The 57,326-nt window shown below is 50.1% G+C and carries 55 protein-coding genes (2 of these 55 cut by a window edge); 18 read left to right on the plus strand and 37 right to left on the minus strand.

Features of this window, described 5'->3' with window-relative positions:
• On the minus strand, positions 1–2 hold a 2-nt sliver of the coding sequence (locus tag ACTHTS_RS05690; RefSeq protein WP_440369477.1) for an FUSC family protein. 1,135 nt of this gene lie to the left of the window's left edge; a 2-nt sliver of its 1,137-nt coding sequence is all that appears in the window; only part of the start codon is in view: it crosses the left edge, with 2 bases visible at positions 1–2; its stop codon lies off the left edge, out of view.
• A 154-nt stretch (positions 3–156) separates the two neighbouring features.
• Between ACTHTS_RS05690 and rnhB the strand changes: the two genes are divergently transcribed.
• Entirely contained in the window at positions 157–750 is a 594-nt protein-coding gene (gene rnhB, locus ACTHTS_RS05695; RefSeq protein ID WP_440369478.1) for a ribonuclease HII, read from the plus strand.
• Positions 751–806: 56 nt separating this feature from the next.
• Here the strand turns inward: rnhB and ACTHTS_RS05700 are convergent, their stop codons facing one another.
• On the minus strand, positions 807–1,811 hold the full coding sequence (locus ACTHTS_RS05700; protein ID WP_440369479.1) for a quinone-dependent dihydroorotate dehydrogenase: 1,005 nt from the start codon (positions 1,809–1,811) through the stop codon (positions 807–809).
• A gap of 248 nt (positions 1,812–2,059) precedes the next feature.
• Between ACTHTS_RS05700 and ACTHTS_RS05705 the strand changes: the two genes are divergently transcribed.
• Positions 2,060–4,069: an OPT family oligopeptide transporter gene (locus tag ACTHTS_RS05705; protein ID WP_440369480.1), complete on the plus strand. Its 2,010-nt coding sequence runs from the start codon at positions 2,060–2,062 to the stop codon at positions 4,067–4,069.
• A gap of 347 nt (positions 4,070–4,416) precedes the next feature.
• Here the strand turns inward: ACTHTS_RS05705 and waaA are convergent, their stop codons facing one another.
• The 10 genes from waaA to ACTHTS_RS05755 all read right to left on the minus strand — a co-directional run bounded on the left by waaA (position 4,417) and on the right by ACTHTS_RS05755 (position 14,760).
• Complete coding sequence (gene waaA, locus ACTHTS_RS05710; RefSeq protein WP_440369481.1) at positions 4,417–5,679, minus strand: lipid IV(A) 3-deoxy-D-manno-octulosonic acid transferase; 1,263 nt, start codon at positions 5,677–5,679, stop codon at positions 4,417–4,419.
• Positions 5,680–5,817: 138 nt separating this feature from the next.
• Positions 5,818–6,249: a plastocyanin/azurin family copper-binding protein gene (locus ACTHTS_RS05715; RefSeq protein ID WP_070590107.1), complete on the minus strand. Its 432-nt coding sequence runs from the start codon at positions 6,247–6,249 to the stop codon at positions 5,818–5,820.
• A gap of 160 nt (positions 6,250–6,409) precedes the next feature.
• Entirely contained in the window at positions 6,410–7,177 is a 768-nt protein-coding gene (locus ACTHTS_RS05720) for an ABC transporter ATP-binding protein (protein WP_440369482.1), read from the minus strand.
• Positions 7,178–7,187: 10 nt separating this feature from the next.
• Positions 7,188–8,234: a FecCD family ABC transporter permease gene (locus ACTHTS_RS05725; RefSeq protein WP_440369483.1), complete on the minus strand. Its 1,047-nt coding sequence runs from the start codon at positions 8,232–8,234 to the stop codon at positions 7,188–7,190.
• A gap of 117 nt (positions 8,235–8,351) precedes the next feature.
• Complete coding sequence (locus tag ACTHTS_RS05730) at positions 8,352–9,467, minus strand: ABC transporter substrate-binding protein (protein ID WP_188212850.1); 1,116 nt, start codon at positions 9,465–9,467, stop codon at positions 8,352–8,354.
• 516 nt (positions 9,468–9,983) lie between these two features.
• The gene (gene ptsP, locus ACTHTS_RS05735) at positions 9,984–11,747 is read right to left on the minus strand and encodes a phosphoenolpyruvate--protein phosphotransferase (protein ID WP_440369484.1); all 1,764 of its coding nucleotides are present in this window, start codon (positions 11,745–11,747) and stop codon (positions 9,984–9,986) included.
• Positions 11,747–12,016 carry an HPr family phosphocarrier protein gene (locus ACTHTS_RS05740; RefSeq protein ID WP_003683718.1) on the minus strand — a complete coding sequence of 90 codons (270 nt, stop codon included), beginning with the start codon at positions 12,014–12,016 and terminating at the stop codon, positions 11,747–11,749. Before ACTHTS_RS05740 ends, ptsP begins: the two co-directional genes overlap by 1 nt.
• 49 nt (positions 12,017–12,065) lie before the next feature.
• Positions 12,066–12,494, minus strand: a complete 429-nt coding sequence (locus tag ACTHTS_RS05745; RefSeq protein ID WP_049344952.1) for a PTS sugar transporter subunit IIA — start codon at positions 12,492–12,494, stop codon at positions 12,066–12,068.
• 58 nt (positions 12,495–12,552) lie between these two features.
• Complete coding sequence (locus tag ACTHTS_RS05750) at positions 12,553–13,116, minus strand: hypoxanthine-guanine phosphoribosyltransferase (protein WP_440369485.1); 564 nt, start codon at positions 13,114–13,116, stop codon at positions 12,553–12,555.
• Between the two features lie 114 nt (positions 13,117–13,230).
• The gene (locus ACTHTS_RS05755) at positions 13,231–14,760 is read right to left on the minus strand and encodes an ABC transporter permease (RefSeq protein ID WP_440369486.1); all 1,530 of its coding nucleotides are present in this window, start codon (positions 14,758–14,760) and stop codon (positions 13,231–13,233) included.
• A gap of 233 nt (positions 14,761–14,993) precedes the next feature.
• Between ACTHTS_RS05755 and ACTHTS_RS05760 the strand changes: the two genes are divergently transcribed.
• Complete coding sequence (locus tag ACTHTS_RS05760; RefSeq protein ID WP_083297191.1) at positions 14,994–15,524, plus strand: cytochrome b; 531 nt, start codon at positions 14,994–14,996, stop codon at positions 15,522–15,524.
• Between the two features lie 155 nt (positions 15,525–15,679).
• Entirely contained in the window at positions 15,680–16,684 is a 1,005-nt protein-coding gene (pdxA, locus tag ACTHTS_RS05765; protein ID WP_440369487.1) for a 4-hydroxythreonine-4-phosphate dehydrogenase PdxA, read from the plus strand.
• A 191-nt stretch (positions 16,685–16,875) separates the two neighbouring features.
• On the opposite strand, the gene ACTHTS_RS05770 is transcribed toward pdxA, so the two are convergent.
• The 10 genes from ACTHTS_RS05770 to galE form a co-directional block, all read right to left on the minus strand.
• Positions 16,876–17,871 (minus strand): S49 family peptidase, encoded by a 996-nt coding sequence (locus ACTHTS_RS05770; protein ID WP_440369488.1) that lies wholly within the window; start codon positions 17,869–17,871, stop codon positions 16,876–16,878.
• A 54-nt stretch (positions 17,872–17,925) separates the two neighbouring features.
• Positions 17,926–18,948, minus strand: a complete 1,023-nt coding sequence (locus ACTHTS_RS05775; RefSeq protein WP_371491965.1) for a lysozyme inhibitor LprI family protein — start codon at positions 18,946–18,948, stop codon at positions 17,926–17,928.
• Positions 18,949–19,053: 105 nt separating this feature from the next.
• Positions 19,054–20,268: a sodium/glutamate symporter gene (gene gltS / locus ACTHTS_RS05780; RefSeq protein ID WP_440369489.1), complete on the minus strand. Its 1,215-nt coding sequence runs from the start codon at positions 20,266–20,268 to the stop codon at positions 19,054–19,056.
• A 217-nt stretch (positions 20,269–20,485) separates the two neighbouring features.
• Entirely contained in the window at positions 20,486–21,892 is a 1,407-nt protein-coding gene (locus ACTHTS_RS05785; protein WP_440369490.1) for a tetratricopeptide repeat protein, read from the minus strand.
• 368 nt (positions 21,893–22,260) lie between these two features.
• Entirely contained in the window at positions 22,261–23,520 is a 1,260-nt protein-coding gene (locus tag ACTHTS_RS05790; protein WP_440369491.1) for a capsule biosynthesis protein, read from the minus strand.
• 136 nt (positions 23,521–23,656) lie between these two features.
• Positions 23,657–25,771, minus strand: a complete 2,115-nt coding sequence (locus ACTHTS_RS05795) for a capsular polysaccharide biosynthesis protein (RefSeq protein ID WP_440369492.1) — start codon at positions 25,769–25,771, stop codon at positions 23,657–23,659.
• Positions 25,772–25,796: 25 nt separating this feature from the next.
• Positions 25,797–26,336, minus strand: coding sequence for a dTDP-4-dehydrorhamnose 3,5-epimerase (rfbC, locus tag ACTHTS_RS05800; protein WP_440369649.1), 540 nt, complete (start codon positions 26,334–26,336; stop codon positions 25,797–25,799).
• 53 nt (positions 26,337–26,389) lie between these two features.
• Positions 26,390–27,256: a glucose-1-phosphate thymidylyltransferase RfbA gene (gene rfbA / locus ACTHTS_RS05805; protein WP_049349316.1), complete on the minus strand. Its 867-nt coding sequence runs from the start codon at positions 27,254–27,256 to the stop codon at positions 26,390–26,392.
• Positions 27,257–27,329: 73 nt separating this feature from the next.
• A complete protein-coding gene (gene rfbB / locus ACTHTS_RS05810; RefSeq protein WP_440369493.1) occupies positions 27,330–28,397 on the minus strand; it encodes a dTDP-glucose 4,6-dehydratase in 1,068 nt (355 codons plus the stop codon).
• Positions 28,398–28,512: 115 nt separating this feature from the next.
• Complete coding sequence (galE, locus tag ACTHTS_RS05815; RefSeq protein ID WP_440369494.1) at positions 28,513–29,529, minus strand: UDP-glucose 4-epimerase GalE; 1,017 nt, start codon at positions 29,527–29,529, stop codon at positions 28,513–28,515.
• Positions 29,530–29,752: 223 nt separating this feature from the next.
• On the opposite strand from galE, the gene ACTHTS_RS05820 reads away from it, so the two are divergent.
• From ACTHTS_RS05820 to ACTHTS_RS05840, 5 genes are all read left to right on the plus strand, one after another.
• Positions 29,753–29,983, plus strand: coding sequence for an acyl carrier protein (locus ACTHTS_RS05820; protein WP_003747973.1), 231 nt, complete (start codon positions 29,753–29,755; stop codon positions 29,981–29,983).
• Positions 29,984–29,986: 3 nt separating this feature from the next.
• Positions 29,987–31,426 (plus strand): AMP-binding protein, encoded by a 1,440-nt coding sequence (locus ACTHTS_RS05825; protein ID WP_440369495.1) that lies wholly within the window; start codon positions 29,987–29,989, stop codon positions 31,424–31,426.
• A 1-nt stretch (position 31,427) separates the two neighbouring features.
• Positions 31,428–32,798, plus strand: a complete 1,371-nt coding sequence (locus ACTHTS_RS05830) for an XcbB/CpsF family capsular polysaccharide biosynthesis protein (RefSeq protein WP_150540577.1) — start codon at positions 31,428–31,430, stop codon at positions 32,796–32,798.
• Positions 32,799–32,883: 85 nt separating this feature from the next.
• On the plus strand, positions 32,884–33,405 hold the full coding sequence (locus ACTHTS_RS05835) for a hypothetical protein (RefSeq protein WP_440369496.1): 522 nt from the start codon (positions 32,884–32,886) through the stop codon (positions 33,403–33,405).
• 38 nt (positions 33,406–33,443) lie between these two features.
• Entirely contained in the window at positions 33,444–33,926 is a 483-nt protein-coding gene (locus ACTHTS_RS05840; protein WP_440369497.1) for an acyltransferase, read from the plus strand.
• A gap of 72 nt (positions 33,927–33,998) precedes the next feature.
• On the opposite strand, the gene ACTHTS_RS05845 is transcribed toward ACTHTS_RS05840, so the two are convergent.
• On the minus strand, positions 33,999–37,688 hold the full coding sequence (locus ACTHTS_RS05845; protein WP_440369498.1) for a CDP-glycerol glycerophosphotransferase family protein: 3,690 nt from the start codon (positions 37,686–37,688) through the stop codon (positions 33,999–34,001).
• An 18-nt stretch (positions 37,689–37,706) separates the two neighbouring features.
• Positions 37,707–38,810 (minus strand): stealth family protein, encoded by a 1,104-nt coding sequence (locus ACTHTS_RS05850; RefSeq protein ID WP_440369499.1) that lies wholly within the window; start codon positions 38,808–38,810, stop codon positions 37,707–37,709.
• 119 nt (positions 38,811–38,929) lie between these two features.
• Here ACTHTS_RS05850 and ACTHTS_RS05855 point away from each other — a divergent pair, with 119 nt between their 5' ends.
• The 7 genes from ACTHTS_RS05855 to ACTHTS_RS05885 all read left to right on the plus strand — a co-directional run bounded on the left by ACTHTS_RS05855 (position 38,930) and on the right by ACTHTS_RS05885 (position 46,442).
• A complete protein-coding gene (locus ACTHTS_RS05855; RefSeq protein ID WP_371491978.1) occupies positions 38,930–40,108 on the plus strand; it encodes a polysaccharide biosynthesis/export family protein in 1,179 nt (392 codons plus the stop codon).
• A gap of 11 nt (positions 40,109–40,119) precedes the next feature.
• Positions 40,120–41,289, plus strand: coding sequence for a capsule biosynthesis protein (locus ACTHTS_RS05860; protein WP_440369500.1), 1,170 nt, complete (start codon positions 40,120–40,122; stop codon positions 41,287–41,289).
• The gene (locus tag ACTHTS_RS05865) at positions 41,289–42,086 is read left to right on the plus strand and encodes an ABC transporter permease (protein WP_296117420.1); all 798 of its coding nucleotides are present in this window, start codon (positions 41,289–41,291) and stop codon (positions 42,084–42,086) included. Before ACTHTS_RS05860 ends, ACTHTS_RS05865 begins: the two co-directional genes overlap by 1 nt.
• Positions 42,083–42,733, plus strand: coding sequence for an ABC transporter ATP-binding protein (locus tag ACTHTS_RS05870; RefSeq protein ID WP_440369501.1), 651 nt, complete (start codon positions 42,083–42,085; stop codon positions 42,731–42,733). The genes ACTHTS_RS05865 and ACTHTS_RS05870 overlap by 4 nt, the downstream gene beginning before the upstream one ends.
• 63 nt (positions 42,734–42,796) lie before the next feature.
• A complete protein-coding gene (locus ACTHTS_RS05875) occupies positions 42,797–45,070 on the plus strand; it encodes a Tex family protein (protein WP_440369502.1) in 2,274 nt (757 codons plus the stop codon).
• A gap of 636 nt (positions 45,071–45,706) precedes the next feature.
• Positions 45,707–46,054 carry a hypothetical protein gene (locus tag ACTHTS_RS05880; protein ID WP_440369503.1) on the plus strand — a complete coding sequence of 116 codons (348 nt, stop codon included), beginning with the start codon at positions 45,707–45,709 and terminating at the stop codon, positions 46,052–46,054.
• Between the two features lie 46 nt (positions 46,055–46,100).
• Entirely contained in the window at positions 46,101–46,442 is a 342-nt protein-coding gene (locus tag ACTHTS_RS05885; RefSeq protein ID WP_440369504.1) for a hypothetical protein, read from the plus strand.
• Between the two features lie 57 nt (positions 46,443–46,499).
• On the opposite strand, the gene ACTHTS_RS05890 is transcribed toward ACTHTS_RS05885, so the two are convergent.
• Positions 46,500–47,390, minus strand: a complete 891-nt coding sequence (locus tag ACTHTS_RS05890; RefSeq protein WP_440369505.1) for a LysR family transcriptional regulator — start codon at positions 47,388–47,390, stop codon at positions 46,500–46,502.
• Between the two features lie 128 nt (positions 47,391–47,518).
• Here ACTHTS_RS05890 and ACTHTS_RS05895 point away from each other — a divergent pair, with 128 nt between their 5' ends.
• Positions 47,519–47,914: a DoxX family protein gene (locus ACTHTS_RS05895; RefSeq protein WP_440369506.1), complete on the plus strand. Its 396-nt coding sequence runs from the start codon at positions 47,519–47,521 to the stop codon at positions 47,912–47,914.
• Between the two features lie 15 nt (positions 47,915–47,929).
• The gene (locus ACTHTS_RS05900; RefSeq protein WP_440369507.1) at positions 47,930–48,535 is read left to right on the plus strand and encodes a nitroreductase family protein; all 606 of its coding nucleotides are present in this window, start codon (positions 47,930–47,932) and stop codon (positions 48,533–48,535) included.
• Between the two features lie 112 nt (positions 48,536–48,647).
• Here the strand turns inward: ACTHTS_RS05900 and cysS are convergent, their stop codons facing one another.
• The 12 genes from cysS to ACTHTS_RS05960 form a co-directional block, all read right to left on the minus strand.
• Positions 48,648–50,069: a cysteine--tRNA ligase gene (cysS, locus tag ACTHTS_RS05905; protein WP_440369508.1), complete on the minus strand. Its 1,422-nt coding sequence runs from the start codon at positions 50,067–50,069 to the stop codon at positions 48,648–48,650.
• 240 nt (positions 50,070–50,309) lie between these two features.
• Complete coding sequence (gene obgE, locus ACTHTS_RS05910) at positions 50,310–51,464, minus strand: GTPase ObgE (RefSeq protein ID WP_440369509.1); 1,155 nt, start codon at positions 51,462–51,464, stop codon at positions 50,310–50,312.
• A gap of 143 nt (positions 51,465–51,607) precedes the next feature.
• Positions 51,608–52,096: a peroxiredoxin family protein gene (locus ACTHTS_RS05915; protein ID WP_293203755.1), complete on the minus strand. Its 489-nt coding sequence runs from the start codon at positions 52,094–52,096 to the stop codon at positions 51,608–51,610.
• Positions 52,093–52,476, minus strand: coding sequence for an acyl-CoA thioesterase (locus ACTHTS_RS05920; RefSeq protein ID WP_293203756.1), 384 nt, complete (start codon positions 52,474–52,476; stop codon positions 52,093–52,095). The genes ACTHTS_RS05915 and ACTHTS_RS05920 overlap by 4 nt, the downstream gene beginning before the upstream one ends.
• Positions 52,476–52,838, minus strand: a complete 363-nt coding sequence (locus ACTHTS_RS05925; RefSeq protein WP_003681812.1) for a hypothetical protein — start codon at positions 52,836–52,838, stop codon at positions 52,476–52,478. Before ACTHTS_RS05925 ends, ACTHTS_RS05920 begins: the two co-directional genes overlap by 1 nt.
• A 114-nt stretch (positions 52,839–52,952) precedes the next feature.
• Positions 52,953–53,780: an MlaA family lipoprotein gene (locus ACTHTS_RS05930; RefSeq protein WP_440369510.1), complete on the minus strand. Its 828-nt coding sequence runs from the start codon at positions 53,778–53,780 to the stop codon at positions 52,953–52,955.
• Positions 53,777–54,055, minus strand: coding sequence for an STAS domain-containing protein (locus tag ACTHTS_RS05935; protein WP_063069089.1), 279 nt, complete (start codon positions 54,053–54,055; stop codon positions 53,777–53,779). Before ACTHTS_RS05935 ends, ACTHTS_RS05930 begins: the two co-directional genes overlap by 4 nt.
• A 63-nt stretch (positions 54,056–54,118) precedes the next feature.
• On the minus strand, positions 54,119–54,709 hold the full coding sequence (locus ACTHTS_RS05940) for an MlaC/ttg2D family ABC transporter substrate-binding protein (RefSeq protein WP_003681817.1): 591 nt from the start codon (positions 54,707–54,709) through the stop codon (positions 54,119–54,121).
• Between the two features lie 32 nt (positions 54,710–54,741).
• Entirely contained in the window at positions 54,742–55,236 is a 495-nt protein-coding gene (gene mlaD / locus ACTHTS_RS05945; RefSeq protein ID WP_003748012.1) for an outer membrane lipid asymmetry maintenance protein MlaD, read from the minus strand.
• A gap of 49 nt (positions 55,237–55,285) precedes the next feature.
• A complete protein-coding gene (gene mlaE, locus ACTHTS_RS05950) occupies positions 55,286–56,062 on the minus strand; it encodes a lipid asymmetry maintenance ABC transporter permease subunit MlaE (protein WP_440369511.1) in 777 nt (258 codons plus the stop codon).
• A gap of 65 nt (positions 56,063–56,127) precedes the next feature.
• The gene (locus tag ACTHTS_RS05955; RefSeq protein ID WP_070632722.1) at positions 56,128–56,928 is read right to left on the minus strand and encodes an ABC transporter ATP-binding protein; all 801 of its coding nucleotides are present in this window, start codon (positions 56,926–56,928) and stop codon (positions 56,128–56,130) included.
• A 222-nt stretch (positions 56,929–57,150) separates the two neighbouring features.
• On the minus strand, positions 57,151–57,326 hold the 3' end of the coding sequence (locus ACTHTS_RS05960; RefSeq protein WP_440369512.1) for a hypothetical protein. It continues 712 nt past the right edge of the window; 176 of the gene's 888 nt are visible here — the last part of the coding sequence; the start codon falls outside the window, past its right edge; its stop codon occupies positions 57,151–57,153.

The raw sequence follows: 57,326 nt of genomic DNA on the forward strand, positions 1-57,326 counted from the left end.
ATGTTGTGAAACGTATGGGTATGTGGGGATGTAAATTATAACTGATTGGTAAAGCAGATGAAATTTGAACTGCTCCCAAACGGTTTGTCCTATTGCAGAATTTCTCTGCCGCAAGCGGATATAATGGCGGCTTTGAATCAGATAGGCGGTGAAGAAATGGCAACGATTTTAAGCGCAGGCGTGGACGAAGCGGGACGCGGCCCTTTGGTCGGCAGCGTATTTGCGGCGGCAGTGATTTTGCCGGAACATTTTGATTTGCCGGGTTTGACCGATTCAAAAAAACTGAGCGAAAAAAAGCGCGATATGTTGGCGCAGATGATTAAGGAACAGGCGGTTGCGTGGAATATTGCCTTTGCCGACCCCGACGAAATCCTGCAACTGAACATCCTGCACGCAACCATGGCAGCGATGAAGCGAGCAGTCGAGGGGCTGTCGGTCACTCCCGACAAAGTGTGGATAGACGGCAACCGCGTGCCGAAAGATTTGAATGTCCCTGCCGAAGCCGTGGTCAAAGGCGACAGCAAAATCATCGAGATTTCCGCCGCTTCGGTTTTGGCCAAAACCGCGCGTGATGCGGAAATGTATGAATTGGCGAAACGCTACCCACAATACGGGTTTGACCGCCACAAAGGTTATGGCACGGCGCAACATTTGGCCGCATTGAAACAATACGGCGTATTGCCGGAACACCGCCGCGATTTCGCACCGGTCAAAACCTTATTGGCACAAGGCAATCTGTTTGAAGAATGAAAGCATAGCAAAAGGCCGTCTGAAAGATTTCAGACGGCTTTGTTTTTGGAAAAGTATTATTTCAACGTAGCCAAACACTCTTTAATCAATTCAGGGCCGCGATAAATCAAACCGCTGTACACCTGAACCGCACTGGCACCCAAGCGGATTTTTTCTGCCGCGTCCGCGCCGTTCATGATGCCGCCGACGCCGATAATTGGCAGCTTGCCGTCAATGCGTTCCGCCAAAAGTTTCAACACCTGATTGCTTTTCTCGCGTACGGGCAAGCCGCTCAAGCCGCCTTGTTCGCCTGCGAGCGGATGGCTGCCCAAGCTTGATTTGTCGATGGTCGTGTTGGTGGCGATGATGCCGTCCATTTCTACGGATTTGACCACATGGGCGATGTCGTCGATTTGCGCTTCGTCCAAATCCGGCGCGATTTTGACCGCCAGCGGCACATATTTGCCATGCGCGGCCGCCAGTTGCGCCTGTTTGTTTTTTAAGGCCTCCAACAATGCGCTCAACTCGTCGCCGCCCTGCAAGGCGCGCAGGTTTTTCGTATTGGGGGAGGAAATATTGACCGTGATGTAGCTTGCGTGGGCGTAGGCTTTTTCCAAGCAAATCAGATAATCGTCGGCCGCGTTTTCAATCGGCGTAACGGCATTTTTACCGATGTTGATGCCTAAAATGCCTTTAAAGCGGCTGTTTTCAATGTTGCGGATCATCGCGTCGATGCCGTGGTTGTTGAAACCCATGCGGTTGATGATGCCTTGGTGTTCGGGAACGCGGAAAAGGCGCGGCTGCGGATTGCCCGGCTGCGGCTTGGGCGTTACCGTGCCGATTTCGACAAAGCCGAAACCCAAAGCGGCAAACGCATCGATACACTCGCCGTTTTTGTCCAAACCTGCCGCCAAGCCGACCGGATTGGGCAGCTGCAAACCCATCAGCTCGGTTGGCCGAGTGTGGCTGTCCACTTTGGGCAGCAGGCCGAGTTTTTCGATAGAACGCAAACTGTTGAGCGTGAAATGATGGGCCTTTTCTGCATCGAAACGGAACAGGATGGGGCGGACGAGTGAATACATGGCGGCGGCTTTCTGAACGGTTGATGAATTTGGCGTTATTTTACCTGAAACCGTCAAACTGCCCCAAACGTCTGTATCGATATGATTTTATTGTTTGGCGTCAAATGAAAATAAATAGGGCTTTTGCGTGTAATCGGATAGTTCATTAAAATGGTAAGAGAGAGGCTTTTCAGACGGCCTGATGGATGTATCAAAAGGCCGTCTGAAAAGTTTTGATTTGATTGTTTACCTGATACAGGAAGATTTTTATGAAACAGGCGGTTGATCCTTATGCGAGTTTCCGTGAACTGACGCTGCGGGGGATGATACTCGGCGCGTTGATTACGGTGATTTTTACGGCATCCAATGTGTATTTGGGCTTGAAGGTGGGCTTGACTTTTGCGTCTTCGATTCCGGCTGCGGTGATTTCGATGGCGGTTTTGAAGTTTTTTAAAGGCAGCAATATTCTGGAAAATAATATGGTGCAGACCCAGGCTTCGGCCGCGGGTACGCTCTCCAGTATTATTTTTATTTTGCCGGGTTTGCTGATGGCCGGTTATTGGGCGGGCTTTCCGTTTTGGCAGACTACGCTGCTGTGTATGTCCGGCGGTATTTTGGGCGTGATTTTCACTGTGCCTTTGCGTTATGCGATGGTGGTGAAGAGCGATTTGCCTTATCCGGAAGGCGTGGCGGCGGCTGAGATTTTGAAGGTCGGCGACCATGATGCGGACCAACAGGAAGGCGGCAGCGGTATCAAGGAATTGGTGTCGGGCGGCGCATTGGCCGGTTTGATGAGCTTTTGCGCAAGCGGTTTGCGCGTGGTGGCGGACAGCGCGAGCTTTTGGTTTAAAGGCGGTGCTTCGGTGTTCCAAGTGCCGATGGGCTTTTCTTTGGCTTTGCTGGGCGCGGGCTATTTGGTCGGCCTGACCGGCGGTATCGCGATTTTGCTGGGTATTTCGATCGCCTGGGGCGTGGCCGTGCCTTATTTGTCGGCGCATATTCCGCAACCTGCCGATATGGAGATGATTCCTTTTGCGATGTCTTTGTGGAAGGAAAAAGTCCGTTTTATCGGCGCGGGTACGATTGGTATCGCGGCTATTTGGACGCTGTTGACTTTGATGAAACCGATGGTCGAGGGTATGCGCCTGTCTTTCCGCAATTTCGGCGGTGCGCAGATGACCGAGCGCACGGAACAGGATTTGTCGCCTAAGGCGATGATTGCCTGGGTGTTGGCGATGATGCTGGTGTTGGGCGTGTCTTTCTTCCACTTTATCGGCGACTCGCATATCTCCGGCGGTTTGGCTTGGCTGTTGGTGGTTGTATGTACGCTGCTGGCTTCGATTATCGGCTTTTTGGTGGCCGCGGCTTGCGGTTATATGGCCGGTTTGGTCGGTTCGTCTTCCAGCCCGATTTCGGGTGTGGGCATCGTCTCTATCGTCATTATTTCGCTGGTGTTGCTGCTGGTCGGCGAATCCGGCGGCTTGATGGCTGATGAGGCAAACCGCAAATTCCTGCTGGCGTTGACGCTGTTTTGCGGCGCGTCTGTGATTTGTGTGGCTTCGATTTCCAATGACAACCTGCAGGATTTGAAAACGGGTTATCTGGTCAAAGCGACGCCTTGGAAACAGCAGGTTGCGTTGATTGTCGGCTGCGTTGTCGGTGCATTGGTGATTTCGCCTGTGTTGGAGCTTTTGTATGAAGCCTACGGCTTTACCGGCGCGATGCCGCGTGAAGGCATGGATGCTGCCCAAGCCCTTGCTGCGCCTCAGGCAACTTTGATGACCACCATCGCCCAAGGTATTTTCTCGCACAATCTGCAATGGGATTATATTTTCACCGGCGTGGCCATCGGCGTGGCGTTGATTGCGGTCGATTTCACATTGCGCAAATCCTCCGGCGGCAAGCGTGCTTTGCCGGTATTGGCCGTGGGCATGGGCATTTACTTGCCGCCGTCTGTGAATATGCCGATTGTGATTGGTGCGGTATTGGCGGCGGTGTTGAAATCCGTCATCGCCAGCCGTCAAGAAAACCGTGAAGGCCGTCTGAAAAATGCGGAACGTATCGGTACGCTGTTCTCCGCCGGTTTGATTGTCGGCGAGAGTCTGATCGGTGTGATTATGGCGTTTATCATTGCCTTCTCCGTAACCAACGGCGGTTCGGATGCGCCTTTGGCCCTGAACTTGGAAAACTGGGATACGGCCGCCAAATTGCTGGGCTTGGCGTTTTTTGTTTTCGGTATGTTCGTGTTTGCACGCCGCGTATTGAAAGCAGGACGTTAAGTTTGTAGGTTGAGAAAAGGCCGTCTGAAACCCAAAAAATTGGGGTTTAAGACGGCCTTTTTAGTGGAAATTTGTTTGGAATGATTTTAGGAAGGTTGGGTATAATTATTGCGGGGCTGGTAGCAAAAAAGCCCCATGGCAGTGGGGCTTTGTGCTGAAACCGCCCTAGAAAGGATGGTTTCAATCATGAAACATACCACTCGCACGGGTCGTTCATGGCTGAGACTGCGGACAGTCGTTAGGATTATCTTAACCCTGTTCCTGCTCTTAGTCAATTAAACGGCTGAAAACAAAAAACTGTTTTTCAGTTTCCGCCTGTTTGTCATGAACGGGCGGTTTTTTATTGTTTAACGCTGATTCAAACAATCTGCAATCGCTTTGGCAATTTTGGCACTGGCGCCTTGGTGTTGCGAAATGAATTGTTCGGTGTGGCTGATCAGCTGTTGGCGCAGCGTTTCGTCGTCGAGATATTGGCACGTGGTTCTGTACCAGGCTTCGGCGGTTTCGACGCGGACGGCGGCTTTGGCTTCGACTGCACCTTTGCAGGCTTGGGCAAAGTTGTAGTTGGAGTAGCCGAAGAGGGTGGGGACGCGGCAGGAGATGGGTTCGATGATGTTTTGGCAGCCGGCATCAACGAGGCTGCCGCCGACGAAGGCAATGTCTGCGCTGAGGTAGTAGGCGGCAAGTTCGCCCATGCTGTCGCCTATCCAAACCTGTGTATCGGGGGAAACGGGTTGTCCGTCGCTGCGTTTTTGCACGGTATAACCAAGCGATTTGGCGGTATCGTAGGCCGTCTGAAAATTTTCAGGGTGGCGCGGGACGATGACCAGCAAGGCATTGCCGCGGTAGCCCTGCCATGCTTTGAGGAGCAGCTCGGCTTCGTCTGTGCCTTTGTACACGCGCGTGCTGGCGCAGACGACGACGGCTCGTGCGCCGATGCGTTCTTTAAAGGCGGCGGCAAGTGGACGCAGGTCGTCGGGGGGCGCGATGTCGTATTTGGTGTTGCCGCAGACGTGGACGTTGGATGCGCCGATGAGGTGCAGGCGTTCGGCATCGGCGGCGGTTTGGGCAAAGCAGCCGGAGAGGGTCTGCATGGCAGGCTCGACCAGCTTGCGGATTTTGAGGTAGCCGCGTTGGGATTTTTCGGAGAGGCGCGCGTTGGCCAAAAAGAGGGGAATGCCTGCTTCTTGGCAGCCGTGCATCAGGTTAGGCCAGATTTCGGTTTCCATCAAAATGCCGCAGATGGGGCGGTGTTCGGCTAAAAATCGAGCGACCCATTCGGATTTGTCGTAGGGCAGGTAACGGCATTGCGCATCGGGGAACAGGGATTGCGCGGTGGCGCGTCCGGTCGGCGTCATTTGGGTAATCAAAAACGGCGAGTCGGGAAAATGGCGGCGCAATGCCTGGACTAAAGGTTCGGCCGCACGCGTTTCACCGACGGATACGGCGTGTATCCAAATCGGGCGTTGTACGGGATTGGGATACGCCTGCCCGAAACGCTCGCCCCAATGCTCGAGATAGGCTGGGGATTTGAGGGCGCGGCGGCGCAGGTGGCGGCGGATCAGGAAGGGGGCGAGGTGCCACAGCGTGGCGTAAAGGCGGCGTATCATGCTTACGGGTCTTGTGTCGGAATAGGCCTATTTTATCGGAAACTGAAACGGAAGATATAGCTTTGATGCGTGTTTTACGCAAAGGAAACAGGCCGTCTGAAAGGTTTCAGACGGCCTTTGATGCAGGCATAAACGCGTTTACTTCACTTGCGCCATGTATTTTTTCAGACGGCCTTTGCTCTGCATGGCGCGGTTTTCCATTTCATCGACAACGGCTTGCGCTTTGGCTTTGTTCACCGGTTTGCCGACCTGAATCACGCCGCTCATGTTCATCATGCGGTGTGGCGGGCAGGTATAGACATACACGCCTTCTTTGTCGAGTTTGAGGGTGAAGTCTTTACCGTCTTCGGAGAGGAAGTCGGCAACGCCGTCGGGCAGGGCTTTGCTTTGTACCCAGTGGCCGCTGTTGGCGGCTTTGAAGGTAACAGTATCGCCGACTTTGGCGTTGACGTAGCCGGGTTCGAACACCATGCTGCCGTCTTTGCCGTTGTCGAGCATTTTGACTTCGTGGTTGGCGGCGTATGCGCTAAGGGAAGCGGTCAGCATCAGGAGGAAGAGGGATTTTTTCATGGAGAAAGTCCTTTCTAAGGATAAAAAATATGGGGCGGGCTGATGAGTCGGAGAGGCAAGCCTTGGGCTTACCGCCCTCTCCCTAACCCTCTCCCGCAGGAGAGGGTTAGGGAGTTTGCAGGCCGGATGCTCAAATCCGACATTTGCAGGAGCGGTTAAGTTACGCACTCTTCCGCATCGGGCGGATAACGGGCAGGCCTTTGCTGTCGTACAAAAGCTCGATGTCCACTTTGTACAATCTGCCGATCATGTCCGCCTGTAACACGTCCTGCGGCGCGCCCTGCGCCTGTACTTTGCCTTCGCCGAGCAGAATCACGCCGTCTGAAAACTGCGCGGCGAGGCTCAAATCGTGCAAGACCATCAGCGTAACCAGATTGTGTTCGTGCGTGTATTGCACCACGCGCTCCAAGAGGTTCAACTGGTGGTGCATATCCAGCGCGCTGACCGGTTCGTCCAGCATCAGGATTTCGGGACGGCGCAGCATGACTTGGGCAAACATCACAAGCTGCCGCTGTCCGCCGGAAAGCCGCATGACGTCGCGGTGGGCCAGATGGCCGATGCCCAGCTCCGCCATGATACTTGCGGCTTCGTGCAGTAGCTCGTCGCCGACGTGCATGTGCAGCGCGTCCATGCGGCCGAGCAACACGACTTCCAGCGCGGTCAGCGAGGCTTCGGCGGCGGTGTCCTGTGGCATATAGCCTATGCGTTTGCGCCAGCTTTGCAGGTGGATTTTGCTCAACACTTCGTCGCCGTAGCGGATGGTGCCTTTGTGCGCGACTTCGCCGAAAATCGTTTTCATCAGCGAGGATTTGCCCGTACCGTTGGGGCCGAGCACGGAATAGACTTTGCCTTGTTCCAGCGTCAAATCGATATTGTCGGCGACCACATAATCGCCGCGCCGGATGTATACGTTTTCAAGTTTCAACATTTCAGACGGCCTATCGTTTCGTTAATACAATCCAGAAGAAGAACGGCACGCCGACAAACGACGTAACAATCCCCACCGGAAACAGCGCGCCCGGGATAATCACCTTGGACAACACGCTCGCCACCGACAAAAACGCCGCCCCCGCCAGCATCGCGCCGGGTAGGAAGAAACGCTGGTCTTCGCCCAAAAGAATCCGCGCCACATGTGGGGCAACCAGGCCGATAAAGCCGATGACGCCGACAAAACTGATGGCCGTCGCCGTCATTACCGCCACCAACACCAGCGTTTTCAGGCGAAAAAATTGCAGATTGATGCCCAGCCCGACGGCGCGTTCTTCGCCCAAGCGCAGCGCAGTCAGCTTCCACACATCGCGCGAAAGCAGAAACACGCATACCGCCGTAACCGCCGCCGTAACGATGACTGTTTCCCAAGTCGCCTTGGTCAGGCTGCCGAACAGCCAAAACAGAATCTGCTGCGAAATCTCAGGCGCGGCGATAAATTGAATCAGCGATAAAATCGACTGAAACAGGAACAACAGCGCAATCCCCACCAGCACCAACATCGCCGAGTTGAAGCGGCGTGCCGAGGCAAACAGAAACAAGATGCCCGAAGCCAGCATGGTCATCACAAACGCACCGATGGGAACGGCGACCGTTTCAGGCAGCCCGAAACCACCGAACGCAATCACCGCCGACGCGCCCAAACCCGCCGCCGCCGCCAAGCCCAGCGTATAAGGGCTGGCCATCGGGTTGTTCAGGAGCGTTTGAATTTCCGCACCGCCGACACCTAAAGCCGCGCCGACCACCAAGGCCATCACCGCAATCGGCAGGCGCAAATCCATCACAATCAGGCGGTTCATTTCATCGACTTCGGGTTTGCCCAGCAAAACATTGACCACTTCGCCGACGGGCAGCGTGTCCGTCATCGCAGGGCCGGTGGCGATGTCGAATAGGAAACTGACCGCCGCGATGACTAAAAACATCAACACAATCAACCAACGCTTGCCTTCCAACTTGCGCTGGTTTTTCACAATCTCGGCGACAACCGAATCATTCATGTTTCAAACCTTTAAAAAAGAGTGTTGTGAAAGGGGAGAAACAGGTTTGCCTTTTTCTTCCGCAAAAATTTCAGACGGCCTTCCTATTTAAAAGGCCGTCTGAAAATCTAAACTACCTTATTGTCCTTTCGGATAGAGGTAGAACGTACCATTTGGTACAACAGGCAGGTTTTGGCGGTAGAAGTCCAGATAGGTCTTCTCAGGGTTGAAATCCTTAAACAACTGCGGATAAATCGCTTTGGCCATAAACTGAATCGATGCGCTGTCGGACAGCGTGCGCGAGTTAGCGTGGTAGGCGGCGTAGAGGCGGTTATTTTTAATCGCAGGCAGGTTTGCCCAGCCGGCGCGTTTGGCAAAGCCTGCCAAGCGTTTTTCCGCTTCGGCTTTTGGAATGCCCCAGCCCATCACCATGGCGGCAGGGTTTTTCTTCAATTCGGTTTCGCGGCCGGTAATCACGATCACGTCGGGTTTGGCGGCGAGGACTTTTTCAGGATTGATCGGGCCGTAGAATTCGACCGAAGAAGCGGCGATATTGTTGCCGCCGACCAGTGTCGCCATCGAACCCCACATGCTCTTGCCGAAGGTAACGCTGTGTTCGGCAGGGCCTTTGTTGCCGAACTCGATATAGACTTTAGGCTTGGGCAGGTTGGCTTTTTTCACGCGCGCTTGGATGGTGTCGGCAACGCGTTTGTAGTCTGCCGCCAGTTTGTCGGCTTTTTGCTGCTGGCCGGTCAGCGTGCCGATGAGCTTGGTCGATTGAACGTGTTTGGCCACTGTTTGCGCGTTGTAGTCCAACACGACGATGGGGATGCCGGCTTTGTTGATGCGGTCGAGATCGGAACCCAAAGCCTTGTATTGCCATTCGGCCAAAACCAGCAAATCGGGTTTCAGCGCCAATACTTTCTCAATCGAGAAAGTGCCGACTTCCACTTCGCCCACGTCGGTCAGCTGATTCAGTTTAGGCACGGCTTTGCTGAATGCCGCCCAGCTTGGCGGCGCCCAGTCGGCCCAAACTGCTTTGGAGAAACCGACGACGTTGTCCAGCGCGGTTTTACCGCCGATGGCCATGTAGTCTTGGTAGTAGAAGCCCAACACCACGCGCTTGGCAGGCAGGTCGACAGTTACCTTACGGCCGAGGATATCGGTCAGCTGAACGGGTTTGGCAAAAGCGGATACGGAGCCGACTGATAAAGCGGCGGCGGCAATCAAAGCAGAAAGTTGCGTAAATCTCATGAATCATTCCTTTAAAATATGATGATAATTACTATCTTTTTATAAATTTACAAGGTATTGAATATTTTTTCAAGTGAATGTAGGGATAGACATATTTTGAAATAAAAAGTTTCATCATTAAAACGAAGGGATAGTGTTTATATAGGGCTTGGGTGTACTGAAGACCTAGCAAAAAGGAATGATATGGGGTACCTAAAGCCATAGTGGGCAGTAGCTGGAATGGATCGGTAAAGGGTTTTTTATTGCAAAAAAATAAAAGGTATTCGGTTGAAAACAAGGCCGTCTGAAACCTTGCAATCAGGGTTCAGACGGCCTTTGGTGGAGGCATAAAAGTTTTATTTCACTTGCGCCCTATATTTTTCAGACGGCCTGTAAGCAGTGTTTGGGAAAAGTGGAAAAGGTTGGTTTTTGAAATGGCGAAATAGGGAAGAAGAGGGCTTGAGGGAGAATCGGGCATAAACTAAAAATGGGGACGAATAAAAAGGGCGTGTATCGAAATACGCCCTTTTTAGAGATTCAGACGGCCTGTGATTCCGCCTGTTCGCTTTGGTTGAGGATTTTAATCAGTTTTTCGGCTTTTTCCGGGTCTTCGCAGCGCAGGATTTTGGCGGCGTCGTTTTCAAGATGGCCGGTGTGGCTGTGCAGGATGATGTTTTTAACCGAAAGCAGGTTGTTGGGGTTCATGGAGAAGCGGCGCAGTCCCATGCCGAGCAACAGTCGGGTGAAGACGGTATCGCCGGCCATTTCGCCGCAGATGGACACGCCTTTTTCCATGCGGTTTGCGGTGCGGATAATGTGTTGCAGCGTTTTGAGGACGGCAGGGTGGCCGGGTTGGTAGAGGTGGCTGACGCTGTCGTCGCCGCGATCGACCGACAGGAGGTATTGAATCAGGTCGTTGGTGCCGATGGAAACGAAGTCGACGAGCTTGAGGATGCTGCCGACGGTCATGGCGGCGGACGGGATTTCAATCATGCAGCCGATGCTGACCGGGCCGAAGGTTTCGCCGCGTTCGGTCAGCTGGCGTTGGGCTGTGTCCAGATGGATAAGGCATTGGCGCACTTCGGAAATGGATGTAATCATCGGCCACATCATACGCACGGGGCCGTGGGCGGCGGCGCGGAGGATGGCGCGCATTTGGGTGCGGAACATGACCGGCTCGGCGAGGCACAGGCGGATGCCGGTCAGGCCGAGCGCGGGGTTGAGGCTGCCGTTGGGAGTGCTGTTTTGGCCGAACCAGCGCGGATTTTTATCGACACCCAAATCGACGGTGCGGATGGTGATGTTTTTGCCTTTGAGTTTTTTGACGATGCCGGCATAGACTTCGTATTGTTCGTCTTCGGTCGGCATGTTGTCGCGGTTGAGGTAGAGGAATTCGCTGCGGAACAGGCCGACGCCGTCTGCGCCGAAGTTGTGCAGGGCTTTGATGTCTTCGGCGGATTCGATGTTGGCGAGCAACTCAATGTTGATGCCGTCGGCCGTGGTGGCGGCGGTTTTTTTGATTTTGTTGAGTTCGCGCTTGTGGCTGCGGTATTCGCGGGCGAGGCGGCGGTATTCGTTGAGGACGACTTCGTCGGGATCGATGATGAGGACGCCGTTGATGCCGTCGACGATGACGATTTCGTTTTCGGTGATGAGTTTGCGAGCGTTGTGCAGGCCGATGACGGAAGGGATGTCGAGGCTGCGGCCCAAGATAGCGGTGTGGCTGGTCGGGCCGCCGGCATCGGTTACAAAGGCGGTGATGTGCTGCTCTTTGAACAATACGGTATCGGCAGGCGAGAGGTCGTGCGCGATGAGGACGGTGTCGTCAAACAGGTTGCCGGCGAGGTTGATTTCGTTGCTTTGGCCGACAAGGTTGTTGTGGATGCGGCGGACGACTTGGAGCATGTCCTGTTTGCGTTCGCGCAGGTAGTCGTCGTCGATGCTGTCGAACTGGGCGGCGAGCTTGTCGCTTTGCTGTTTCAATGCCCATTCGGCGTTGATTTTTTGCTCGCGCAAAATGTCGATGGGTTCGCGCGAGAGGGTAACGTCGGTCAGCAGCATCAGGTGCAGCGAGATGAATGCGCCCAATTCGGTCGGGGCGTTTTCGGGAATCGCGCCGCGCAGTTGTTCCAATTCTTTGCGCGTGGCTTTGATGGCGTTGTCGAAACGTGCAGCTTCGGCATCGAGTTTGTCGGGATCAATGTCGTATTGGGGGACTTCCGTTGTGCCGCGCGTGATGAGGTGGGCGTGGCCGATGGCAATGCCTTTGCCCGCGGCTACACCGTGTAGGACGATGCTCATTATTCGCCCTCGCCGAAGTAGTCGTTGATGAGGTCGGTCAACGCTTGCATGGCGGCGGCTTCGTCTGCGCCTTCTGTTTCCAGCTCAATCACGGTGCCTTTGGCGGCGGCCAGCATCATCAGACCCATGATGCTTTTGCCGTTGACGCGGTTGCCGTTTTTGGTGACCCAGACTTCGCTTTGGAATTGGGAGGCGGTTTGGGTGAATTTGCTGGAGGCGCGCGCGTGCAGGCCGAGTTTGTTGATGATTTCGATTTCTTGTTTGAGCATGAATGTCCCCTAAATGTAATGTTCGTAAAGTGAATGTTTTCAGACGGCCTTAGCCGTGTTCTTTGCACACCAGGTCTTCAGGTGCGGATGTAATGGCGAAAATGCCCCGGATGGCGGCTTCTTTGACGGTTTCGGTGAAGTCGGAGAGGTTTTCGGCTTGTGATGAGTATTGGATGGCTTTAATCATCATCGGGGCGTTGAGGCCGGTCAGGATGGCGGATTTGTTTTCGCGCACCAGCCGGCGTGCGGCGTTGCACGGGGTTGCGCCGAAGATGTCGGTCATGATCAGCACGCCGCGGTTGTCGGGAAATTCCTGCAACGCGGCGATGGCGTTGTTGATGATGTCGTTTTGATCTTCGTCGGGCTGTACGCCGAGGATGTGGAGATTTTCGGGGAAGCCGTTGGGAAAGAAATGGTCAGCCAAACCGCGATAGGCTTCACCTATGGTTTCATGTGTAATGATTAACAAACCTATCATGATGTGTTCCTAGTATTGGGGTTGAGGCCGTCTGAAGATTTTTCAGACGGCCTTTGTTTTATTTATTGTTTAAGGCGTAGATTTCGCCGAGGTTGCGCCAGCAGCCGGCGGCGTCCATACCGTAGCCGAAGACGTAGCGGTTGGGCACGTCCAAACCGACATAATCGGCTTTGGTTGGTTTTTCTTTGTCGATCAGTTTGTTGGCAAACACGGCCGCACGGCAGCTTGCTGCGCCCATTTCCAACAGTTTTTCCTGAATGGCGGCCATGGTGTGACCTTCATCCAAGATGTCGTCCAAAACGACTACATGGCGGCCTTTGATTTGCTCGGGGTCGGGCATGCGTTTCCAGTTGAACGCTCCGCCTGCGAGCTTGTCACCGTAGCGTGAAACGTGGACGTAGTCAAAGTCCAAAGGAAAGCGCAACAGCGGCAATAACTGTCCTGTAAACACCACCGCGCCACCCATTACAGGCAGGAGCAGGGGGTATTTGTCGCCCAAGTCGCGGGTAATGTCGTCGGCAACTTTTTGCAAGGCCGCGCGGCATTGTTCTTGGCCAAACAGCAAGTCGGCATTGTCCAGCATGGCTTGGGTGTCAAGGCGTTTGGTTTCTAAGTCGGTCATGATAGGTCGTGTTGAGTGCGGTTAAAAACAAATTATATAGCGGATTCAATCAATTTTCGATATAAGGCGCGGCAATAGTGTAGTGAAAGTGAAGGGAATTTGAGCAGACTACGTTCAGACGGCCTTTTGCCCTTCCGCTTCGTCCACCAGCAAAAATGCCGTTAAAGCCAAAGCGGTCAATACCGCCGTCAACACCATCGCCCGTCCGTAATTGTCCGCACCGGCGCGTCCGAGATAATCGTAAATCAAGGTGGTCAGCGTCTGCCATTCGGGACGCGACAGGAACAATGTGGCCGCAAATTCGCCGATACACGTTGCCGAAGCCAAAGTCAGACCGCGCCGCAAGGCCGGTTTCAATAAAGGCGCGGTTACATAACAGGCCGTCTGAAAACCGTTTGCGCCCATGGTGCGCGCCGCCGCCGCGTAATCTTTGGGCAAACCGTCCCATGCAGTCAGTACGTCTTTGGCCACAAACGGATACGCCAACAGCGCGTAAGTTGCCGTCAGCAGCCACAGCGAAGCCGTCCACTGCGGATAGAGCAACAATACGCCGAACGCAATGCACACGGGCGACACCATAAACGGCAAAAACATCAGCGCGCGCAACCACGCCATTTGCCGTGCCGCCGCCGCATACAGTACGCCCAATACTGTCGCCGCCGCCACGGCTGCCGCAGAGAAACGGATGGTGTTCCACACCGCCACCCAAGTCTGCGCTTCAAACAAAACCGCCCACGAAGAGCCAGCCGATACTGCCTTGAGCCACACCGCCGCCAAAGGTAGCAGGCAGCATACTGCCAACATGGCCAATACCGTTGCCGTCAGCCATTTTTCCCAAGCCCATATCGGCGCACGCGGAGGCAAAGGCGAGACCGACTTATCCACAGCCACGCGTTTGCTCCAATACGCATACAAACCGCCTGCTGCCGTCGTAACCGCCAGCACCAGCCACACCAACACCGACGCACGCGCCATGTCCAACTCATACGCCACCAGCCGGTAGATTTCCACTTCCACTGTTGCAAAACGTTCGCCGCCGAGCAGTAAGGCCAGTCCGAAGCCTGAAAAACAATATAAAAACACCAGGCACGCGCCGCCGGCAACCCACGCACGCACCACCGGCCATTCGACCCAGACAAACCGCCTCCACGCGTCCGCGCCCAAAGATTGCGCCGACAGCAACCGCGCCTGCGGCACACGCACAAATCCCTGATACGCCGAGCGCACCAAAACCGGCAGGTTGAAAAACACGTTGCCGTAAATCAGCAGCCACGGCGTGTCCTGCCAACCTGCCGCCAGCATGCCGTGTGCGCCAAATAAGGCCAGCACGCCCATGCCCGCCACTAAAGTCGGCATCACAAAAGGCAGCATCAGCAGGCGCAAAACCGTGCGCCGTCCGGCAAAGTCCATCCGCGCCAGCACCCACGCCGCAGGCACGCCCAAAGCAGTGACCAAAACGCAGGTCAAAACCGCCTGCGCCACCGTCCAGCCCAAGCGCAGGCGCATATAGTCATCAGCCACCACTTCTGCCCAAGCGCCTTCGCCGTCGTAAAACGCCAACGACAGCAAAGGCGCGGCCACCATGACTGCCAAGAAACCCAAAGGCAGAAGCAACAGCGCAAACCGCCGAATCCAAACCTGCATCGATGCGTACCCGAGAATAAAAACGCCTATTTTAGCCCGAGTTTGGCATAGAAGGTGGTATTCCTGCCCTTGTTTTCAGACGGCCCGGGCAGCCTGACGGATAAAACCGCCGTTTCTTCAAATTTTCCAAACATTTACGAAATCTCTTCAAAAAGGCAACATAATTGTTTGGGCATTTTTGTTACAATGCCGCCGATTCAAAAAACCAAACAAATCAAAAACAAGGAAACATTATGACTGCTACACGCCCACAAACCTACGATGCCGTCGCGCGCGCGTTGCACTGGCTGACCGTACTCGGTTTCATCGGCATCCTCTCCACCATTACCGTTTGGACCATCTACGATGGCGAAGAATGGGTCAAATCGCTCTTCGGCGTGCATAAATCCATCGGTTTCATCACGCTGCTGGTAATTGCCGTGCGCATTGTTTGGGCTTTGCTCAATGCGTCCAAACGTCCTGCCGCCGACAGCTTTGCCGCCAAAGCAGGCCACCTTGCCCTTTACGTCCTCATGCTCGCCGTTCCCGTTATCGGCATGATCCGCCAATACGGCGGCGGCCGCGGCCCGTTGAAAGTATTTGGTGTCGAAGTGATGCAGGGTTCGCCTGAAAAAATCGAATGGATGTCCAACCTCGGCAATATGGCGCACGGCAAACTCGGCTGGCTGCTCTTCGCGCTTGTCGCCGGCCACATTGTCATGGTTGTCGTCCACCGCATTCAAGGCCACGACGTTTTGTACCGTATGATCGGCCGCCGTTCTTAAGTGTAAAACGGTAAACAGCCAAGGCCGTCTGAAAACAGTTTGACCAAGCAAAACTGTTTTCAGACGGCCTTTTTGTATTTGTGTTAATCTGCAAAAGTAGGTCAGGCATTTTGCCTGATGTTGTCCAAATACTGTAAACCGTACCGAGAAACACCATGACTGCTCCCATTCTCGCCATCACCTCCGGCGAACCGGCCGGCATCGGCCCCGACATCTGCCTTGATTTGGCTTTCGCCGACCTTCCTTGCCGCCCCGTTGTTTTGTGCGACAAAAACCTGTTGGCGCAAAGGGCCGAACAGCTCGGCAAATCCGTCGTCCTGCGCGACTTTCAAGCCCAAGCGGCCGATCCGTTGCCCAAGGGCGAACTTGAAGTCCTGCATATTCCTTTAGATGCTGAGTGTCGGGCGGGCGAACTCAATCCTGCCAATGCCGCGTATGTGCTCCGGCTGCTGGATACAGCGTATCAAGGCATTTCAGACGGCCTGTTTGCCGGTATGGTGACCGCGCCGCTGCATAAAGGCATCATCAACGATGCCCACGCAGGCAACGGCTTTTTCAGCGGCCATACCGAATACCTCGCCGAAAAAAGCCATACCGAACAAGTCGTCATGATGCTGACCGGCGGTGGCCTGCGTGTGGCATTGGTGACCACCCATCTGCCGCTGAAAGACATTTCCGCCGCTATCACGAAGCCTTTAATCGAGTCGGTTGTCCGCATTCTTGAACACGACCTGCGCCATAAGTTCGGCATAGCCAAACCGGTCATCCTCGTTACCGGCCTCAATCCCCACGCCGGCGAAGGCGGCCATTTGGGACACGAAGAAATCGATACCATTATTCCGGCACTTCATGCCCTGAAGACCGAAGGCATAGACGCGCGCGGCCCTTATCCGGCCGATACCGTGTTCCAACCCTTCTTGCTCAAAGATGCCGATGCCGTCCTTGCCATGTATCACGATCAAGGACTGCCGGTGCTCAAATACGCCGGTTTCGGCGAAGGCGTGAACATCACCCTCGGCCTACCCTTTATCCGTACCTCTGTCGATCATGGCACGGCCTTGAGCTTGGCCGGTACGGGCAAAGCCGATTCCGGCAGCCTGATTACCGCCGTCCGCGCCGCGCTTGATATGGCGCACAATATGCAGAAACAGGCCGTCTGAAGCGTGAAGGTTTGATCGTTTGTCGGCGTAAAGTGTTCCTGTAAGAGCATCATCAGGAAATATTTGCCTGCTGATTTGATGAGGTTGATGAGTGTTTGGACAATAATCAGCGTTTTATTTTAAAAACCATATTAAAAGGCCGTCTGAAACCCCGATATTTAGGGTTTCAGACGGCCTTTCAGTTTTTTGGTTTACCAAATTTCAGACAAAGTTTCTTTGACTTTGGCCTTCACTTCCGTACCAAAGCGGCGGCTGAGCATTTTGCTGAAATCGTCTTGCGGCGTGTAGTTGACCAGATTGGGGGCTTTGACGACATCGCGGGCGACGCTGTAAATGCTGCCGAAGTCGTCAATCAGGCCGACCTGTTTGGCTTCTTTGCCGGTGTAGATGCGTCCGCTGAAAACATCGGGATACTGTTTGTCTTTCAACCTTGCGCCGCGGCCGAGTTTGACGGCTTTGATAAATTCTTGGTGGATATCGCCCAACATGGTTTCCCAGATTTGGGTTTGTGCCGGTGTTTCAGGCGTGAAAGGGTCGCCCATGCCTTTGTTGCTGCCGGCGGCTCTCAGACGGCGTTTGACACCGGCTTTGTCCATCAGGCCGGTAAAATCGAAACCGCCGCCGATCACGCCGATGCTGCCGACAATGCTGGAAGGGTCGGCGTAAATTTTGTCGGCTGCGGCGGCAATGTAGTAGCAGCCGGAAGCGCACATGTCTTCGGCAACGAGGTAAACAGGGATGTCTTTGTGTTCGGCTTTGAGGCGGCGGACTTCGTTAAAGGCTATGCTGGACACGACAGGCGAACCGCCAGGGCTGTTGGCGCGAATGATGATGGCTTTGGCGTTGCCGTTGTTGTAGGCGGCTTCCATACTGTCGCGCAGGATTTGGACTTGGTCGTCGATGTCGTTGCCGATTTCGCCGGTCAGGTCGATAACGGCGGTGTGTTCGCTGCGAGCTTGGATGCTCGTGGTTTTTCCATCTTCTTCCGCGAGGCCGAAGATCAGGCTGAGGAAGATAAGGACGGCGACGCCGCGCCAGATATTGCGCCAAATACGGGCGCGGCGTTGTTCTTGGTAGGCGGCGAGAAGGACTTCGCGCAGGGTGTTGCGCTCCCAGTTGTCGACGGGTGTGGAGGCTAAAGAGGGTGTGTTTTGGGCATCGCCTTCACGGTGGATTCGGTATTGCATGATGTGATGTGCTTTCTTGTAGGCCATCTGAATGTTCAGACGGCCTTATCGGTTTTAGTTGATGGAATAGCCGCGCAGGTATTGCGTACGTTCGCGGGTCATGCGGGTTTCACACTGCAGGCGCAGGTATTCTGCTTGTGCGGCGTTGTCTGCGGACGCGGCGGCTTGTTGGCAGTTGAGTTTTTTGCTTTGAATCCAGGCGCGTTGTTCGCCGAGGATTTGTTGTTTGACATCGCTGTCTAAGCCGCCCCAGAGGTCGTTGATCTCGCCGTCTGCCTGACGGTTTTGCGCACGCGCGTTGTCGAGTTCGCTTTGGCTGAGGCCGGGCGGCTCGTTGCGCGGAGTTTCACGGTCAGGGTGCAGGACTTCGTAGTCTGAATCGTCGTCATCATCGGTCAAACCGACGGCTTGGCTGGCGGCGTTGTTTTCAAGGATGTCTTGCGGATTGACAGTCGGCGGTTCTTCCGTGTTTTGGTTTTGCAGCAGCTTGATGGCCTGCTCTTTAGATACTGGTTTGCCATCTATCATGACGATGCTTTTTACGCCGTAGGGCAGCAGGGTGGCGGAAAGGGTTTGGGCGGTGGAACTCAGGGTATTGTCTTCGAAAACCGGTTTGCCGTCTTTGTCGGGGGTATAGAGCAGGGTGGTGCTAAACGTGTTGTTTTCAAAGGTCAGGTTGCTGCCCATCAGTTTTTGTTCGAGCATGTCGGACAACGGGGTGCTGCCGTAAATCAGCGGGCTGTTGTCTATGGCCGTCTTGAGGATGGTGTCAGGAATGCGGATTTTGAGGTTGGCACGGCAGATGGCTTTGCCGTCGTCTTCGGTTTCTTTGGGGTCTTCAAGCAGGGTTTCTAATTCGAGGCCGGCGGCGATGATTTTGTCGGCATCGACGAATTGGCGGTTGTCATTGCGGGCAAAGGAGCGCGCTTGTTGTTTGAGGGTGTCTTCGATGGTGGTACGGATGTTTTGCAGTGTGGCCGGTTGGGCGCAATCAAGTGCGGCTTTGGGCTCTTCTTTGCTGCATGCGGCAAGAAGAATCGTGCTTAAAATCAATACGGAAGCGGTTTTTTTGTACATGGGTACTCCTGAAGATGACGGCCTTTCAGACGGCCTGACGTGCTTATCATAACAAAAGCACTTGCAGCAAGTAAATGCGGCAAGTGCTTTTCTATGTCAGACGTATCAGCCTTTGATGACGCTGATGAAGCCGGAGAGGATGGCGGCGTTGAGCAAGTCAACGAAGAACGCACCCACCATAGGCACAATCAAGAAGGCTTTGTGAGATGGGCCGAAAGTTTGGGTAATGGACTGCATGTTGGCAACGGCGGTCGGGGTGGCACCCAAACCGAAGCCGCAGTGGCCGGCTGCCAATACGGCAGAGTCGTAGTCGCGACCCATGAAGACGTAGGTAACGAAGGTTGCGTACAGAATCATCACAACGGTTTGTACAGCCAAGATGATGGTCACAGGGCCTGCGAGACCGGTCAATTCCCACAGTTTCAGGTTCAGAAGGGCCATAGACAGGAAGAGGGACAGGGAGGCGTTACCGAATACGTCGATGGCACGGTCAAACATATTGACTTTGAAGGCTGCAGTCAGGACGTTGCGGATGACCACGCCTGCAAACAGACACCATACGAATTTAGGCAAGTCGAAGAAGGCTTTGTCGTAGCTGTCCACGATTTCGGCAAATGCCAAACATGCGGCAAACATCGCGAGCGTTTCGACAGCGGAGTCAGCCGTAATCAGGCGGGTGCGCTGTGCTTGTTCGAAGACGTCGTCGGTTTGGTCGTTGTCAACTGGTTTTTTATTTGTTTCCAGAGGTTTGCGACCCATTTTGTTGATCAGGCGACGGGCAACGGGACCGCCGATCAGGCCGCCGAATACCAGGCCGAAGGTGGCGGAAGCCATACCCAAGCCGGTTGCGCCGGTCAGGCCGAATTTGCTTTCAAAGTCAGGACCCCATGCACCGGCGGTACCGTGACCACCGGTCAGGGTAATCGAACCGGTAATCAGGCCAATCAGCGGATCCAAGCCCAATGCGCTCGCCAGGCCGACACCGATGAAGTTTTGGACGATGATGAATGCACCCACTACGGCGGTAAAGATAACCAAAGGCAAACCGCCCGCTTTCAAACGGGAGAAGTCGGCGCTCAAACCGATGGATGTAAAGAAGATAAGCATGAACGCATCTTGCAGCGGTTTTTCAAATTTGAAGCTGACGCCGTAGGCTTCGTGCAGGACGAACAGGACGATAGCGGCAATCAAACCGCCGGCGACCGGCTCGGGAATATTGAAGTCTCTTAAGAATTTGATTTTTTGAACCAGAAATTTACCAACCAGCAACACGAGTGTGGCGGCAATCAGTGTGTAATAACTGTTGAATTCCCATTCCATGTTGTTTCACCTCCTAGAAATGTTTTTCCGAGCATCCGTTTTTGTTCCGGATGTAGTGTGTTTCAACGCTTGGCGTTATCTGCCAAGAGTCATGGTATTGATGCGCGGACAAGGCGTTTTCAGAAAGAAATGAAAACGATGACGTGTCCGTGAAAAATAACTGGCAAATATTAGGGGAATAGTTAAAGATTGTCAAAAAATGCGAGTGTAAATCTTTTCAGACGGCCTTTTGCCCGATGGCATGGTGCGCTTCGCGGCGCCATTGTTCTAATAGGGATGTTAATGATTCGGACGAAGTGTGGCCGTTGCTGATGGCGGCCTGCAGCCAATAGCAGGCAGTCGGAACATTACAGCCGACACCTTGCCCGTGATAGTAAAAACAGGCGAGGTGGTATTGGGCGGAAGGGTGGTTTTGTTCGGCAGCGATGGCGTACCAGTGGGCGGCCGCCCGAGGGTCTTGCGCCGTACCGAGACCGTAATGGTAGATGCGGCCTAAGGCCGCCGCCGCGTTTTTATGGTGGAATTCGGCAGCTTCCATGTAATTCTTGCGCGCGGCATTGTAGTCGGTGGGACGGCCGATGGCGTGGGCTTGTGTTTCCGCCAAACGGTAGATGGTTTCGGTTTGTTGCTGTTGCAGGGCGGCTGTTTTGATTTGTTCGTATTGTTGCGGATGGTACAGCGCGGCGTCGCTGATGAGTTTTTGTGCCGCGGCGGCAGAACCCAGCGCGGCGGCACGGTGGTAGTAATCGTGCGCGATATGGTTGTCGGCTTTGATGCCAAGGCCGTAGCGGTAGAGGTCGCCCATGATTTTCAGGGCTTCGGGATGGTTTTTCTCGGCGGCGGCTTTGGCGTAGCGTGCCGCTTGGAACGGGTCTCGTTCAGAAAGTTCGCCGGTTAGGGCATATTGGGCCAGCTTGGCCTGTGCTTCCGCTTGCTCCTTATCGGCGGCACGACGATACCATTCTAAGGCTTCGGGTTTACGTTGGGCGGCAAGAAGGTCGGCCAGCAGGGTTTGTGCGGCGATGTGGCCGGCTTGCGCGGCTTGTTCGAAGTATTGTTCGGCTTGTACGTGGTTTGGGCTGACACCTGTACCGTAGAAATAGATTTGACCGAGTTGCCAGCAGGCGGCAGTCACGCCGAGCGCGGCCGCTTTTTCGTATTGTTCGATGGCTGTTGCAACGTCGCCTTGTCGTTGATGATGGCGTGCCAGATGGTAATATGCAGGCGCGGCATATCGGGCAGCGGCAAGCTCCGCCCAGTAGAGCGATTGTGGATCGTTGCGCTGCGCGTGGTAACACATGAGGATTAATTGGGCTTCAGGGTGTCCCTGCTCACCCAGCCAGGCATATTCGTTGAGGAGCTGTCCGGTCGGGGTGCCGTTGTGTTCGCGTTGTTGCAGCAGGGTGAAGAGTGCCTTGGGATGGCGTTGGGCCGCGGCGGCTTCCAACCATGGAAGTGCCTGCTCCGGATGACCGTTTTGCAGCAGATGGTCGCCCAATACGAAAGCAGCTTCCGTATATCCCTGCTCTGCGGCCTGTTGCAACAGGGGCAGGGCTTGGGCGGTATTGGATTGTTCCAAAAGGGCGGCGGCTTGCCGGTAGAGGATATCAGGAGCGGCGGTCATGGTTTGCGGGCGGATATAAAGTGGAAGACGGATGCTGCGGCATATGGGCGGCGATACCGGTTGAGGGCTTTGTAAAAATTTTGCTCGGCATAGCTTTGTAGCGTGTATTGCCTTACTGGCTTATCTTTAGGATGTTTGGCTTGTTATATTGTTTTGCCTGGGGATACATCCATATTTTGTGCGTTACAAAGGGCTCAGGTTGAGTCGGTATGCGCTTATGACAGCTCGGTCATTATACTGTTTTTGTAATTTATTGTTAATGATAAATGTAGGTTTTTGTGTTTTATTTACATGGCAGTAGCTAAGGTATTGATTGCTTCAGGCCGTCTGAAATGTTTTCAGACGGCCTGAACTTTTCTTTCGCTAAATCAGGTTGCTGGTGTAGAAGAGTCGTAGGTTTTTTTGTTGGGGAAAAAGACCTGACTGTAGAAGTTGCCGTTAATTTGGGTTACGTTGAGGTGGTACATACGGTAGGCATGGAACAAGTCGCTGTCAGGTGGTGTCGGATGATTCCAAAATTTTGCTAAGGCATTTTGATCAGTAATGCCGGGAATGTCGTAATGGGCACGACCGAGGACTTTGACAGGCATGTTGTGGATCAATCCGGACAGGCCGCTGGTGCTGTTGATGGTGACCATGCCGAGGCCGTGGCGCAGGAAAACGGGCAGGGGGACATCATGGACGTAAGTCACACGGCCTTTGAGTTTGGGGTGTTTTTTGATAAAGCGTTTGATGTCGCGCGAGTAGTCGATAAAGCCGCGGTCCATCGGATGATGCTTGATGATGAGGTTGGTATCGGCAGGCGCGTGCGCGGCAAAGGAGGCCAAAACATGGAGCAGGAAGCTGCGGATGCTGGAAAAGTCGCAATGGATGCGGACTTGGCTGTCGTTGAATACCTGCAAGGGAACAATAAAAAACTTGCCGTATTTGCCCGCCTCCACGCGTTTAGCGATTTGGATGTCTTCAATATAGTAGTTCAAACGCTTGAGGATGGAGATCGACCACAGTTTGAGGTAATGGCCGGCATTGGATGCGCGGTGGTGGATGTAGTTCGGGTACTTGTTCGGGTTGCGGAACAATTCGATATAGTAACGGACGGCGTTTTTGGCCATGGGCATAAACCCGCCGCGTACCGGCGTCGGCGCTTTGTATTCTTGCTGGGCCAGCTTGGGGAATTGTTCCAAAAAAAAGTCGGCACGGCGCGGCAGAGGGGAAAATGCGTTGACGCCGTCTTTTTCTAAGGTGATGTAGTAGGGGCGGAAATAGCCTTCTTCAAACGCCCAGAAACTGGCTTGGTTTTCGTTTGCAATGCGTTTTGCGATGATGTGATAAGGGCGTGTGTCGCCAAAGCAGACAACGGCCTGGATGTGATGTTGAACGATGTATTCGTGCAAAAATTCAGGAAAGGCATCGTAGCTGTCGTTAAAAACAACGGTATGAGCTTGAGTGGGCGGATAAAAATAGTCGTCGCCTGCATTAAAGTTGAATTTATGTACAGTTTTGCCGTTTTCAGTCAGCCAATTGGCAAGGCGCAGAAAAAAATCGCCGACAGGACCTTGAAGCAGCAGGATATTTTCTGCGCTTTCGAGCAGGTTTTGCAGGTTGTTTTGGAGGACGGTCTGTTTCATGTCGCAATGTGGTTTTGTTTTTTATGTAATAGTTTTAGGTTGAACTTTCAAGCATACGCCAAGAGAATTAACGATGCAAAGGCAACGATGCCGCAACAGAGGCAAGTTCATGACGTATTGTTAATTTAGATGGTGTTTATTTGAAAGATAGATATAGTTGTTTGATTTTACACAATTTTTTAGCAAAGTACCCACGATGTAATCCGTTGTTGTTTTTTTGCATATTTTTTTGTCGTATCAGGATTTGGGCAGCGGTTTCCGCATTGATGGCCTGATGGGTTTCGGGGTGGATGTAGTCGGGATAGTGGATGAGCGTGCCTGCAATCAGCTGCCAAAGCTCAAGCCTGCGGCTGCGGCGCAGAATGGGGAGCAGATCTTGGGTAAGCCCCCAGCCTGCATAGAAAGGCAGGCCGTAGCAGCTGACTTTTTTGCCGCGCAACAAGGCTTCAAAACCGGTCAGCGAAGTCATGGTATGTATTTCGTCTGCGTATCGGAGACAGGTCAGGATATCGGCTTGTTCGGCGGTTTGGTCGGCATATCGTGCAGCATCTTCAGGGGAAATATGGCCGATACGGTTACCGCTGACTACATCAGGATGCGGTTTGTAGATGATATAGGTATCGGGATTGCGTTCGCGTACGGTACGGAGCAGATCCAGATTGCGATAGATTTGGGGCGAACCGTAGCGGATAGACGCGTCATCTTCAACTTGGCCGGGAACGAGAATCACGGTTTTGTCGGTTGACGGGGCGGTAAAGTCTGAGTTGCCGACGTTGTATTTGCTGATGTGGTTTTCGGTCAGCATTTTTTGCAGTTTCAAGGCTGTCTGAAAGTCTTGATCGTCGAAGTTTTGGTTTTGCAGGATGTGTTCAAGACGGGACGGGGTTTCGGCGTTGAAATAAATGCCCATATCGTCGGTAACGAGCGACAGTGGTGGGACTAAATTAGAACCAAGCCCGACCGAGCGGATAAAGCCGTCTTCCATGCGCAGCAGGGGGATGTTGTGTTGTTCGGCAAAACGGACGATGGCCTCTTTGCCGTTGCCCCAAGCAAGGATGCGTGCATCGTTGGATAGTTTGACCCCTGCCAGTTTTTGTGTGGAGGCGATAAATTTCAGACGGCATGAGGGTACGTTAAAGAACGGTTTGGCAACCGCGCGTTTCCACAAAGACATGCCGACGCAATATAACTCACCACGCAATTTGTCGTTTTTGCGTTTGACCGTCGCCAGATAGTCGATAACATCAAAGAGGCTGCCTGCTTCGCCGGTATTGGGATTGAGGTAGCGGCTGTATTGCAGATAGGCTGCGGCAAAGAGCTGCAGCAAGTTGCGGGGGGCGCGGCGTTGGGTTTGAACAAGGCTGTCGATTTGTGGGTGGCGGTCGTCGCTTACGCCCCATCCGGCATACCACGGCAGGCCGAAAGTGGTCAGCGGTTTGCCGCATAAAAGCGCCTCAAAACCCATTTGCGAGGTAACGCAATAAACTTTATCGATGTTTTGCAACAAAGAAATCGGATTGATGTCTTCTGCTAAAAGATGGACGCGGTGTTGCTGCGCCAGTTGGGTCAGATAGCCTTGTTTTTTGCCGCACAAAACATCGGGATGGGTTTTGACCCAGATATCGGCTTGTGGGTTTTCATTTAAGGCCGTCTGAAACATCAGTTCAAACGTAGAGGCGTCTGCGCCGCCATACTGGATGGCCATATCGCCGAAGGTTTGATCAATGATGAGGACGGTTTCAGACTTAGATGGGGAGCGCAAAGGATGATCGTCTGAAAGTTCGGGCGCGTGGTTGTATTTGGACAGATGGTGTTGCAGGATGAAATCCATCGCCTGTTGCGCCTGAGCCAAGGTTGCAGACGGCATGGTATCAGCAGCGAGAATCAGTTGTTCCAAACGCGAAGGACGTGTGGTGTCGTAGTAGATGCCGATGTCATCATAGACGATGGAGTAGGGCGGATAGCCGGCGACGCCCAGGCCGAGCGAACGTAAAAAACCGTCTTCCAATGCAATAAAGGGAAGCTGGTGTTCAGCGGCGAAAGCACGCGCTTTATGTGTCGTCGGGCGCAAACCCCAGCCGACAACAGCCTCTGCTCCTTTTCCGTCTTTGCAGATATGAAATTCAGGCAATAGGATGGAGAGATGGGGGATTTTGCGGATGCCGCGAGAGGGGATGTAGGCGTTTTTCACAATGCGTTTTCGTCGATTATTGTTATTAATGGATTGTAGGCCGTCTGAAAAGAGGAACATTCTTTCAGACGGCCCGAATTATTTTTTAAAACGTGACGGCTTCGGCCAATACTTTGCCTGCCAAGTCTTTAGGCGACAGGTTCGGCTCGCCTTGCAACGGCCAGTCAATGCCGACGGTCGGATCATTCCAAATCAGCGAGTGTTCGGCTTTGGGATTGTAATAATCCGTGCATTTATAGACGAACTCGGCTTCGTCGCTCAGTACATAGAAACCGTGTGCGAAACCTTCGGGTACCCACAGTTGGCGTTTGTTTTCTGCGGACAGGATCTCGCCTACCCATTTGCCGAAAGTGGGGGAGTCTTTACGCATGTCGACAGCTACATCGAATACTTCGCCGACAACCACGCGTACGAGTTTGCCTTGAGTGTTTTCGGTTTGATAGTGCAGGCCGCGCAATACGCCTTTGCCGGATTTGGAGTGGTTTTCCTGCACGAAGGTGCGGTTGCAGACTTGGGTTTTGAACCACTCGTCGCGGAAAGTTTCCATAAAAAAGCCGCGCGAGTCGCCGAAGACTTGGGGCTCAAGCAGTTTTACGTCAGGAATGGCGGTATCAATGATGTTCATCGTTTTATCTTTCATCTAAAGGCCGTCTGAAAAGTTTCAGACGGCCTCAAACATTATTTTTTCAACAGGCGCAGCAAATATTGGCCATATTGGTTTTTTGCCATCGGGCGCGCCAGTTCTTCCAGTTTTTCATCAGAAAGCCAACCGTTGCGCCAAGCGATTTCTTCCAGGCAGGCGATTTGCAGGTCTTGGATGTTTTGCACGGTTTGGACGAATGAAGCGGCTTCGTGCAGGCTCTCGTGGGTGCCGGTGTCCAGCCATGCGAAACCGCGTCCCAAAAGTTGTACCGACAATGAACCGTCTTCCAAATACATTTGGTTGAGGTCGGAAATTTCCAATTCGCCGCGGGCGGACGGTTTGATTTGTTTGGCGAACTCGACGACGCGTTGATCGTAGAAGTACAAGCCGGTTACTGCCCAATCGGATTTGGGCTGTTGCGGTTTCTCTTCGATAGACAGGGCGTTGAAGTTTTCGTCAAATTCAACCACGCCGAAACGCTCGGGGTCTTTGACCTGATAACCGAATACGGTTGCGCCGTGGGTCTTGGCGGCGGCCTGTTTCAATGTTTGCGTAAATGATTGGCCGTAGAAAATATTGTCGCCCAAAACCAAGCAAACATTGTCGTTGCCGATAAATTCTTCGCCGATGATAAATGCCTGTGCCAAGCCGTCCGGACTGGGTTGCACGGCATAGCTGATGGAAATGCCGAAATCGCCGCCGTCGCCAAGTAGGCGTTTGAAAGAGGCGTTGTCTTCGGGCGTGGTAATCACCAAAATATCGCGGATTCCTGCCAGCATCAATACGGACAGGGGATAGTAAATCATGGGCTTGTCGTACACGGGCAGCAGTTGTTTGGATACGCCGCGCGTGATGGGGTAGAGGCGCGTGCCGCTGCCGCCGGCAAGGATGATGCCTTTCATGGGTTTTCTCCTGAGTAGTGTGTGTTTGCGTGATTTTCAGACGGCCTAATATGGGAACAGGCCGTCTGAAAACTTATTTTCCGGTGCCTAAACGCTCTAAACGATAGCTGCCGTTCAATACGTTTTGCCACCAGGTTTTGTTGTCCAAATACCATTGCACCGTTTTGCGGATGCCGGTTTCGAATGTTTCCTGAGGTTTCCAGCCCAGTTCCCTACCGATTTTGGCAGCGTCAATGGCGTAGCGCACGTCATGGCCGGGGCGGTCTTGTACGAAAGTAATCAAATCTTCATAACGTGCCACACCGGCCGGTTTTTCAGGAACAAGCTCTTCCAGCAGGGCGCAGATGGTTTTGACGACTTCAATATTGGCTTTTTCATTGTGGCCGCCGATATTGTAGGTTTCGCCGACAACACCCTCGGTAACAACCTGATACAGTGCGCGCGCGTGGTCTTCGACAAACAGCCAGTCGCGGATTTGCATACCGTCGCCGTACACAGGCAGCGGTTTGCCGTCGAGCGCGTTCAGAATCATCAAAGGAATGAGTTTTTCCGGGAAATGGTAAGGGCCGTAGTTGTTGGAACAGTTGGTTACGATGGTTGGCAAACCGTAAGTACGCAACCATGCGCGGACGAGGTGGTCGCTGGACGCTTTAGAGGCAGAGTAAGGGCTGGACGGCGCGTATGGCGTGGTTTCGGTAAACAAATCGTCTGTGCCGTGCAAATCGCCATAGACTTCATCGGTAGAAATATGGTGGAAACGGAAGGCTTCGCGTTTTTCAGACGGCATTTGTTGCCAGTAGGCTCGGGCCGCTTCAAGCAGATTGAATGTACCGACGATGTTGGTTTGGATAAATTCGCCTGCCGAATCGATAGAGCGGTCGACATGGCTTTCCGCAGCCAAGTGCATCACGGCATCTGGCTGGTGTTGTGCGAATACGCGGTCGAGTTCTGCACGGTCGCAAATATCTACTTGCTCAAAAGCATAGCGAGGATTATTGGCTACCTCAGTCAAAGATTCCAAATTGCCGGCATAAGTCAGCTTATCGACATTGACGACAGAGTCTTGGGTGTTTTGGATAATATGACGGACAGCGGCAGAACCGATAAAGCCCGCGCCACCGGTAACAAGGATTTTTTTCATAAATTTCAGAGGATAGCCAAAAAATATAAATGGATTATAGCAGACAGAAAGTGTGTTTTTCAGATAAAGAGGCCGTCTGAAAACATCTCTTTCAGACGGCCTGTATCAGGTCAACTTAATCGTCGTAGCCATTTGGGTTGTTGCTGACCCAACGCCATGAGTCTTCCATCATTTGCGCCAAATTGCGCTTGGTTTCCCAACCGGTCTGCGCTTTGGTGTAGGCAGGGTCGGCGTAGAAACAGGCCAAATCGCCATCACGACGCGGTTTGATTTGGAACGGAATGGTCAAGCCGGAGGCCGCTTCAAAGGCACGGATGATTTCTAATACCGAATAAGCACGTCCAGAACCCAAATTAAACAGGTGTACGCCCGAAACATCGCTTTTCGCCTGCATTGCCGCCACATGGCCTTCCGCCAAATCCATCACATGGATATAGTCGCGCATACCCGTACCGTCGGGAGTAGGGTAGTCATTGCCGAAAACCGACAATTGCGGCAGCTTGCCTGAAGCCACTTGGCAGATATAAGGCAGCAGATTGTTTGGGATGCCGTTTGGCTGCTCGCCGATCAAACCGCTTTCATGCGCACCGATGGGGTTGAAATAGCGCAACAAAATCACGCTCCAGCGCAGATCGGCCTTTTGGATATCCGTCAAAATGCGCTCCACCATAGACTTAGACGTACCGTAAGGGCTGGTCGTATCCCCCGGTTGCATATCTTCCGTATAAGGCACTTTACCCGGATCGCCGTAAACCGTAGCAGATGAGCTGAACACAATCTTAAATACGCCGGCACGCGCCATTTCTTCAGCCAAAACCAAGCTGCCCGACACATTATTGTCATAGTATTTCATTGGTTCGGCCACGCTTTCACCGACTGCCTTCAAGCCGGCAAAATGGATGACAGCATCAATATCGTGTTCCGCAAAGATTTGACGCAACACTTCACGATCACGGATATCCCCTTGGTAAAAAGGCACAGACTTGCTGGTAATCTTTTCCAAGCGCGGGAGGATGTTGGCAGACGAATTGCACAAATTGTCCAAAATCACGGCATTAAAGCCTGATTTCAACAGGGAAACAACGGTATGAGAACCGATAAAACCGGTACCGCCGGTGATAAGAATAGCCATTGGTTTTCCTTAATTAAAATTGTGTTTGGAAGTCGTGAAATCGGTTGGCTGAAAATACAAACACGCTTTCAGATGACCTGATGTAAATGTTGTCAAAGAGGGATTGCTTTATTTGGATATTGTACATTTAGTTACCTGAAAAGTAAAAAAATATGGGATAATCACAGTGTTATGCACAGGGTGCAAAGCGTTATCATTTCAATTTTAATAAAAGGATCTTACCATGTCAGTATCTAACGAAGTTTTGGCGTTGATTTCACAAGTTGCACAAAAACAAGTGTCAGCAAATGAAGAATTGTTGTCTACAGGACTTATTGATTCTGTGAGCGCAATGGATTTGGTTATGGCCATCAAACAAAAATTTGATGTTGATTTGCCGTTTGAGCAACTGGTTGATATTTTGGCAAACTCAGCCAATATCATTCAATATGTTGAAAATAATTACAAAGGCTAAATCATGAAACAATTAAATGAATTCCAAAATCTTGATGATTTTTTGGAATACCGTTTCAGCCAAACTTCGGGAAAAGCGTTAGTTAATGATACTCAGGAATGTTCTTGGGAAGAATTGCGCGTAAAAATAGCCGCATTTATCGAGGCTTACAAAAGCATAGCAGATATTACCAAAAACATTCCTTTGGTGTTGCACGGCCATAAAGAAATTGATTTTGCAGTGGCAATTTATGCCTGCTTATTAAACAAAATCCCTTTTATTCCGGTGGATAGTATTTATCCTGAAAGCCGTCTGAACAATATCTGCCGACTGTCAAAAGCACGCTTTGTGTACCGTTCGGCAACGCAAACTTTTGAAAAGCAGACTGACGAAGAAGTAGAGCTGGCTGAAAAAGATTTGGCTTACATCATGTTTACTTCAGGAACAACCGGCGCACCTAAGGGTGTGCAAATCGGTCGTGAAGCTGTATTCAACCTGATGAAATGGATGAAAGAGCAGCTTAATTTAGCCGCACCTAATGTGTTTATGAATCAGGCTCCGTTTGCGTTTGATTTGTCAATGTACGAAATCTTTGGCAACTTGGCTTACGGTGGTTGCATTGTCATGAACAGTCGTGATGCTATTTCTAATCCTGCCACCTGGATTGATTTTTTGGCCAAACAACAAATTACTACTTGGGTTTCCACGCCTTCTTTTGCCATGCAGCAGCTGCTTAACCCTAAATGTAGTCAGGCTACTTTACCGAGTTTGAAAGAATTTTTGTTCTGTGGCGAAAAACTTGGCAAACCAGTAGTAAATATGATTTTTCAAAAATTTCCCGGTGTCCGTGTTATCAATACCTATGGTCCGACTGAAGCTACTGTAGCAACAACTTACGTTGATATTACGCCTGATATGCTGGCGGCAGAAGAAGAGTTGCCTGTAGGCGTTGCCGTGCTTAATTCCAAATTAGAGATTGTTGACGAAGAGATTTGGATTAGCGGTAATCATGTAATGCGTGGCTATCTGAACAACGAAACTGAAAATGCCAAACGCTTGGTCGTACACAGTGCAGATAACCGTACTTATAAAACAGGTGACTACGGTTTTGAAAAAAATGGATTGTTCTATGTACAAGGCCGTAAAGACGAGCAGATTAAGCTCAATGGCTACCGTATCGAACTTTCAGAAATTGAAGAAAAAATCCTTAACCTTAAGGAATTTGCCTTTGATAATGTGGCAGTAGTGGCTTTGAAACGCAACACAGGCGCAGTATTGCGTTTGGTGTGTTTCTATACAGCCAAGCAAAGTGCAGATACTCAGGCGATCAAAGACGCATTAGTACAAAATTTACCGTCTTACATGATGCCGTCTGAATTTATTCACATTGATGAAATTCCAGTCAGCACCAACCACAAAACCGACAAAAAAGCATTGTTGGAAAAATATCAGCAGGGTTTATAAAATGGATTTATATCAAATTCAGCAAAACATCTTACGAAAAGCCAAGATTGATCCTCAAAAGGTTAACGCTTGGATTTATAACAATCAAAGTATAGTGTTTGATTTTCTGTTGAACGACTATTTTGTCAGCGTCAGTTATACGGCAGTAGGACAAACCTTTAACTTTATTGAGCGTAATAAGAGCAAAATTTCTAAGATTTCCGGCTTCCATAAATTTCTGAAATATATTTCAGAAATTTATGGAAGTTACCCACAATCGGTTAATCAAGAAAAGACAGTATTGTCTTTTAAATTTGCTGAAGCCGATTGGGCAAAAATCGAGGATAAATTTAGTGAGATTTTAGAAGTTACTTCCATTTATCTTGGCAGCGAACTGTGTTACATCCTGAATGTTGAAAAAAATAAAGGCATTAATTTAGCCGAGTATTTGGATAAGCCGGAAGTTGAATATATTGGTGTTAAAGGCGACAGTAATGAGTTTTTCCTAAGCTATGCTCGGAATCATGGACTAAGTGATTATGTTTATGAGCTAAATAATAGAGGCTTTTTAGCTGTTGAACACAAAATGGGCGTAAGTGTGTTCCGTCGTGTGAACAAGCACAGTTATAAAGATCTTTTGGCTTATTTCCCAGACTCTTTCCATGAGTTGGAAAATGTTATTTATACTGTTGAAGCACCGAAAGTATTGAGTGCCAACAAGAAAAACCTATTGGTGTTGTTCTCTTATACCAATAAGAGCAATGAGAATATGGTTGACCGTTATTATAGCCACCCATTTCCATTTATCAGCAACAGCATTATGCCAAATACTTATATCATCCGTATGGCTGATGTATCAGACGCGTTTGGCAGTCACGGGTTGAATACAAAGTTTGATGAAAATATCGAAGACAATATCCAGCGTTTCATTAAGAGCCTGATGAATATTTATGGCGTAGATAAGAAAAACGTAGTCATTTGCGGTGCATCATCAGGCGGTACAGGAGCGGTATATCACGGCTTAATTGGTGGGTACAAAACCTTTGCAATCGACCCATTTTTGGGCAACCATAAATACTATGGCGGCAAAGATCCATTGTATCTGCACTCTATCCGTACGCCGATTTTGGAGACTTTCAAAAAGCTACCAGATGTAATTGATCATAACCTTGAAAATCAAGTGGTCATTTCATCGGCTAAAGTATCAGAGTTTTATCCGGATATTAAAGAGCTGAAAGAAGCATTGCCTACAGTTGTATTATGCGAGTTTGACTTTGAAAAAATTCAAAAGCACATAGATTTTTCAGGCAACACAGTATTCTTGTCCAATACCATTATCAATAATTTGCTGTTGGACATCCATATTACTGATTCGGACATTAATCTGAACTAAATGTGAAGTAAATAGACAGTAAGTTTAAAATTTACTGTCTATTTTTTTAATATTTGAACCATATTTATCATGTTTGGGGAATGTGATGGTAGATAAAACGACTGAAGAATTTCAGCAAGAAATTCTTAAAAATATCAAATTAAAAAATACGTCTGTTGATATTTATTATCAGCAGAATGTGTACTGCAATTTCAAATCTGACCGTGAAACACCATTTTCTGTCAGCTTAAATTTAGATTGGCAGAAGATTTTCCTGTTTTATCGTAATAAAAGTGAGATAGATAATATCGGAGAAATGTTTCCAAACTTCAGCTTATCTAAGCAGGATGGGGATAATGTATACATTTATGATGTCAGTACTTTGGATTTTGCCCAAACCTGTGCGGTCTTTATCAAATTGGCCGAGCGTGCGGAACAATATTTTTCTGAACGGCCAGTAGTTAACAGCCGTAAAAAAGAAGTGATGTCAGGCAATTATATTGATACTTCCGGAAATAAAATTACTGCACCTGATAATCTGCGAAACTGTCATTTCCAATTTCTAGGAGGAGGTGGGAATGAAGTTGTTATCCACCCTAATGCAAACTTGCGTAATGTGTTTTTTTAGGCAAAGACAGCAAAGTCTATATTGGCGAGAATGTTTCTATGCAAGGCCAATGGTGTTTGGGAGTAGACTGTACGATTAACATCGGCAGTAAAACTACCAGTACCAATCCGGTTTATATTACTGTTGCCGAACATACAACCTTGTCCATTGGTGAAGATTGTATGTTTGCCACTAATAATCAAATCCGTACTGATGATGCACACCCGATTTATGATGTTCATACTGGCAAACGTTTAAATGTTTCTAAAGACGTTACCATTGGAGACAGAGTGTGGGTAGCCTATGGCGCAACAATTTGGGGTGGTACAAAGATTGGTAGCGGTAGTATTGTTGGTGCATTTTCGGTAGTGAAAAAACATTTTCCTAATAACTGTGTTATTGCAGGTGTGCCGGCTAAAGTCATACGCAAAGATGTATTTTGGGAACGCAATAATGTTTTATACACAGATATAGATGAAGGTAAGGATTTAGCAGAAATGAATCATGTCACCTATATCAATTCAACAGTAGAACTTGATTAGTGCATCTAACTAGTAAAGGCCGTCTGAAAACATAAAAGTTTTCAGACGGCCTTTTTTAAGATAAGACAGAGATTACTCTAAACAAGCCAATTGTTTTTTCAGACACTCAGCCTGTAATATCTTGTCACCTTTAGCTTCGGCTATTTCAGCTGCCAGTTTCCAATATGCTGCTGTGTCTTGTAGAGAGAAACTGTCAAAATAACGTTGTGCTGCTTGATGGTTTTTCAGACGGCATAAAGCAGTTGTATAAAGATACATCGTTTCCGGTGAGGTTTGTGCAAAATCAGCCAATATTTTGGTGACAGACTCCCAATCTTGGTTTTGGGCAAGTTTTTCAGCTTCATACAAGGCCAAAGACGGATTCTCAGGATATTTTTGGCGCAGTTGGGCCAATAGATATCCTTCGCCGTCAGTGTTGCCGGTAGCGTACATTTTTTTCAGATAATCGATTGTTAAATCTTCAGGAATGAAGAGCAGATTTTCTTCAAAGGCACGGTTAAGCTGGGTAAATAGTTTTTCAGAATCACCGCGTAATTTTGCCAGTCTTGCAATCGCGATACGGCAACTTGGATCATTCTGAGTATGGTTTTCAAAAGCAACCAAAAACTGATGCGCGCCTTGTAAGTTACCAAGTTTCATGCAGAGGTAAGAAGCCAATAGCTCGGGTTTGAGATAGCCTTTTGTACGATCATCCAAGCTATCAATATACGTTTTCAGTAAAGCCAATGCTACAAAATAATTTTGCTCCGATAGCTTTTGTGCTACGGCTAACAAAGGTTGATATGAGTCGGGTAAGTCTGTACCTATCCGGGCAAACAGTTTTTCAGACGGCCTTTTTGCTTGATGAAACGAGGCTGCAAGCAATGCGACAAGTAAATCATTTTGCGTTCCTATATTCTCGTTTTCAGCAAAAAATTCCGCCCCTTTAACGGCATTACCGATATATAAGTCCATTTTCGCATGCCAGTAACCTGCGGTATCGGGATAATCAGGTAACAGCTTTTGCAAAGTGTCAAACTGTTTGCTTTCAAATAAAGCGTTCAGATAACGATGGCGATAATCAGCTGTTTCTTCCGCATTCAGACGGCCTGTATCAAGTAGAGTTTGGATACGGCTTGCAGCCAAGTCCCATACCTGATGATTTTCTGCTTGCTCAATCATATTGATTAAAATCGGCAGATTGTCAGCGGTTTCGGCATGGTCAAGAGCAGTAATAGCTTGATACACACGTTCGCAGTTGCCACCTTCCTGGAAGGGGAAGGTATCGCGGATGCGAGCAAGATATTCGGGTTTAGCATGTCCTGATTTTAAAATGTTTTCTAATTCAGTCAGCGTTTCATGCTGATTGATGGTAATAGGGCCAAATCCGTCAGTTTCGTAAGAGAAATAGCCTTTTTGATAGGTGTGCGTACCTGAAAAGAAGGCTTCTTTATCAAATTGATAGTAAATAATTGCCTTATTCAGATAGGCCATGTCAAATGCTACTGATGAGTAGTCGGTAATCAATACGGCGCAACGTCCGAAAAGATTTTGAATACTTTCAGTTTCACGCAGTCCACTCCAGATTTTTATATAGGTAGGGACATTCATTACTTCCAAATAGGGCTCGATATTTGGGTGTGGTGCAAAAATTACTTCGTAGCCGTAGGTTTCTGCCATTTCCTTCAGGCGCTGGTCGTGAAGCAGAGCCTGCCAGTAACGGGCATAGTCAGTTTCCATAAAAGCACTGTTGAGCGTACGAGTATTGCTACCTGTACCGATATTTTGACCGACAATGTTATTGCGCCAAGTTGGCATAATCAGGATCTTGCGACTGTCGGGCTTATTTTTTGATAGTAAGGAGTCGTAGCGTGGAAATCCAGTTAGTGCTACTTCTTTTTCGGTCAGCTTGTAGGTATTGAAGTCAGCCTTAATCGAGCGACTTTCTGGCTCAGTAGTGGTAATGAAACAGTGTAGGTTTTGTTTGCTATTTGTCCATGCAGAAAGATTGTCTTTGGTTACTCCGTGCTGAAGAAAGACAAATTTTTTGCTGTGTTCGTATAAATCCCCAAAATAATTGTTGATGTGTTTTTCCAAATGACTGGAAATGATTTTTTCAGCTTTACACAAATGTCGTTCATATTCACTACCGCCGAATTCTACAAGTTTGAAGCCTTCCTGTTCGAGACGGTTCCAGTCTGGGGCAGTTTTGTTAAGTACGAAATAGCAAGTTTGTTCAGGGTGGTTCTGCATCATATAACGATAAAAATGCTCGGCGTTGTCATCGGCTTTGGTTTCCCTGTCCATCAAGAGCCAACTGCCGTCTGAAAGGTATTTTTCAGACGGCGTAAATAAACCGGTAAGTTCATTTAATGCGATGCCGTGCATAAAGGTTTTACCTTTAATCGAAATTCGCATTGCTTTTTTGTTGAGTAGGATATTAATTTTAGTGTTGTCTGCAACGTCACCATAGGGAATCCACAAACGTTTTTCGTAAACAAATAATTGTTCATTTAGCTTATTGACCACGCTTTTTGCATAGACAGGAATAAGATCACGCCCATCGGCTTGCACAGAATATGGCTGGTCAAAATAGGTAAAATAGCTGATAAGGAACTGTTTGCGTTCACGATCGATGTTTTCAATATAGGCGATTTGGAATGGAGGCTCGCTCTGTTTGAACATTCCAAGCATACCAACTTTATGGAATAGCCATACTCCTGCTAAGCCAAATTCCATAATATTTTTTTGATCAATATAATCAAAAACCTGCTGCATTAGATCATAAAAATGTGATTTTTGTTTGGTATCCAACAAATCTAGACGTTCAGGTCTATTAAGCAATTGTTGAATATACCAAGCCATATCATATAATGCAGTTTTTTGTATTGAGGAGGGTACATACCCTAAGCGGTTTTTATAGTTTTTAAGCATAGGCAAGAAGCCGTACTCAAAAACATTAGAAAACTTTTCTACTTTTTGCCAAGAAGTATCTAAAGTAGATGTGCCACTTTCACGTTTTCGATAGAAATAGACGGCATCTCTGTCAAACACAGCTTTTGCATCCTGCAAATCTAATAAATAGTCTGCAATAAATTTGCCATCTTCAAAGTTTGGCTTAACATTGTGGTCAAACACCAAATTCTGTTTTTTAATATGGCTGACTCTGAAAAAGGTTGAGGCTGCAGACATATTGATAAATTTATCGAGCTTGGCAACATCAATAACGTGGGTTTTGTTAAAACGGAATCTTAGAGGATGACTATCTTTAATGATATTTTGATTTTCAAAGAAAAATTTCATATTAGTAGCTACAGTTACTGCCGACGGATGTTGGCTAATTTGAGTATCTACTGATTTGAAGTAGTCAGGGTGAAGATAATCGTCAGGGTCAGTAAATACTACCCATTCAGTTTGTGTATGTTGCAAACCCAGATTGCGTGCCGAGGCCTGGCCGCCATTTTCTTTGTAAAAATAATGGATATTTTGGGGAAACTTGGCTTGCCATCGTTTGATGATTTCTGCCGAATGGTCGGTTGACCCATCATCTACTAGAATGATTTGAATGTGTTTTTTGAAATTTAAGCTTTGTTTGACGATACTGTCAAAGTATTCATCAAGGTATTTTTCGACGTTATAAACGGCTGAAACGATTGTAAATTGATTATTACCTTCGTATTTTAAGGGAAGGTATTTTTTGAGTTTCATTACGCGTTTGGCGTACATGTCGCGGAAAAAGAGTTTAGGGTCTCGTAAGAGCTTCCGAAATTTTTTATTATTCATTTTTTTGACCTTTTATTTTTATTTGGTTTTGAAGTAATTTTCCAGCATTTGAATCAGTTTGTCCTGGTAGTTTTCAATCTGTTGCTGGCTGTGAAAATCGTTGGCACAAAAAGAGTGTGGCTGCCACCCATTTTTTTTATTTTCCAAGAGCTTGATATATTGGGCAGGCGCTTTGTTGGAGCGGATATTAAAATAATAACATATTTCATTACCTACTGTAGATTTCCTGTTTAAAAACATCAGCCAAGGTACGAGGAAGGTGGCAAGGTTGAGATCGTAGTTAGAACGGAAACGGTTGGATAAAAAGGCTTCAATCTCAGTTCGGTAGTGCTGCCAAGCAAATTGAAAGCTGCTTTTATGCAGTGGGATATAGGTGTGTACTAACGGACGATCGATGTGGCAGTCGTAGTGCTGTTGTAATAGTGCGATGCAGTTTTTTGAGGCGGAAAGAGTGGGTGTATCGGTTCCTCTTTCGGACATTTGTTTTAGGCTTTTGTCTGCAATAAAAAGTGAGGCAATGCCGTTGGCGTGAAAGAAGTGTTCCTTCGGTAATGGACGGGCAACAAATACATCATCGTTAAAATAGATGAAGTGTTCATTTAGATTGGGAATGTTGTGCAGGTGTGCTTCGATTACATGCGAATTGAAGGTGGGCAGGTATTGCGGGGCAATGATTTGACTGTGATCTATTATGCTGACGTTGGGATAGTCGGCAGGATTGAGCCAATCGGGGCGTTGGTTGTCGGTAATGATGTAGATATGGTTAACCCACGGCAGGAAGGTACGCACGCTGTGAAGTGAATAGTAAAGTTCGTTGTGGTTGCTGAAACGGGCTTCGTCATTATTGTGGAGTGCGTTTTGTTCGGCGGTAGGGCTATATTGGCGGCGACGCTGCTGCCATTTGGGATCTTGGTTATTTACCCATGTGAAAACGACATCAACTTTAATAGGAGGAAGGTTGATACTATTTTCAAGTTCGGCTAAATACAGGGTGTTGTCGATAATGACCGGTTCGTCAGACTCTGTTGTACGCTGTTCGGCGTTGCGGACAGGGTATCTTTTGTTGAGATAGTCGCGGAAGAATACACCTGGTTGTCGAATCAGTTTTTTAAGTTTTCTCATGACGGTATTCGCTGTAATGTGATGTTTTTTGATACTTATGTCAGGTTTTCAGACGGCCTAATATTTCATCAGGTGTTATAATGGCTGTGCGTAATTAAAAGTATAGTGAGATTTAATCAATGTTGAAAGCAGAATGTCTTACCCGCAGGGGCATGTTATTGTTGTATGTCAGTCTGTTGGCTGCATGCTCTTCTCTTCCTAATTCTGGTCCGAGTACGCGAAATGTTGTTGCTTTGGGGCAACAGCAGGCTACAGCCGAAGTGCCGGAGGTGGAATTGATTGATGTGAATGGTGCGGTAGCTCAGTCGCTATATCAAGCGCAAGTTAATCAGTCATTTGCTCAGCTGGGCGATGGTACGTCATCAATAGGGGCTATCAATATAGGTGATGTGCTGGACATTACGATTTGGGAAGCTCCTCCGGCTGTGCTGTTCGGTGGGGCTTTGTCGTCTACCGGTTCGGGTAATGCTCAGCAAACGAAGCTTCCTGAACAGATGGTCAGCTCTGCAGGTACGATTTCTGTGCCGTTTATCGGCGATGTGTCTGTCCTCGGTAAAACACCGGTTCAGGTGCAAAACATTATTAAAGGCCGTCTGAAAAAAATGGCGAACCAGCCGCAGGTAATGGTGCGCATGGTGCAAAACAATGCGGCGAATGTATCGGTTATCCGCGCGGGTAACAGTGTGCGTATGCCTTTGACGGCTGCAGGCGAGCGTGTGTTGGATGCGGTGGCTGCCGTGGGCGGTTCGACTGCGAATGTTCAGGATACGAACGTACAGCTGACACGTGGCAATGTTGTCAGAACGATTGCTTTGGAAGACTTGGTGGCGCATCCGCGTCAAAATATTTTGTTGCGCCGCGGTGATGTAGTAACAATGATTACTAATCCAAGCACGTTTACGTCTATGGGTGCGGTTGGTCATACGCAGCAGATTGGTTTCTCTGTGAAGGGCTTGTCTTTGGCTGAGGCTGTGGGACGTATGGGCGGTTTGCAGGATTATCGTGCAGATGCGCGCGGTGTATTTGTATTCCGTTATGCGCCTTTGTCCGAGTTGCCTCCGGAAAAACAATCTAAATGGGTTGAAAAGGGCTATGGCGATCGTGCGGAGATTCCTGTGGTCTACCGTTTGAACCTGGCAGATGCGAATTCTATGTTTTGGATGCAGCGTTTCCCTGTGAAGGATAAGGACGTGGTGTACGTATCGAATGCGCCAATGGCTGAAGTACGCAAGTTCTTGTCATTTGTGTTCTCGCCTGTGGTTAGCGGTGCGAACAGTATTAATAATTTAGTGAACTAATGGGAAAAATAATGTCTGAGCAAGTTTCTGCAAATGTGGATGTGAAACCGGAACAACCAGCTCCCGAAAAGAAAAAGACCAAAAAGTCTTGGTTGCGTAAGATTAAGCCGTTGCTTTGGGTAACGGTTATCGTGCCGACTTTGTGTTCCGGTGTGTATTACGGACTATTTGCTTCTGATCAGTTCACATCCCAGTCCAGCTTTGTGGTGCGCTCTCCTAAGAGCCAATCGTCTTTGAACGGCTTGGGCGCTATTTTGCAGGGGTCTGGTTTCTCTCGTGCGCAAGACGATATTTATACCGTGCAGGAATATATGCAGTCGCGTTCGGCTTTGGACGCGTTGCGTAAGAAAATGCCCGTTCGTGATTTTTATGAAAAAGAAGGCGATATTTTCAGCCGTTTTAATGGTTTTGGCCTGCGTGGCGAGGATGAGGCGTTTTATCAATACTACCGCGATAAGGTATCTATCCATTTTGACTCTGTCTCAGGCATTTCCAATTTGAGCGTTACATCGTTCAATGCCGGTGAATCTCAAAAGATTAATGATGCTTTGCTCAAACAGGGTGAGGTATTAATTAACCAGCTGAACGAGCGTGCGCGTCAGGATACGATTCGTTATGCTCAGGAAGTGGTCAATTCGGCTGAAGAGCAAGTTAAAGAAGCTTCTGCCCAATTGACAAAATTTCGTGTGTCCAACGGTATTTTCGACTTGAAGGCGCAATCCGATGTGCAAATGGGTTTGGTGTCTAAATTGCAGGACGAGTTGATTGTCATTCAAACCCAGCTTGACCAGGTAAAAGCCGTTACGCCTGAAAACCCGCAAATTCCAGGTTTGATTGCGCGTGAGAAAAGCTTGCGCAAAGAAATTTCGCAACAAATGAAAGCGATTTCCGGCGGCGGCGAGGGTTCGTTGTCCAATCAGGCGGCGGAATATCAGCGCGTGTATTTGGAAAACGAATTGGCTGAGAAACAATTGGCTGCGGCGATGACTTCTTTGGAAAGTGCAAAAGCGGAAGCAGATCGTCAGCAATTGTATTTGGAAGTGATTTCCCAGCCGAACAAACCTGACTTGGCGCATGAGCCAAACCGTCTGTACAACATCGTGGCAACGTTTGTTATCGGTTTGATTGTCTATGGCATTGCTGTGTTGCTGTCTGCAAGTATCCGTGAGCATAAAAACTGATGAAAGAGCTACATAAAACATCGTTTTTGGAGTCGTTGCTTATCCAAAAAAGGGTAATCGGCGCACTCTTAATGCGTGAAATTATTACTCGCTACGGTCGTAATAACATTGGTTTTTTGTGGTTATTTGTCGAACCTTTGCTGCTGACTTTGGTTATGGTGTTGATGTGGAAGTTTTTCCGCATGCACAACGTGTCGGCTTTGAATATCGTGGCTTTCACGCTGACAGGCTATCCGATGATGATGATGTGGCGTAATGCCTCTAATCGCGCCATCGGTTCGATTGCGGCCAACACAAGCCTGCTGTATCACCGAAATGTACGTGTTTTAGATACCATTTTTGCGCGTATGTTGTTGGAGATTGCCGGCGCCACCATTGCGCAGGTCGTGATTATGTTCGCATTGGTCCTCATCGGTTGGATTGATGTACCGGCAGATATTTTCTATATGTTGTTGGCTTGGCTTTTGATGGCAATGTTTGCCGTTGGATTGGGGCTGGTCATCTGTTCGGTGGCGTTTCATTTTGAGCCGTTTGGCAAAGTTTGGAGTACCATCAGTTTTGTGATGATGCCTTTGTCCGGCGTGTTTTTCTTCGTACACAACCTGCCTCAGCAGTTGCAACACTATGTGCTGATGCTTCCGATGGTGCATGGTACAGAAATGTTCCGTGCCGGATATTTTGGTAACAGCGTTACGACTTACGAAAATCCTTGGTATATTTTATTGTGTAATTTAGTTTTGCTGCTGCTTGGTTTGGCGATGGTGGCGAGATTCAGCAAAGGGGTTGAGCCGCAATGATTTCAGTTGAACACGTTTCCAAGCGCTATCTGACCCGCCAAGGTTGGCGGACAGTCTTGCACGATATCAACTTCAAAATGGAGAAGGGCGAGAAAATCGGTATTCTCGGCCGCAACGGTGCAGGTAAATCGACGCTGATCCGTTTGATCAGTGGCGTTGAGCCGCCGACTACGGGCGAAATCAAGCGGACGATGAGTATTTCTTGGCCTTTGGCATTCTCCGGTGCGTTTCAAGGCAGTCTGACCGGTATGGACAATTTGCGTTTCATCTGCCGGATTTACAACGTCGACATCGATTATGTGAAGAACTTTACCGAAGAGTTTTCCGAGCTGGGTCAGTATCTTTACGAGCCGGTTAAGCGTTATTCTTCAGGTATGAAGGCGCGTTTGGCATTTGCTTTGTCGTTGGCGGTAGAGTTTGACTGCTATCTGATTGACGAAGTGATTGCGGTTGGCGACTCGCGCTTTGCCGATAAATGTAAGTACGAGTTGTTTGAAAAGCGCAAAGACCGTTCCATCATTTTGGTGTCACACAGCCACAGCGCCATGAAGCAGTATTGCGATAATGCGATGGTGCTGGAAAAAGGACATATGTACCAGTTTGAAGGCATGGACAAAGCCTACGAATATTATAATTCGCTGCCTTAAAGCGATTGTTTTTAAATCAGGCCGTCTGAAATTTCAGACGGCCTGTCCGTTGGAATTCTATTGATGAACATTACTCAAATTCTTTCCCAAGAACTCTCCGCCACTGCCGCGCAAATCAATGCTGCGATTGAGCTTTTAGATGATGGTGCAACCGTACCTTTTATCGCGCGTTACCGTAAAGAAGCTACAGGCGGGCTAGATGATACGCAGCTGCGCCAGCTTGCTGAGCGGTTGCAATATCTGCGCGAATTGGAAGAGCGCAAAACCGTTGTTTTAAAAAGCATTGAAGAGCAAGGCAAGCTTTCAGACGACCTCAGGGCGCAAATCGAAGCAGCCGACAACAAAACCGCGCTGGAAGACCTGTATCTGCCCTACAAGCCCAAACGCCGCACCAAGGCGCAAATTGCGCGCGAACACGGTTTGCAGCCGCTGGCGGACGTGTTGCTTGCCGAGCAGCCGCAGGACGTGGAAGCCGCCGCGCAAGGCTACCTGAACGAAAACGTCCCCGACACCAAAGCCGCGCTGGACGGCGCGCGCGCGATTCTGATGGAGCAGTTTGCCGAAGACGCGGAACTCATCGGCACGCTGCGCGACAAGCTGTGGAACGAAGCCGAAATCCACGCGCAAGTCGTTGAAGGCAAAGAAACCGAAGGCGAAAAATTCAGTGATTATTTTGACCACCGCGAACCCGTCCGCACCATGCCCAGCCACCGCGCGCTGGCGGTTTTGCGTGGCCGCAACGAAGGCGTGTTGAACATCGCGCTCAAATACCAGCCCGACGACACGCCGATTACGCAGCAAAGCGAATACGAGCAAATCATCGCCCGCCGCTTCAAGGTTTCAGACGGCCACAAATGGCTGCGCGACACCGTGCGTATGACTTGGCGCGCGAAAATCTTTCTGTCGCTGGAACTCGAAGCCCTAGGCCGTCTGAAAGAAGCCGCCGACACCGACGCGATTACCGTGTTCGCCCGCAATCTCAAAGACTTGCTGCTCGCCGCGCCCGCCGGACGGCTGACCACTTTGGGTCTCGACCCCGGCTACCGCAACGGCGTGAAATGCGCCGTGGTGGACGACACGGGCAAACTGCTGGATACCGTCATCGTCTATTTGCACCAAGAAAACAATATGTTGGCAACGCTGTCGCGCCTGATTAAACAACACGGCGTGAAGCTTATCGCCATCGGCAACGGCACCGCCAGCCGCGAAACCGACAAAATCGCGGGCGAACTGGTGCGCGGAATGCCGGAAATGGGGCTGCACAAAATCGTCGTTTCCGAAGCCGGCGCGTCGATTTATTCCGCGTCCGAACTGGCGGCGAGCGAGTTCCCCGACTTGGACGTTTCCCTGCGCGGCGCGGTGTCCATCGCCCGCAGGCTGCAAGACCCGCTCGCCGAGTTGGTCAAAATCGACCCAAAATCCATCGGCGTGGGCCAGTATCAGCACGACGTGAACCAAAGCCAGCTCGCCAAATCACTGGACGCGGTGGTAGAAGACTGCGTGAACGCCGTCGGCGTGGACGTGAACACCGCCTCCGCCCCGCTCTTGGCGCGGATTTCCGGTTTGAATCAAACCCTTGCCCAAAACATCGTCGCCTACCGCGATGAAAACGGCGCGTTCGACAGCCGCAAAAAATTGCTGAAAGTGCCGCGTTTGGGCGAAAAAACCTTCGAGCAGGCGGCGGGTTTTTTAAGGATTAACGGCGGCAAAGAGCCGCTGGACGCGAGCGCCGTCCACCCCGAAGCCTATCCCGTCGTCGCCAAAATGCTGGCGCAACAAGGCATTACCGCCGCCGAACTCATCGGTAACCGCGAGCGCGTGAAGCAAATCAAAGCGTCCGACTTCACTGACGAACGCTTCGGCCTGCCGACCATTCTGGACATCCTGTCCGAGCTGGAAAAACCTGGCCGCGACCCGCGCGGCGAGTTTCAGACAGCCTCTTTCGCCGAAGGCATCCACGAAATCAGCGACTTGCAAGTCGGCATGATACTCGAAGGCGTGGTTTCCAACGTCGCCAACTTCGGCGCGTTCGTGGACATCGGCGTCCATCAGGACGGCTTGGTACACATCTCCGCCCTGTCCAACAAGTTCGTCCAAGACCCGCGCGAAGTGGTGAAAGCCGGCGACGTGGTGAAAGTGAAAGTGCTGGAAGTCGATGCCGCCAGAAAACGCATCGCGCTGACCATGCGACTGGATGACGAGGCGGGCGGAGCAACCAAAGGCAACAGGCCGTCTGAAACCCGACATCAAGAACGCCGCGACCGCAAACCCCAACGCAACGAGCGCGCCCCAACCAATTCGGCAATGGCAGATGCGTTTGCGAAGTTGAAGCGGTAAGGTAGAAAACCAATTAAAGGTCGTCTGAAAACTTTTCAGACAACTTTTGCCGGCATTTACAATTGTAATGATACGTTTGTTTTAGTTAAATTCCGTTTATCTGAAATGGATTGTAGATTTTAGATATAATGGTATTTTACTCAAAATTACAAGTTGAGTATCTGTTTAGTATTTTGTTATTGTTATGAAAGATTATTGGAAAACAGATATTGTTTTAGACTACTTTTGAATATTGGGTTTGTAACCCATTCTATATTTATTAAATTAATAAAAGATATTTCGGTTGAAATTTTAAAATATGGTAAAGATTTTTATATGTATTTTTTATTTTATCTTTATGATATGTTATTTTTTATTAGGTGGAATTTTATATGTATACAGGAGAGAATATTATGATATTTTTATTATTTTTGTAAGAATTAATAAGTATATATTCTATGGTGGGGGGATCACTCTTTTTTTTCTTTCCTCTAGTGTAAAGTTTATTATTGGTAATATTACAGAGTCAAGTAAATTTTTTAAACAAATTAATATGATTTTTTATATTGTTCAGTATGTTAATTTATTTATATTTTTTGCAATTTGTATTTCCGTTTTTTGGGTTGTGGTTTTTAGTTTAAAATTTGGAGTATGAGAATGCCAAACGCTGGATTTAGTTTTTTAAATATTGCACGCGAAAATGGATTAAGTACTGCTGATGCGATTCAAAATGCTAATAATATTCAGAAATATTTAGCCACGCCTGAAGCAGATAGAAATTCATTGGATGGCCTTGATGCTGCAATCGCAGCCTTATCTTTCGCCGCTACAAGTGCTGCTATGGGAGCTTCTGTAGCCAATGCAGGTCTCTCTGGTAATGCAAATGCAGCTGGTGCTATGTTGACGGGAGCTGCATATCAATTGAATAGGGCAGTTGCTTCAGCTTCTATGGCTGCAACTTATGCATATTTGAAGAGTAGTAGGTATCTTCAAATAAGCGTATAGTTCCAAATATCACAAATCCATCATCACAACCTTAGGAGTTCAAACCATGAAACCTGTTTTGTTTGCCGCGCTGATTTCCTGTTTCTCCGTTGCTGCATATGCGGCTTGTACCGACAGCCAGCAACAGTGCGTGATTTATAAAAACGGCAACGTCGCGACAGAAGGCGGCTGTACAGTCAGCAAGTGCCAAAGTGCCGATGCGCAAGTGTTGAAATGGAAGTTGAAAAACGGCAAAGGCGTGACCGTTGAAATCGGAAAAAACGGTAAGGTTTTGGTGAACAAGAAACCGGGTGCGAAAGCGAACAACAGCAATGCGTCAGGCATGGGTTTGACATGCTATGTCGCCGATGCGGACAAACGCGAACAGTTCTGCTCGACCAATTATTGATTGGATTGTTGCTTTGATTAAAGGCCGTCTGAAAAGTGTTTCAGACGGCCTTGATGTTTATCCTTCCGATATTTTTTTATTGAGAAAGTCGATAAAGCTGCGCACTTTCGCACTGAGAAATGCCCTGTCGACATAGGTGGCGTTCAGTTGGTCTGTCCAGATGGTGTAATCGGGCAGAAGTTGGATCAATGTGCCGTCCTTCAATTCCTGCTGAACCGCCCAAAGGGGCTGATAGCCTATGCCTGCGCCTGCTTTAATCAGCTCGCGTATCATCAGCGTGTTGTCACTGCGGATAACGGGGGAGAGGTGGAGAATGGCTTTTTCTCCGGTGTGGCGGTGGGTAATTTCCCAGTTTTGTTGACTGGTATAGGAGGGCAGGATGGCTTGGTGCTGCATGACGGCTTCGGGTGTATCGGGTGTGCCGTGTCGGGCGAGATAGTCGGGGGCGGCAAGCAAGACAAACTCGATTTTGGCCAGCGGTTTGACGATCAGCGAAGGGGAGGGGGTTTTGGAAACACGCAAGGCGAGGTCGAAACCTTCGGCGATGAGGTCGATATGGCGGTTGTCGAGGACGAGGTCGAGTGTAACTTTGGGATAATGCTGGCGGTATTCGGCCAACCATGCGCTCATATTGCCGCCTGCAAACCACAGGGGCATGGTAACGCGCAACATACCTTGCGGCGTGTCGGCGCCGCCTGCCGCTTTTTGGGCAGCGGTGTCCAAGGTATCCAGCGCGTAGCTGCATTGGCGGTAGTATTCTTCGCCTGCTTCGGTCAGGTGGAGGTTGCGGCTGTTGCGGTGTAAGAGCTTGGCTTGAATGGTGTTTTCCAGATGGCTGACGTGTTTGCTGGCCATGGCGGTGGAGATGTCGAGCTGATCGGCGGCACGGGTAAAACTGCCGCTTTGAACAACTTGGCGGAAAACTTTCAGGCTGAATAGGGTATCCATGATTTCTTATTAGGAAACGTTGTATCAATAATTTGAGTATATATCTCTTACTGGGAATTATCTATACTGCACTTATTGAAATTGCTCCCTACCTCTTTCAGGTAGCCATTAAAATAAGGATTATTAAGATGTCAGCCCTCAAATCATTCCAACCTGTTGTATTGTCTGTCTTGCGTATTGTTACGGCGTATCTGTTTTTGCTGCATGGCACGGCCAAGTTTTTCAGTTTTCCGATGTCTATGGGCGGTGCGCCGGAAGGCTTGATGCTGGTGGCCGGTATTTTGGAAATTGTTGGCGGTATCTTATTGATATTGGGCCTGTTTACGCGTCCGGCCGCGTTTGTTTTGTCGGGTCAGATGGCAGCCGCCTACTTTATGGCGCACGCGTCTTTTGGTAATGTTTTGTTTCCATTGGCCAACCATGGCGAATCTGCCGTTTTGTTCTGCTTCGTGTTTTTGTATCTGGCAGTAGCCGGTGGCGGAGCGTGGGCTTTGGATAACGCTTTTGGTAAAGATAAAGATTAATTTAAGGAAAAGATCATGACTTATTCTGTTTTGCAACAAGCTGCTGAAACCCGTCGTTCTATCTATGCATTGAACAACACCCTGCCCCTGTCCAATGAGGAAGTAACCAAAATCATCGAACACGCCGTTTTGCATACGCCGTCTTCTTTCAATTCGCAATCTGCCCGAGTAGTCGTATCGTTTGGCAAAGAACATGCCAAAGTGTGGCATTTTGTTGAAGAAGCGTTGCGTGCGGTTGTTCCTGCTGAGCAGTTTGAAGCCACTGCACAAAAACTGAACTTGTTTAAAGCAGGTGCGGCGACAGTTTTGTTCTTTGAAGATCAAGATGTTATCAAAGGCTTGCAAGAGCAGTTCCCATCTTATGCGGCCAACTTCCCGATCTGGGCGGATCAGGCAAATGCCATGGTTCAATATGCTGTGTGGACAACATTGGCGGCTGCCGGTATCGGCGCCAATCTGCAACACTACAATCCACTGCCTGATGCGGCCATTGCCAAAGAATGGAACTTGCCGGAAAGCTGGTTGTTGCGTGCGCAAATGGTGATTGGCGGTATCGCGGCTTCAGCCGGTGAAAAAGCCTTCCAACCAATCGAAGGCCGTCTGAAAGTATTTGGCGCATAAATGAAGTAATGTTTTAAACAAAGGGCGCGATGTTTGCGCACTTTTTGAAATACCAAAATTAAAAAGGCCGTCTGAAAACAGTTTCAGACGGCCTTTTATCTATGCCATGAAATCAACCTCGGCGCCAAGTCGTACCGCCGGCGTTGTCTTCCAGAATGATTTTGTGTTCGTTCAGAAGGTCGCGGATGCGGTCGGATTCCGCCCAGTTTTTATCCGCGCGCGCCTGTTTGCGTCGGGCGATCAAATCGTCGATTTCCTCGTTGGACAGGCCGTCTGAAACAGCACCGCCTTGCAGAAACTCAATCGGATCGCGTTGCAACAGACCGATGATGCCACCCAAAGCTTTCAGGCAGCCGGCGAGGTGCGCATCATTGGTTTTGTTCACTTCGCCTGCCAGCTCAAACAACACGGCAACCGCTTCGACCGTGCCGAAATCGTCGTTCATGGCGGCGTAGAAGCGGCGGGTGTAGTCGTTAGCGTTTTCAGACAAATCAAACTCAGCCGCTGGTGTGTTTTTCAACGTGGTGTACAGACGGGTCAGCGCGCCTTTTGCGTCGTCCAAATGCGCGTCGGAGTAGTTCAACGGGCTGCGGTAGTGGGCGCGCAGGATGAAGAAACGCACGACTTCGGGATCGTATTGTTTCAACACTTCGCGGATGGTGAAGAAGTTGCCCAGCGATTTGGACATTTTTTCGCCGTCCACGCGGATAAAGCCGTTGTGCAGCCAGTATTTGACGTGGCTGGTGATGCTTCGACCGTGGTGGGTTTGCGCGTGGTCGTGGCCGCAGGTATGTCCTGTCGCGCCGACACTTTGGGCGATTTCGTTTTCGTGGTGCGGGAATTGCAAATCCGCGCCGCCACCGTGAATATCGAAGGTGTCGCCGAACAGGTTTTCACTCATGGCAGAGCATTCGATGTGCCAACCCGGACGACCATTGCCCCACGGGCTTTCCCATGCCGGCTCGCCTGCTTTGGCCGCTTTCCACAACACAAAATCAAGCGGATCGCGTTTGAAACCGTCCACTTCCACGCGTTCGCCTGCGCGCAGGTCGTCCAACGATTTGCCCGACAATTGACCGTAAGCGGCAAACTCGCGCACGGCGTAGTAAACGTCGCCGTTTGCGGCAGGGTATGCCTTACCGTTTTGAATCAAGGTTTCAATCATGGCAATCATTTGCGGGATATTTTCCGTCGCCTTCGGCTCGATGTCGGGACGCAACACACCCAAAGCATCGGCATCTTCATGCATGGCCTGAATGAAACGCGCAGTCAGCTCGCCGATGGTTTCGCCGTTTTCAGCCGCACGGGCGATGATTTTGTCGTCGATGTCGGTAATGTTGCGCACATAAGTGAGCGGATAACCGCACTCGCGCAGCCAGCGGGCAATCATATCGAACACAACCATCACACGGGCATGGCCTAAGTGGCAATAGTCGTAAACAGTCATGCCGCAAACGTACATACGCACGTTTTTAGGGTCGATGGGGGTGAAGGGTTCTTTTTGACGGGTAAGGGTGTTGTAGATGGTGGTCATGAGGTTTCGCTAAAGGTTGTCGTTTGGTGTAGAGGCCGTCTTAATCATACTTTAACGGCGTTTATAAATTGAATACGGTTATAGAATTCTAAAACAAATTTATGGCTGTGTCCGTTGCTACTTTATCGTTTGATTTTTGAAAAAAGGAGAATGCTGCTTACCGAAAGGGCAGGTATAAAACCCGCCCTATGTTTTGTATTTTCAGACGGCCTGTGGATAAAAAAGGCCGTCTGAAATTTTTTACTCCGGTTTAAACACGCCAGTATCCGTTTTAGGCTGCTGCTCGGCAATTTCGGCTTTTGCCACTGCCTGTTCCGCTTCTGCTTTTTCGGCTTCGATGCGTTTTTTCTCGGTTAGGTATTGGTTGATTTGGTGTACCAATTCCTGCGTACCTTGGTGGGTTAGTGCGCTGATTTGGAAGAGGCGCGGGGTTTCCATGTCGAATTGGAAGCGGTCATCGGGTTTGGGGTAATCCCAGCCGATGGCTTCGAGGAAGGCGGCGCTACGCGCTTGGGCTTCTTCTTCATCAAGCATATCGAGTTTGTTCAGAACCAGCCAGCGTGGTTTGTCGTAGAGCTCTTCGTCGTATTTGCGCAATTCGTTGATGATGGCGAGGGCTTCTTCGGCGGGGTTGACGGTTTCGTCAAAAGGAGCCAAATCGACGACGTGCAACAGCAGGCCGGTGCGCGATAAGTGTTTGAGGAAGCGGTGGCCAAGGCCTGCGCCTTCTGCTGCGCCTTCAATCAGGCCGGGGATGTCGGCCATGACGAAGCTGTGGTTTTCGTCGATGCGCACGACGCCCAAGTTTGGATGCAGGGTGGTGAAGGGGTAGTTGGCGATTTTGGGGCGTGCGGCGGATACGGCGGTAATCAGGGTGGATTTGCCGGCGTTGGGCATGCCTAACAAGCCGACGTCGGCGAGGACTTTAAGCTCGAGTTGCAGGGAACGGGTTTCGCCTTCTTCGCCGGGAGTGGATTGTTTGGGCGCGCGGTTGACGGAGGATTTGAAGTGGATGTTGCCCAAGCCGCCTTTGCCGCCTTTGGCAAGGCAGACGCGCTGGCCATGGTAAGTCAGGTCGGCGACGATTTCGTCTGTATCGAGGTCGCGGATGAGGGTGCCGACGGGCATTTTGAGGACGATGTCGTCCGCACCTGCGCCGTAGCGGTCGGAACCGTGGCCTTTTTCGCCGTTTTGGGCTTGGTAGCGTTTGACGAAGCGGTATTCGACGAGGGTGTTGGTGTTTTCGTCGGCTTCTGCCCAAACGCTGCCGCCTTTGCCACCATCGCCGCCGTCAGGGCCGCCGCGCGGTACGAATTTTTCGCGGCGGAAACTGGTTGCGCCATTACCGCCTTTGCCTGCGGCGACTTCGATTTTTGCTTCGTCGATGAATTTCATGATGTTCTCTTATGGGTATTCGGTTGTTCCAGACGGCCTTTGTTAATAGAGGAGCTTGGTGTCTGAACGGATAAAATGTTGCTTATTATAAAGGATATTTCGGTTTTAAGCCGTCTGAAATATGGTTTCAGACGGCCTTGGATTTATTGGGCGAGGGCTTGGTCGATTTCTTGGTAGAGTTGGGTGAAATTGGGTTCGCCAACGTAGGTTTTGAGGATGTTACCGTTTTTGTCGATCAGGACAGAAGTCGGGTAAACCTGTGTGCCAAAGGCTTTTGCGGCAGTTTTGTCGGCATCGTACATGACGGTGAAAGGAAGGCCGTATTCTTTGACGTACTGATGGACGCTCTCAATAGGGTCGATGGGCTGGGCAATGCCGAGGACTTGGAAATTTTTGCCTTGATAATCTTGGGCGGTTTTGATGATTTTAGGCATCTCGCTCACGCAGCCGGGGCAGGAGGGAAACCAGAAGTTGATGAGGGTAACTTTGTCTTTCAAATCGGCGTTGGTAATGGTTTTGCCTTGCAGGTCGGGCAGGGCGAAATCAGGGGCAGCTTTGTTGCTGGGGATAAGGACAAAGGCAAGAAGCGCGCCAATTGTGGCAATGACAAGGAGTGTGAGTATTTTTTTCATGATTCGAGATTTTGAATTGCGTGTGCTAAGGTTTGGGGAACGCTGATGCTGCGGCCGCTTTCGCTGCTGACGGGCATAAGGGTAACTTCGGCTTCGATGGCGGCTTTGCCGTTGGGCAGGGTTGCGGTTTGGCTGAGGATGATGTGGCGTGTGCCGATGTCTTTCAGACGGCCTGTGAAGGTTAAAACATCGCCTTCAAGCGACGGGCGGCGATAGCGGATATCGACACGTGCAACAACGAGCATGATGTCTTTGAGTTCGGACAGAAGGTCATGCTCTTGAAAAAACGTCCAGCGCGCTTCTTCGAGAAATTCGAGATAGCGCGCATTGTTGACGTGGCCGTAGCCGTCGAGGTGGTAGTTGCGGACGGTCAGTTTCATCAGTTGAGATTGATGGGTTGGAACTCTTCACGTGCGATTGGTTCGTGTTCAAGGTCGGTAATTACGGTGGAGAGTTGGATGTCGAACCATTCGTTGAAAATGTCGGCGTCCAAATCCGGCCATTCGCTTTCGTCTTCGCACCAGTCGGCCAATTCGGCAGCAAAAATATCTTCAAAACGCGCTTCGATTTCGTCCCATACTTCGTCGGCGGTTTCGCACGGGCGAACGAGGTAGGAATTGGCATCGGCTTGGATATCTTCAAGCGTCAGGCCGTCTAGGTGATTGCCGGGCAGGGATTTCAGCCAGTTCCAAAAAGGATCGAGGGGGATAAGCAGGAAGACGCTGCGGTTGACTTCGTACATGGTGTTTTCCTTGGTTTCTGTATAGTTGAATGATATAGCAAAGGTGGTAGACTGGCTATCTTTTGGGGGATAAAGGCCGTCTGAATTTCAGACGGCCTTTATTTTTGGGAACAATCAGGGGTTTTCTGATGGTGTTTGATACAGGGTTTGGGGATTGGCTGTATCGGGGATTTCTGCCGGAGCGGTTTGGGGTGTTGCTACCGGTTCGGAAGTGGCATTGCTGTCCACCAAGTCATCGATGTCGATGTTGTCGTCTTCGCTTTGAGGGAGCGTGCCGCCGGTTTGTTGGGTGCGGACTTTCATGTAAAGGTCGCGTGTGTAGCTGTATTTGTCGATGGCTGCGCCTTCGAGGCTGTCGGTCAGGTCGAGGAGCTCTTCTCGGGTGTTGATGGCTTGCAGGCCGGTTGTGCCCCAGCGTCCTGCTCTGGTGTGGAAGACGGCGTTTTTAACCGGATAGATGGTGGTGACGGCGTTGCCGACGGTATCGCGTACGGTAGACGGGCCGAGTAGGGGGACGACGAAGTAGTTGCTGTTTTTCCAGCCCCATGAGGCGAAGGTGTCGCCGAGGGTGTTTTTATTGCTGGGTACGCCGCCTGCACCGGCTACGTCGATTAAACCGCCAAGGCCGAAGGTGGTGTTGATGCCTACACGGACGAGGTCTTCGCTGGCGCGTTTGACGTCAAGGCGCAGAACGTTGCTGCCGAAGCTGACGACATCGCGCAGGTTGTTGAAGAAGTTGCTCACGCCGGTACGCACCGGTTTGGGCGTTACTTTGCGATAACCGCGTGCGACAGGGGAAAGGACGTATTTGTCTGCTTTGTCGTTGAACTTGGAAACGGTACGGTTGTAGCCTTCGTAAGGGTCGGCCGGATTGCGTTCGGCAAGTGTGGGAGCGGAGGCAAGGCTGATGATGAGGCAAAGGGAAGCGGTGGTTTTTTTCATGATTGCAACCAGTCTTTGATTTCGTAAAGTTCGGCCAGTGCGCGGACGGAATCGGGAATGTTTTGAATGGTCGGTTTTTTGTCTGTCCGGCGCAGAGCGTTGAGCAGCAGGGAAACGCAGGCTGAATCTGCTTTGCCTACTTGGCTGAAGTCTATGTTGTCTGTTTCTTTCAGACGGCATTGTTGTTCGTAGCGCGCAAAGGCGGAGGCAGTCAGGGTTTTGACGGTAACGTCGCCGCTGATGTAGAGCGTGCCGTTGCGGATTTCTGTTTGCATGGTGTCTTTATGATGTAAGGCACCATGCCATCTGAAGATCAGGCGGCATGGTGCGGGGGTGGATTATTTGCCGCCGTTTTTGGCTTTCAAATCGGCAATCAGGCCGTCGATGCCTTTGGCTTTGATGGTTTCGCCGAATTGGTTGCGGTATACGGTAACCAAGCTTGCGCCTTCGACTGCGACATTATATGCGCGGTATTTGCTGCCGCTTTGGTAGGTGGTGAAGTCCATGTTGACCGGTTTTTGGCCGGAAACGTTGATTTCGGCGCGGACGACGATTTCTTTACCGCCTTTGTTTACGACTGGGTTGTCTTTGATGTTGACCTTGGCGTTTTTGAATTTCAGCATGGTGCCGGAGTAGGTGCGGATCAGCAGGGTTTGGAACTCTTTAGTCAACGCTTGTTTTTGTGCGTCAGTTGCAGTACGCCATGGGTTGCCGACGGCCAAAGCGGTCATGCGTTGGAAGTCGAAGTAAGGGATGGCGTAGGCTTCAGCTTTTTGGCGTGCAGTGTTGGCATCGCCGCTGTTGAGGATTTTCAGCACTTGAACGGAGTTTTCACGGACTTGGTTGACTGCGTCGGCAGGAGAGGCAAATGCCATGCTGATGCTCAATACGCCGATGCTCAATGCGCTGATGAAGGAAGTTTTTTTCATGGGAGTGTCCTGAATATTGAGTGGATATGTGTTTATTGTTTGTTTTGACCGGCAGATTCACCATCTGCGTTTTTCTCGGCAAAGCTGGTCATGAATTTGCCGATAAGGTTTTCCAAAACCATGGCGGAGCTGGTGACGGTAATGGTGTCGCCTGCTGCCAAAGAATCGGTATCGCCGCCTTGTTGCAGGCCGATGTATTGTTCGCCCAACAAGCCTGAAGTCAGGATTTGTGCGGAAACGTCGCTGCTGAACTGATATTGGCTGTCCAGATTGAGGGCGACTTTTGCCTGATAGGATTTAGGGTCGAGCTGAATAGAGGCAACGCGACCCACCAGTACGCCTGCGGATTTGACTGGCGCGTTGGTTTTCAAGCCGCCGATGTCGCTGAAATCGGCATAGACGGTGTAGGTTTGAGAGGATTTGCCGAACGATTGTCCGCCGGCGGCGCGGAAGGCGAGAAAGCCGATAGCGGCCGCGCCCAATAAGACAAACAGTCCTACCCAAAATTCCAAAGCATTTTTTTTCATGTGCTATTGTCCTTGTTTCATTCTTTTCAAGTGTCGTTTCAGACGGCCTTTAGTCGGTAAACATACACGCGGTCAACATAAAGTCGACGGCGAGGATGGTCAGGGCGGAAGACACTACTGTGCGTGTACTGGCGCGCAAAATACCTTCGGAAGTCGGTACGCAGTGGAAGCCCTGATGTACGGCGATTAACGTAACGGCTACGCCGAAAGCGGCGGATTTGATTAAGCCGTTGAGTACGTCGTAATGGAAGGTAATGTTGTTTTGCATTTGCGACCAGAAAATACCGCCGTCCAAACCCAGCCATTCGACGCCGACCAAATACGCGCCGTAAATACCGGCAACGTTGAAAATCGAAGCCAACAAAGGCATGGAAAACACGCCTGCCCAAAAGCGTGGCGCAACCACGCGTGCCACAGGATCGACCGCCATCACGTTCATTGCTTCAAGCTGCTCGGTGGTTTTCATCAAGCCGATTTCGCTGGTCATGGCACCGCCCGCGCTGCTGGCAAACAGAATCGCCGCCAATACAGGACCCAATTCGCGCAACAGGGAAGCGGCAACCATATAACCCAAAATATCGGCGGATTTGAATTTTGCCAGCTGCGTATAGCCTTGCAAGCCCAATACCATGCCGACAAACAGGCCGGACACAGCAACGATCAGGACAGACAACACGCCTGCAAAGTAAACCTGGCGGATGCTCAGGCGCGGGCGGGCAAACGCCGTACCTGATTTGGCCAGGATCTGCAGGAAAAACAGCGTAATGCTGCCCAGCGATTGGATGAAGCCGAGGGTTTTTGCCCCGACGGAACGGATAAAATTCATAGATTTCAGTTGATTGGTTAAATGGTTTTCAGACGGCCTTGTTTAAGTTTCAGGCCGTCTGAACATCAGCCCAGCAAGTCTTGTTTTAAAGTCGTTTGCGCCGGATAGCGGTAGGCGACGGGGCCGTCTGCCAAACCGCCGACAAACTGGCGTACCCAAGGCGAGTCGAGTTCGCGCATTTCTTCGGGTGAGCCGGAGAACATGATTTCGCCGTGTGCCAGGAAAATCACTTGATCGACGATTTCCAGTGATTTTTCGATGTCGTGCGTTACCATTACGCTAGTGGAGCGCAGGGCTTTGTTGGCGCGGCTGATGAGGTGGGCGATGACGCCCAGCGAAATCGGGTCGAGGCCGGTGAAAGGCTCGTCGTACAACATGATTTCAGGGTCGAGCGCAATTGTACGCGCGAGGGCGACGCGGCGCGACATACCGCCGGAAAGCTCGGAAGGCATCAGGTTTTCAACACCGCGCAAACCGACTGCATTCAGTTTCAACACCACCAAATCGCGGATGACCGCTTCGGGCAAATCTGTCAGCTCGCGCATGGGGAAGGCGATGTTGTCGAAGACGGATAAGTCGGTGAACAATGCGCCGTGTTGGAACAAAACGCCCATGCGGCGGCGGTGTTCGTACAGCTCCTGCGCTGAAAATGCGGCCAAATCACGCCCTTCAATCAGCACTTTGCCCGATTGCGGGCGGATTTGACCCGTAATCAGGCGCATCAGCGTGGTTTTACCGCTGCCTGAACCACCCATTACGGCGGCGAAATTGCCTTGTGGAATGCTGAAGTTGATGTTGTTCAGAATAGGACGGTCGCCATATGCGAAGGCAACGTCTTTCATTTCGATGAAGGGTGTGGAACTCATGCAGGAGAGGGGTGTCGAAAAATGTATTTTAATTACGAGTATTGTAAAGGGTATTGGATATTCGGGCAATTTTCAGACGGCCTGCGCTTAGGAATAACGGGTAAAAACGTGTGAAAGAATGCAGAAGCGTTGGTGCTACGGTCGTTTTGTCGTATGTTGTGTCAAACATACAGACAGATGTGTAGGTATATAAAGAAGCGGGCAAACATGCCCGCCTTATTTTTAATATTTCTGCAAACCTTCTACCTTGATTTCTTTTGCATTGGCATTGATGAAGGCTTGAGTTGCTTTCATCGTGGCTTGAATGCGTGGATCGTTCCAGCGCACGATTTGGTTGTTTTCATCGCGCTTGTCCGACCAGATAATCACGCCGTCGGTGTATTTTTTGCTGATTTCAA

Source organism: Neisseria sp. P0019.S003, from assembly GCF_051957115.1.
Taxonomy (GTDB): Bacteria; Pseudomonadota; Gammaproteobacteria; order Burkholderiales; family Neisseriaceae; genus Neisseria; species Neisseria flavescens_D.

Coding starts and splice junctions, on each gene's coding strand:
- rnhB (WP_440369478.1), top strand. CDS start 157: ATGGCAACGATTTTAAGCGCAGGCGTGGACGAAGCGGGACGCGGCCCT.
- ACTHTS_RS05700 (WP_440369479.1), bottom strand. CDS start 1,811: ATGTATTCACTCGTCCGCCCCATCCTGTTCCGTTTCGATGCAGAAAAG.
- ACTHTS_RS05705 (WP_440369480.1), top strand. CDS start 2,060: ATGAAACAGGCGGTTGATCCTTATGCGAGTTTCCGTGAACTGACGCTG.
- waaA (WP_440369481.1), bottom strand. CDS start 5,679: ATGATACGCCGCCTTTACGCCACGCTGTGGCACCTCGCCCCCTTCCTG.
- ACTHTS_RS05715 (WP_070590107.1), bottom strand. CDS start 6,249: ATGAAAAAATCCCTCTTCCTCCTGATGCTGACCGCTTCCCTTAGCGCA.
- ACTHTS_RS05720 (WP_440369482.1), bottom strand. CDS start 7,177: ATGTTGAAACTTGAAAACGTATACATCCGGCGCGGCGATTATGTGGTC.
- ACTHTS_RS05725 (WP_440369483.1), bottom strand. CDS start 8,234: ATGAATGATTCGGTTGTCGCCGAGATTGTGAAAAACCAGCGCAAGTTG.
- ACTHTS_RS05730 (WP_188212850.1), bottom strand. CDS start 9,467: ATGAGATTTACGCAACTTTCTGCTTTGATTGCCGCCGCCGCTTTATCA.
- ptsP (WP_440369484.1), bottom strand. CDS start 11,747: ATGAGCATCGTCCTACACGGTGTAGCCGCGGGCAAAGGCATTGCCATC.
- ACTHTS_RS05740 (WP_003683718.1), bottom strand. CDS start 12,016: ATGCTCAAACAAGAAATCGAAATCATCAACAAACTCGGCCTGCACGCG.
- ACTHTS_RS05745 (WP_049344952.1), bottom strand. CDS start 12,494: ATGATAGGTTTGTTAATCATTACACATGAAACCATAGGTGAAGCCTAT.
- ACTHTS_RS05750 (WP_440369485.1), bottom strand. CDS start 13,116: ATGACCGACTTAGAAACCAAACGCCTTGACACCCAAGCCATGCTGGAC.
- ACTHTS_RS05755 (WP_440369486.1), bottom strand. CDS start 14,760: ATGCAGGTTTGGATTCGGCGGTTTGCGCTGTTGCTTCTGCCTTTGGGT.
- ACTHTS_RS05760 (WP_083297191.1), top strand. CDS start 14,994: ATGACTGCTACACGCCCACAAACCTACGATGCCGTCGCGCGCGCGTTG.
- pdxA (WP_440369487.1), top strand. CDS start 15,680: ATGACTGCTCCCATTCTCGCCATCACCTCCGGCGAACCGGCCGGCATC.
- ACTHTS_RS05770 (WP_440369488.1), bottom strand. CDS start 17,871: ATGCAATACCGAATCCACCGTGAAGGCGATGCCCAAAACACACCCTCT.
- ACTHTS_RS05775 (WP_371491965.1), bottom strand. CDS start 18,948: ATGTACAAAAAAACCGCTTCCGTATTGATTTTAAGCACGATTCTTCTT.
- gltS (WP_440369489.1), bottom strand. CDS start 20,268: ATGGAATGGGAATTCAACAGTTATTACACACTGATTGCCGCCACACTC.
- ACTHTS_RS05785 (WP_440369490.1), bottom strand. CDS start 21,892: ATGACCGCCGCTCCTGATATCCTCTACCGGCAAGCCGCCGCCCTTTTG.
- ACTHTS_RS05790 (WP_440369491.1), bottom strand. CDS start 23,520: ATGAAACAGACCGTCCTCCAAAACAACCTGCAAAACCTGCTCGAAAGC.
- ACTHTS_RS05795 (WP_440369492.1), bottom strand. CDS start 25,771: ATGTTCCTCTTTTCAGACGGCCTACAATCCATTAATAACAATAATCGA.
- rfbC (WP_440369649.1), bottom strand. CDS start 26,336: ATGAACATCATTGATACCGCCATTCCTGACGTAAAACTGCTTGAGCCC.
- rfbA (WP_049349316.1), bottom strand. CDS start 27,256: ATGAAAGGCATCATCCTTGCCGGCGGCAGCGGCACGCGCCTCTACCCC.
- rfbB (WP_440369493.1), bottom strand. CDS start 28,397: ATGAAAAAAATCCTTGTTACCGGTGGCGCGGGCTTTATCGGTTCTGCC.
- galE (WP_440369494.1), bottom strand. CDS start 29,529: ATGGCTATTCTTATCACCGGCGGTACCGGTTTTATCGGTTCTCATACC.
- ACTHTS_RS05820 (WP_003747973.1), top strand. CDS start 29,753: ATGTCAGTATCTAACGAAGTTTTGGCGTTGATTTCACAAGTTGCACAA.
- ACTHTS_RS05825 (WP_440369495.1), top strand. CDS start 29,987: ATGAAACAATTAAATGAATTCCAAAATCTTGATGATTTTTTGGAATAC.
- ACTHTS_RS05830 (WP_150540577.1), top strand. CDS start 31,428: ATGGATTTATATCAAATTCAGCAAAACATCTTACGAAAAGCCAAGATT.
- ACTHTS_RS05835 (WP_440369496.1), top strand. CDS start 32,884: ATGGTAGATAAAACGACTGAAGAATTTCAGCAAGAAATTCTTAAAAAT.
- ACTHTS_RS05840 (WP_440369497.1), top strand. CDS start 33,444: ATGCAAGGCCAATGGTGTTTGGGAGTAGACTGTACGATTAACATCGGC.
- ACTHTS_RS05845 (WP_440369498.1), bottom strand. CDS start 37,688: ATGAATAATAAAAAATTTCGGAAGCTCTTACGAGACCCTAAACTCTTT.
- ACTHTS_RS05850 (WP_440369499.1), bottom strand. CDS start 38,810: ATGAGAAAACTTAAAAAACTGATTCGACAACCAGGTGTATTCTTCCGC.
- ACTHTS_RS05855 (WP_371491978.1), top strand. CDS start 38,930: ATGTTGAAAGCAGAATGTCTTACCCGCAGGGGCATGTTATTGTTGTAT.
- ACTHTS_RS05860 (WP_440369500.1), top strand. CDS start 40,120: ATGTCTGAGCAAGTTTCTGCAAATGTGGATGTGAAACCGGAACAACCA.
- ACTHTS_RS05865 (WP_296117420.1), top strand. CDS start 41,289: ATGAAAGAGCTACATAAAACATCGTTTTTGGAGTCGTTGCTTATCCAA.
- ACTHTS_RS05870 (WP_440369501.1), top strand. CDS start 42,083: ATGATTTCAGTTGAACACGTTTCCAAGCGCTATCTGACCCGCCAAGGT.
- ACTHTS_RS05875 (WP_440369502.1), top strand. CDS start 42,797: ATGAACATTACTCAAATTCTTTCCCAAGAACTCTCCGCCACTGCCGCG.
- ACTHTS_RS05880 (WP_440369503.1), top strand. CDS start 45,707: ATGCCAAACGCTGGATTTAGTTTTTTAAATATTGCACGCGAAAATGGA.
- ACTHTS_RS05885 (WP_440369504.1), top strand. CDS start 46,101: ATGAAACCTGTTTTGTTTGCCGCGCTGATTTCCTGTTTCTCCGTTGCT.
- ACTHTS_RS05890 (WP_440369505.1), bottom strand. CDS start 47,390: ATGGATACCCTATTCAGCCTGAAAGTTTTCCGCCAAGTTGTTCAAAGC.
- ACTHTS_RS05895 (WP_440369506.1), top strand. CDS start 47,519: ATGTCAGCCCTCAAATCATTCCAACCTGTTGTATTGTCTGTCTTGCGT.
- ACTHTS_RS05900 (WP_440369507.1), top strand. CDS start 47,930: ATGACTTATTCTGTTTTGCAACAAGCTGCTGAAACCCGTCGTTCTATC.
- cysS (WP_440369508.1), bottom strand. CDS start 50,069: ATGACCACCATCTACAACACCCTTACCCGTCAAAAAGAACCCTTCACC.
- obgE (WP_440369509.1), bottom strand. CDS start 51,464: ATGAAATTCATCGACGAAGCAAAAATCGAAGTCGCCGCAGGCAAAGGC.
- ACTHTS_RS05915 (WP_293203755.1), bottom strand. CDS start 52,096: ATGAAAAAAATACTCACACTCCTTGTCATTGCCACAATTGGCGCGCTT.
- ACTHTS_RS05920 (WP_293203756.1), bottom strand. CDS start 52,476: ATGAAACTGACCGTCCGCAACTACCACCTCGACGGCTACGGCCACGTC.
- ACTHTS_RS05925 (WP_003681812.1), bottom strand. CDS start 52,838: ATGTACGAAGTCAACCGCAGCGTCTTCCTGCTTATCCCCCTCGATCCT.
- ACTHTS_RS05930 (WP_440369510.1), bottom strand. CDS start 53,780: ATGAAAAAAACCACCGCTTCCCTTTGCCTCATCATCAGCCTTGCCTCC.
- ACTHTS_RS05935 (WP_063069089.1), bottom strand. CDS start 54,055: ATGCAAACAGAAATCCGCAACGGCACGCTCTACATCAGCGGCGACGTT.
- ACTHTS_RS05940 (WP_003681817.1), bottom strand. CDS start 54,709: ATGAAAAAAACTTCCTTCATCAGCGCATTGAGCATCGGCGTATTGAGC.
- mlaD (WP_003748012.1), bottom strand. CDS start 55,236: ATGAAAAAAAATGCTTTGGAATTTTGGGTAGGACTGTTTGTCTTATTG.
- mlaE (WP_440369511.1), bottom strand. CDS start 56,062: ATGAATTTTATCCGTTCCGTCGGGGCAAAAACCCTCGGCTTCATCCAA.
- ACTHTS_RS05955 (WP_070632722.1), bottom strand. CDS start 56,928: ATGAGTTCCACACCCTTCATCGAAATGAAAGACGTTGCCTTCGCATAT.